The following is a 57671-nucleotide window of genomic DNA, read 5'->3' as shown; positions in this document are numbered from 1 at the left end:
ATGATGTCGAGGAAGACGGTGCCGGACAGGTAGACGTCGCATGCCGGGTCGCCGGGGCCGCGCAGGGCGGCGAGCGGGTCGAACGGGTGCGTGTGCTGCGGCAGTGTGCCGTGGTGCGCGGGACGTTCCGGTTCCGGTTCCCGGGGCCGCCCCGGCCCTGGGTCCGGCCGGGGGCCCGCTGCCGCCCCGTGGCCCTGTTCAGGCCCCGGTGCCGGAGGCCGGGGTCCCGCTTCCGGCTCCGGACGGGGCTCGGGCCCGGACTCCTGACCCGTCCGCCCCTCCTTATGGTTCCCCGCGCCCGTGCTCACCTGACTCCTCCGGCACCTCTGCAGCTTCGAGTGGTGTCTCCGGTGTACCGCGCGGCTCGGACATCGGGCCAGCCCGGACACCCCGGGAGCCCGGTCCGTCCCTGGCCCGGTGCCCGTGCCAGGCCGGGCCGGGCCGGGCCAGGCCAGGCCAGGGGGGTCATGCCGGGGTGAGGCCCCGGCCGCCCGTCACCAGCGCGGAACGCCCGGGGTGACCCAACCGGGGTCGGCCTTGCGCATGGCCGCGGCGTCGTCCCGGTCGCGCATGGTGCCGTCGTCGTCCAGCCAGCGCTGGTGGAGCGCGGCGAGCCGCTCGCGGTCCACCTCGACGCCGAGGCCGGGTGCGTCGGGGACGTCGACGCAGCCGTCACGGAAGGTGAGCCGCCGGGTCAGGACGTCCTCCGCCTGCCACGGGTAGTGGCTGTCGCAGGCGTAGTCGAGATTGGGGACCGTCGCCGCGACGTGGGTCATCGCGGCCAGCGAGATCCCCAGGTGGGTGTTGGAGTGCATGGACAGGCCGACACCGAACGTACGGCAGACGGCGGCCAGTTCACGCGTGCGGTGCAGACCGCCCCAGTAGTGGTGGTCGCTGAGGACGACCTGCACCGCGCCGGTCGCGAACGCCTCGGGGATCTCGGGGAAGGTCGTCACACACATGTTGGTCGCCAGCGGCACTCCCGCTTGCCCCGCGACCTCGGCCATGCCGGGTGTGCCGCTCGTGGGGTCCTCCAGGTACTGCAGCACGTCGCGCAGCTCCGCCGCGACCCGCAGCGAAGTCGGCACGGACCAGGCGCCGTTGGGGTCCAGGCGCAGGGGCGAACCGGGGAAGGCCGCGGCGAGCGCGCGGACGGCGGCGATCTCCTCGTCCGGTTCGTACACGCCTCCCTTGAGCTTGAAGGAGCTGAAGCCGTAGTCCTCCGCGAAGCGGCGGGCCTGCGCCACGACTCCGGCGGGATCGGTGGCCGCGCCCCAGTCGTCGGGCTCACCCTGGCCGCCGGGGTGCTGCTCCCAGCGGTAGAAGAGGTATCCGCTGTACTCGACGCGGTCGCGGAGCTTGTGCCCCAGCAGGGCGTGTACGGGCAGGTCCCTCGCCTTGCCGAGGGCGTCCAGGCATGCGACTTCGAACGCGGAGACGACGGAGAGGCGGAGCTTGCCGGCCGTCTGCACTCCGCGCAGCCCGCCCACGTCCACGGAGTTCTCGACCCGTCCGGAGTCGACTTCGACGCCACTGGCCAGGGTGAACAGCCCGTTCAGGTCCGTGACTTGACGGCCCGGCAGCGCCGCGGCCAGCGGGCGGGCTATCTCCAGGTACTTGGTGTCGCCGTAGGTCTCGCCGAAGCCGCAGGTGCCGCCGGCGGTGACGACCTCGACGATCAGCCGCGTCGCGTACGGCTGGTGCACGCCCTGGGTGTTGAGGAGTGGCGGGTCGGAGATGAGGACGGGGGTCAGCCGTACGTCGGTGATGGTCAGGTCGGCGGTCATGGGGCGGCTCCCGTCGCGTCCGTCGGCTGCAGTCTGTCTCCGTACGTAGATGTCGTCCACGTATGGAAATGGAGGCTATGGAGCTGAACGCACCCGGTCAAGAGCCGCGCAGCCGCGCCCACCGGCCGGGGGACGCGTGCCCACCGCCCGGGCGCGCTCTCCCGTACGCGCACCGGCCCCGGACACAGCTCCGCCCCCGCGTCGTGCGCGGGGGCGGAGCGGAGCAGGGCGGAGGAAGCCGGGCGGCGCCAGAGCCCGGCTCAGCGCGATGCGTTCGCGGAGTCGCTCTCCTCGACGCCGGGACGCCGAGCCTCCCCGGCCGGACCGCCGCCTTCCGCCGCGTCGGCACCCTCGGCACTCTCGGACCCGTCCGGCCTCTCGGAGGCGTCCTTCGCCGCACCCTTCGACGCCGCGGTCTTCGCGGGTGCCGCCAGGGACTTGCGGCGGCCGGTGAGCCGGCGGACGACCGGCTCGGTCCAGCGGGCGGTGAGCGGTCCGACGATGACGAGGATGAGGACGTACGCGGTGGCCAGCGGACCGATGCGCGGTTCGGCCCCGGCGGCGAGGCCCGCGATGACGATGGAGAACTCGCCGCGTGCCACGAGCGTGCCGCCCGCCCGCCAGCGCCCCGGCGACCTGATGCCCGCGCGGCGTGCGGCGTACCAGCCGGTGGCGATCTTCGTCAGCGTGGTGACGACGGCGAGGATCAGCGCGGGCAGCAGTACGGGCGGGATGTCGGATGGTTCGGTGGACAGGCCGAAGAAGACGAAGAAGACCGCCGCGAAGAGGTCGCGCAACGGCATCAGCAGATTGTGCGCGCCCTCTGCCACCTCGTCCGACAGCGCGATCCCGACGAGGAACGCGCCGACGGCCGCCGAGACCTGCAGCTCCTGCGCGATGCCCGCGACGAGCAGCGTGAGGCCGAGCACGACCAGCAGCAGCATCTCCGCGCTGTCGGAGGAGACGACGCGGCTGATCAGACGTCCGTGGCGCAGCGCGAGATAGAGCACGGCTCCGACGGTCCCCAGCGAGATCAGCAGAGTCAGCGAACCGCCTGCCAGCCCCACACCGGCGAGGATCGCGGTGAGGATCGGCAGGTAGACGGCCATGGCGAGGTCCTCGATGACGAGGACGCCGAGGATGACGGGCGTCTCCCTGTTCCCGAGACGGCCGAGGTCGCCGAGGACCTTGGCGATGACGCCCGACGAGGAGATCCAGGTGACGCCCGCCAGCACGACGGCGGCGACCGGGCCCCAGCCCAGCAGCAGCGCGGCAGCGGCGCCGGGCAGGGCGTTGAGGACGAAGTCGACGGCGCCGGAGGGGTATTGGGTCTTGAGGTTGGTGACGAGTTCGGAGGCGCTGTATTCGAGACCGAGCAGGAGCAGCAGCAGGATGACGCCGATCTCCGCACCCGTGGCGACGAATTCCTCGCTCGCCTGCAGCGGGAGAAGGCCGCCGTGGCCGAAGGCGAGCCCGGCGAGCAGGTAGAGGGGGATCGGGGAGAAGCCGATGCGCCCGGCGAATCTTCCGAGCAGGCCCAGGGCCAGGATGATCGCCCCGAGTTCGATGAGCATGGCGGTGGTGTTGTGCACGGGCGTCGTCCTCCGGTCGGTTCAGCGGCGGCGTCCGGATCGTCTTCGTACGCGACAGCTCGGCGGTGGCGTCGAGGGCGCCGGTGGTGCCTGCTGCGTCAAGTGCGCGCGGGCGGCGTCGCGTACGGGACTCATACCGGGGGTGGCGGCGGGCCGGCTGCGGCCGGCACGCGGGGGCGTGGTGCTTCCCCCGCGCACGGAGGCGGCCACAGCGGTCTGTGCCGCTGCTGCCGTACACGCTGCCGGGGACGGCAACCGCACCGCCGGGTGCGGCGGCGCGCGGTGCGGGAGCAGCGGGCAGCCGACGCCGTCGAGAGCGGCTTCACGGACCGGCGGTGGGTCGGATGCATCTTCTGGCCCCCGTCACGTCGGCTTCAGAACCGGCGTACGGACCGGCACCAGCGATGGGCAATCACGGCCACCAGAGTAATCGACCGGTAAAGAGGGCTTACTGCCAGGGCAAAACCCGCGCCGCATCAGGGCCATGGGGATGGCCGCGGCGACCGCCGCCGCGTGCTGCCGGGCCGGTCAGCGGCGGCCCGCGACCGCGTCCACGGCCGGCTCGGCATCGCCGTGTTCGCCGTACCAGCGGGCGAGTTTGCCGCGTCTGCCGATGGCACGCAGCCGGCGTTCGGCCGCGTCCCGGACGGCGGGGCTGACGATCAGGAGCAGTTCGTCGCCGCCCCGGAGCACGGTGTCCTCGCGCGGAACCAGGCTGGAGCCGTCGCGTACGACGAGGGTGACCACGGCGGGCGGAGGCAGCCGGAGTTCGAAGACGGCGACGCCCTGGAGCCCGGAGCCCGGCGGCACCGACACGGTGAGCAGATCGGCGTCGAGCACGTCGAGCGGTGCCGACTCCACCTCGACGTCCCGCAGCGCACCGGACCGGGCCACACCCAGCAGGCGGGCCATGACGGGAAGGGTGGGCCCCTGGACCAGGGTGAAGACGACGACGAGCACGAAGACGATGTTCAGCAGGTCCCGTGCTCCCTCCACGCCCGAGACGACAGGGAAGGTGGCCAGCACGATCGGCACCGCGCCGCGAAGCCCCGCCCAGGAGATGAACGCCTGTTCCCGCAAGGGCATCCGGAAGGGCGCCAGGCAGAGGAACACGGAGACCGGCCGCGCGACGAGCAGCAGGAACAGACCGATGCCCAGGGCCGTCAGGAGAACCGACGGCAGCTCGCTGGGGGTGACCAGCAGGCCCAGCATGACGAACAGCCCGATCTGGGCCAGCCATCCCGCGCCCTCCGCGAACGAGCGGGTGGCGGCGCGGTGCGGCAGCTTGGCGTTGCCGAGCACGAGCCCCGACAGGTACGCGGCGATGATGCCGCTCGCGTCGGCCGCGCCGGCCGCGGCGAAGGCGACGATGCCGAACCCGACGGCGGTCAGCGGGTACAGCCCGGTCGCCGGCAACGCGACGTGCCGCAGCGCGTAGGCCCCGAGCCGCCCGACGGCCAGGCCGACGGCTGCGCCCGCTCCCAGCTGGAAGAGGATGTCGCCGACGATGACGGCCGGGGAGGGCATGCCCGTGACGGCGTTGCTGAAGACCAGGACGAGGATGATGGTCGGCGCGTCGTTGAAGCCCGATTCCGCCTCCAGCAGCCCGGTGACCTTCCGGGGCAGCGGCAGGGTGCGCAGGACGGCGAAGGTGGCGGCGGCATCGGTGGAGGAGATGATCGCGCCGAGCAGCAGCGCCAGATGCCACTCCAGTCCGAGCAGGAAGTGGGCCCCGGTGGCGGTGACGCCGACCGACACCGCCACACCGGCGCTGGCCAGCACCCCGGCGGGTGCCAGCAGGCGCTTGACGTCCGCCCAGTCCGTGGTCAGGCCGCCTTCGACGAGGATGAGGGCCAGCGCCGCGGTGCCCAGGGCCTGCGCGAGCTGTGCGTCGTCGAAATCCAGCCCGAGGACGTCCTCGCCGACGACGACGCCGACGGCGAGGAAGAACAGCAGGCTCGGCAGACCGAGCCTGCTGGCCGTACGCGCGGCGGCGATGCCGGCCAGCAGGACCACTCCGCCGGTCAGCAGAACCACGTAGAGCTGCTGCAGCGTCACCCGGCGGTCCCCGCAGTGATCCCCGCAGTGATCCCCGCAGTGCTCCGTGCGGTCGTCCGGGCGGTGTTCCGCGCAGCCGCGAGTCCGCCCGTGACGGGCCTTCGGGCATCCTCGTCACCCATGGCGGCGCCCCCGCGGATTCCGGTACTCCGGAGTGAACAGGTGCCCGGAGATCCCTGCCCACACCAGACCCACGGCGATGAGCAGGCCCTCGCCGGCCACGATGCCGCCCACCAGCGCCACGGCGGCCGCGACCAGCACCAGCCAGGCGGCCGCACGCCAGCGCCCGCCGCGCGGGTGTGCCGTACGGTCCCCGGCGCCGGGAGCACCGTCCTGCCCGCGCTGCTCGGGAAGATCTTCGAAGCGGTCCACTGTTCCGGCCTCCCTCCGGCGTCGTCGCCGCGCTGCCGCCGCGTCAGGTGAGCGGTGCGGATCGGGTACTTCACCGGCGCCTCCTCGTCCGACGGGTCATCACCTCGGGATCACCGCTACGCGAGGGCGAAGTAGCGCAGCCACACGTAGAGAGCGGCCAGCACGACGGTCACGGCGGTGACGATCAGGCCGTACTTCGAGAACGTCCAGAACGAGATGTGGTGGCCGCTGCGGTCGGCGATGCCGACGACCACGACGTTGGCCGAGGAGGCGATGATCGTGGCGTTGCCCGCGAGGTCGGCGCCGAGGGCGAAGGACCACCAGAGCATCCCGGCCTCGCCCGTACCGCCCGAAGCCTGGACCATCTCGGAGACGACGGGGCTGACCGAGGCGACGAACGGGATGTTGTCGATCACGGCGGAGGGGACGATCGATCCGAAGATCAACGCCATCGACGTGCCGAGCAGCTGCCCCTCGGTGGCCTCCGCCGCCGCTTTGCCCAGGTCGCCGATGATCCCCGTCTGCACCATCGCCCCGACCATCACGAACAGCCCGGTGAAGAACGCGAGCGTCTCCCACTCCACGTCCTTCACCACGTCCTCGGCTCTGAGCCTGGACGCGGCCAGCAGCGCCAGCCCCCCGACGACGGCGACCACCGCGGGCTCCAGGTGCAGGGCCGTGTGGAGGACGAAGCAGACCATCACGACGCCCACGACCACACCGCAGACGACGAGCAGCCGGGGGTCCTTGATGGCCTCCCGCTCGTCCATGTCCATGACCTGCTGCGCCTTCTCCGCGTCGTAGCGGAAGGCCGAGCGGAACATGAACCGGCTCATCACGACGAAGACCAGCGTGAGGAGCACCGCGACCGGTGCCATGTGCACGAGGAAGTCGTTGAAGGACAGTCCCGCGCGGGAGCCGATGATGATGTTGGGCGGGTCGCCGATGAGGGTGGCCGCACCGCCGATGTTGCAGGCGAACACCTCGGCCAGGAGGTAGGGGACGACGGGCACCCCCAGCCGCCGGCAGATCACGATCGTGACGGGCGCCATCAGCAGGACCGTGGTGACGTTGTCGAGCCAGGCGGAGAGGAAGGCGGTGGCGATGATCAGGAGGACCATCAGCCGGTAAGGTCTGCCCTTCGCCCGCTTCACGGCCCAGATGGCGACGTACTCGAAGATCCCTGTCCGCTTCAGCACCGCGACGATCAGCATCATCCCCAGCAGCAGGAATATGACGTTCCAGTCGATCCCGGCATGTTCGGAGAAGAAGGCGTGTTCGGGGTCGGTCGCCCCGATCACAAGCATCACGGCCGCGCCCCCGAGCGCCGCGGTGACCCGGTGGACCCGTTCCGTGGCGATCAGCACGTAGGAGACGACGAAGACCCCCACTGCGAGCCATGCGGTAACGGTCATGTGCACTTCCCCTCTTCACATTGCTTCGCGGCCACGGCGGGCCGTCACGCACCGCACATGCCGGCCCCCTCCCCGCGCCCCTGCGGGCCCGCTTCGACCGGGCCGGTGCGCTGCTGCTGCGGAACTTGAACTCCGGATTTGAATGATCTTTCGGACGGGGGTGCTGGAACCATCCGTTCCGACACCCAGATCGCGAGGGGCCCGACCTGCAGAGACGGGCAGTGCGGCCGGGCCGGAATGGGTGCCGGACCCGATGGACGCGTCCCGCTCGGTGCAGCAAGCTGAAAGACGGGACACCCGGTCGGCGACCAGCCGGCCCGGTGCGCCGCAGTGCGGCGGTCATCCCCGGCCGTACGGCACCAAGGGTGAAGAAGGTGCTGCCTGCGGCCCTGCGGGCGTCGTAGCGCGAGGAGGCGGTTGCACCTTGTCCCTGTTCTGGCGGATCTTTCTGCTGAACGCCGCGGTACTCACCGTGGCGACGGCCCTGCTGCTGCTCGGCCCGGTCACCGTGTCCACTCCCGTGCTGCTCACCGAGGCGGCCGTGCTCGGCGTCGGCCTCGTCTCGATGCTCATCGCCAACGCCGCGCTGCTGCGGCTCAGCCTCACGCCCCTGCAGCGCCTCACCCGTGCCATGACCACCATCGACCTGCTGCGCCCGAGGCCACGTCCGGCGGTCGGCGGGCAGGGTGAGATCGCGGACCTGATCAGGACGTTCAACACCATGCTCGACCGTCTGGAGGCCGAGCGGGCCACGAGCGCCGCTCGCGCGCTCTCCGCGCAGGAGGCCGAACGCCGCCGCATCGCGCAGGAGTTGCACGACGAGGTCGGCCAGACTCTCACCGCGGTGCTGCTGGAGATGAAGCGCGTCGCGGACCACGCCTCCGAGCCCGTACGCGAGGAGCTGCACGACGTGCAGGAGGCGACCCGCGGCAGCCTGGACGAGATCCGGCGCATCGCCCGCAGACTGCGCCCGGGAGTGCTCGAGGAGCTGGGGCTGGCCAGCGCCCTGAAGTCGCTGACCACGGAGATCCCCTCGCACGGCGGCCCGGCCGTGAAGGCGCGGCTGGACGCGGAGCTGCCCGAGCTGGACGACGAGACGGAACTCGTCCTCTACCGCGTCGCGCAGGAGGGCCTGACCAACACCGTCCGGCACGCGGCGGCCGGGCACGCCGAACTCACCCTCCGCCGCGGCCCGGGCGGAGTCGAGCTGCGCGTGCGCGACGACGGGCGCGGGCTCCGGGGCGCACCCGAAGGCGCCGGAATCCGCGGCATGCGCGAGCGGGCCCTGCTGATCGGCGCCGGACTGACCATCGGGCCAGGACCGGCGGGCGGCACGGAAGTGCGGCTCGACGTGCCCGTACGGAACAGGGGCGCCTGACATGCACGAGAAGGCGAAGACGCGCGTCCTGCTCGCCGACGACCACGCGCTCGTACGCCGCGGCGTCCGCCTCATCCTCGAGAGCGAGCCGGACCTCGACGTCGTCGCGGAGGCCGGCGACGGCGCGGAGGCGATCGAGATGGCACGCGCCGAAGCGCCCGACCTGGCGATCCTCGACATCGCCATGCCGCGCCTGACCGGCCTTCAGGCGGCGCGCGAACTCTCCCGGCAGCAGCCGGACATGCGCATCCTCATGCTGACCATGTACGACAACGAGCAGTACTTCTTCGAGGCCCTCAAGGCCGGCGCCGCCGGCTACGTCCTGAAGTCCGTGGCCGACCGCGACCTCGTGGAGGCCTGCCGCGCGGCGATGCGCGACGAGCCGTTCCTCTACCCGGGGGCGATCACCGCGCTCATCCGCGACCACCTCGAGCGGGCGCGGGAGGGCGAGCGGCCGCCCGCCCGCGCCATCACCGACCGCGAGGAGGAGATCCTCAAGCTCGTGGCCGAGGGCCACACCTCGAAGGAGATCGCCGGAATCCTCTTCATCAGCGCCAAGACCGTGGAGCGCCACCGGGCGAACCTGCTGCAGAAGCTCGGCCTGAAGGACCGCCTGGAGCTGACGCGGTACGCGATCCGGGCCGGGCTGATCGAGCCGTAGAGCTTCGGCGCACAGGTCCTGCCGCGTGGCGCGCTGCTGCCCCCTGGGCGTGGGGGCACCACCCGGGCCGAAGGCCCAGGGAAGGCCGGCGCGCACCGCCCCGACCAGGACTCACGCGCGAACCGCTCGCCGTCGCACGGTGATGCGAATGTCCTACGATCGGCGCATGCCGGAGAACGGGGGCGTCCGCGCCGTGAAGTCCGCCTCCCGCGCCGTCGACCTGCTGGAGGTACTGGCCGCGCGAGGCGACCGGCCCGCGCGGCTGCGCGAGCTCGCCGAGGAGCTGCAGGTGCCGCGCAGCAGCATGTACGCCCTCCTGCAGACCCTCGTCGAACGGGGCTGGGTGCGCACGGACGCCACCGGCTCCCTCTACGGCATCGGCATCCGCGCCCTGCTCACCGGCACCAGCTACCTCGACAGCGACCCGAGGGTGCGCCTCGCCCGCCCGTACCTCGCCGAGGCCTCCGAGACGCTGGGCGAGACGATCCACCTCGCCCGGCTCGACCGCGGCGACGTCGTATATCTGGCCACGAAGGAGTCACACGAGTACCCGCGTACCCTCAACCGCGTCGGCCGGCGGCTGCCCGCGCACGCGGGCGCGCTGGGCAAGGCGCTGCTCGCCGAGCGGCCGGACTCCGCACTCCCGCTTCCCGAGGGCCCGTTGCGCGCCTTCACCGCGAACACCCATACCGCTCGTGCCTCCCTGCTGGCCGACCTGGCAGAGGTCCGGCGGCGCGGCTACGCCGTCGACCGGGAGGAGAGCGTGACGGGCATCGTGGGCTTCGGCTTCGCCCTGCGGTACGGCTCCCCCGCCACCGACGCGGTCAGCTGCTCGGTGCCCGCCGGGCGGCTCACCACGGAGCACGAGCAGCGCATCGTGGCCGTGATGCGGGAGATCCGCGAACGGATCGAATCCGCGGGCCCCGTGGCCGCGGGCGGCACCACCCCCGACTGGCGCTGACGCACGGGCCGCAATCGGCGCCGTACCCCTCGGGTCACGGGGGCCTCAGCTCGCCGGGCAGGTCGCCGGACCTCAGATCGCCGGGCCTCAGATCGCCGGGCGCAGCACGAAGGCGCCCCAGCCCAGCAGGTCGCGCCCGTGGGCGAGATGGGACGTACGGGCGTGACGGAGGAAGTCGCGCATGTCCGGTGCGTCCTGGTGACCGGGGTTCGCGCGCAGCCAGTCGCTGATCGTGCGCCACTGGGAGGCCATGTACCGGTCCCAGCTGTCCGGGTCGGCGAGGACCATCTCCACCAGTTCCAGACCGGCCGCCTCGAAGCGCTCGTTCGTGCCGGCGAGGCCGGTGAAGTCGTCCCGTTCCAGCTCCAGTTCACGGCAGGCCTCGTCGGACGGTTCGCTGCGCCAGTACGCCTCGCCGACGATCATCGTGCCGCCGGGGCGCAGCGCCCGGCGCATCAGCTCCAGCGTGCCCGCGAGGCCGCCGCCGATCCAGGTGGCGCCCAGTGAGGTGACCAGGTCGTAGCCGTCCGGGCCGGCCTCGTACGCGCCCGCGTCGGCACGCTCGAAGCGGAGCCGGTCCGCGACTCCCAGCTCCGCCGCCCGCTCGCGTGCCGCGTCGAGGAAGACCTTGCTGATGTCGACGCCGACGCCCGTGGTGCCGTGGTCGCGGGCCCACGTCGCGAGCAACTCGCCCTTGCCGCAGGCGAGATCGAGGTGCCGCGCCCCGGGCTCCGGAGCGGCCAGCTCCCCGAGCAGCCGCAGCTTCTCGTACGTGAGGGGGCTGAGGATGCGGTTGCCGGCTTCGGCGATCTCGTGGTGGCGCAGTGACATGGGGTTCCTTCCGGTGCGTACGGGCGGAACCCTGCCCGTACGCACCGGTCACGCGCAACGCGGTCCGGCGCGGCGCGGAGGCCGCGGGGCCCGGCGGACGGGTCAGAAGACGACCACCGACCGCAGGACGTCCCCCGCGTGCATCCGGTCGAAGGCCTGCTCGACCTCGTCGAGGGCGATCCGCTCCGTCACGAACTTCTCCAGGTCCAGACGCCCTTGCCGGTGGAGGTCGATCAGCATGGGGAAGTCGCGGGAGGGCAGACAGTCGCCGTACCAGGAGGACTTGAGCGAGCCGCCGCGGCCGAAGACGTCCAGCAGCGGGAGTTCGAGGCGCATCTCGGGTGTGGGCACACCGACCAGGACGACCGTGCCGGCCAGGTCCCGGGCGTAGAAGGCCTGTTCGTACGTCTCGGGGCGGCCGACCGCCTCGATGACGACGTCCGCGCCGAAGCCTCCGGTCAGCTCCCTGATCGCCTCGACGGGGTCCGTCGCGGAGGAGTCGACAGTGTGCGTCGCGCCCATGGACTCCGCCTGCGTGAGCTTCCGTCCGTCGATGTCCACGGCGATGACGCGCGAGGCACCCGCGAGCCGCGCGCCCACGACGGCCGCGTCGCCGACGCCTCCGCAGCCGATCACCGCGACCGTGTCGCCTCGCCCTACCTGGCCCGTGTTGACGGCGGCGCCGATGCCGGCCATCACGCCGCAGCCGAGCAGCCCGGCGACCGCGGGTGAGACGTCCGGGTCGACCTTGGTGCACTGCCCGGCGGCCACCAGCGTCTTCTCGGCGAAGGCGCCGATGCCGAGGGCCGGGGAGAGTTCGGTACCCGACCCGGCGAGCGTCATCGCCTGGCGGGCGTTGTGCGTGTCGAAGCAGTACCAGGGGCGTCCGCGGCGGCACGCGCGGCACTGGCCGCACACCGCGCGCCAGTTGAGGATCACGAAGTCGCCGGGCTCCACCTCGGTGGTGCCCGCGCCGACGGACTCGACGACGCCCGCGGCCTCGTGGCCGAGCAGGAAGGGGTACTCGTCGCTGATACCGCCCTGCTTGTAGTGCAGATCGGTGTGGCAGACGCCGCACGCCTGCACCCGCACCACGGCCTCGCCCGGACCGGGGTCCGGCACCACGACGGTCTCCACGCGCACCGGTTCGTCCTTGCCCGGCGCGATGACGCCGCGCACCTCCTGTGACATCCGGACCTCCGTACTCGGCCCGCGGTCACTCCGTCGTGACCGCGGATTGTCGGTTGCGCCCAACTGTGCCGCCCGGAAGGCGAACCGTCGACCATGCGGCAGGGTGTCGCGGGTGCCGGCCCGCGGTCGCCACCGCCGCACGGGCGTTCCCGCCGGCCCCCTCGGAATCACATTCGGCTTCGCGGCCCGGGACGGGTGAGGATGTGACTGCGAGGAGGCGCGCAGGCCGGCCGCACAGGCCCGCCGGCCCGGAGGAGAAGCGGAGCACCGATGAGCAGCAGTACGAGTACGAGTACGGACGGTCCCGGAGGCGAGGGCACCGAGCCCGTCACGCTGGAGGACATCCGCGCCGCGGCCGGCCGGCTGAAGGGGGCGGCGCACCGCACACCGGTGCTCCGCTCCCGGACGCTGGACCGGCTGGTGGGCGCGGAGGTCCATCTGAAGTGCGAGAACTTCCAGCGCATAGGGGCGTTCAAGTTCCGCGGCGCGTACAACGCCCTCGCTCAACTGCCGCCCGCCCAGCTGGCGAACGGCGTCGCGGCCTACTCGTCGGGCAACCACGCGCAGGCCGTCGCCCTCGCCGCGCGCGAACTGGGCAGCAAGGCCGTCATCGTGATGCCCGAGGACAGCCCGCGCTCCAAGATGGAGGCCACGGCGGACTACGGCGCGGAGATCGTCACCTACGACCGGTACACCGAGGACCGCGAGGCCATCGGCGAGCGGCTGGCCCAGGACCGGGGGCTGGCGCTCGTACCCCCGTACGATCATCCGCACATCATCGCGGGCCAGGGCACCGCCGCGCTGGAGCTGCTGGAGGAGACGGGAGAGCTGGACGCCCTCGTGGTTCCGGTGGGCGGCGGCGGGCTCGCCGCGGGGTCGGCGACCGCCGCCAAGGCGCTGTATCCGCACATCCAGGTGATCGGCGTAGAGCCGGAGGCGGGTGACGACACGCGGCGCTCGCTGGCCGCGGGCCGCCGCGTCTCGCTGGACGCGGTGCCGCGCACCATCGCCGACGGGCAAGGGGCCGTCACACCGGGCGAGTTGACCTTCTCCCTCAACCGTCGTCTGCTGGCGGCGGTCGAGCTGGTGAGCGACGAGGAGATCCGGGCGGCGATGCGGCTCGCGTTCGAGCGGCTGAAGGTCGTGATCGAACCGAGCGGCGCGACCGGCCTCGCCGCCCTGCTCGCCGGGCGCATCGATCCGGTTCCGGCGCGCGTCGGAGTCGTCATCTCGGGCGGCAACGTCGGCGTACGGCGCTTCCTTGAGCTGATGGAGGGGGACGGGCACCCCTGAGAGGGCGAACGGCCGGCACCTGGGCAGGAGGTGCCGGCCGTTCCTACTCGGCGAGCCGCCCTGTGCCGCCGAGGTTCAGGTGCGCGATGACGCGCCCGGGGATGGATGTCTTTCTCCGCGCCGCTCAGCGGCCCGGCCGCCTTGCGGTCCAGCGGTTCACTGGCAGCCCGCCGCCTGCCTGCGCTGCTGGATCAGGTCGATGACGGCCTGCCTGTTGGCGATCCTCGCCTCCGACTGGGCGTCGGGGTTGGCCTGTTGTTCCGCGATGAAGTTCTGGTTGTTCTGCAGGGCCTGGTCGAGGCCCGCGCAGTTCTCCGTCGCCGCCTGGCTCGTGCCGACGGTGGCCACCGCGATTCCGGCTGCGAGCACCGCGGCTCCGACACCCGCGACCGCCTTTACCTTCAGGCTGCTCTTCCGTTTCCGGGACATGGCTGCTCCAGTTCTGAAGTGGACCGGGGTCCCCCACACGCGTAAGAAGGTACGTACAAATCAGTGCCGTTGCAGAGTTGTTATCAGGGATCAGCAAGGAACTTGACGCGGGTGCCACGTGTGTACGGGAGGCGGAGTCCGCGGGAGCAGGGCTGTTCAGGCCCGCCGCTTCGGCACCGGGACGCGTGTCAGGTCCTCCGCCACCGTCAACTCCCCCTCGAAGCCCGCCCGCCGGGCCTGCCTGGCGAAGAGCGAGGCGTCCGCGTAGCGCTGTGAGAAGTGGGTGAGCACGAGGCTGCGCACACCCGCGTCCGCCGCCGCCCGGCCCGCCTGCCCCGCGGTGAGGTGTCCGTACTCCTCGGCGAGCGCCGCGTCCTCGTCCAGGAACGTCGCCTCGATGACCAGCAGGTCGCAGTCCTGCGCGAGGGCGAGGACGCCTTCGCACATGCGGGTGTCCATGACGAAGGCGAAGCGCTGACCCGGGCGGGGCTCGCTGACCTCTTCCAGCCGCACGCCGTGCAGCTCGCCGGTGCTCTTGAGACGGGCGACGTCGGGACCGCGGATGCCGCGCGCCTCCAGCCGCTCCGGGAGCATGCGCCGTGATTCCGGCTCGGTGAGCCGGTAGCCGTACGCCTCGACCGGGTGGGACAGCCGGTGCGCGGAGAGGGTGAAGGGCCCGGAGGCGGTCAGTTCGCACGACTGCTCGCCCGCCGCGCCGACCGGTTCCGTGCGCAGCGGCACCGTCTCGCGGTACGCCGTCGCGTGGCGCAGCCGTTGGAAGAAGCGCTCGCCGCCGGCCGGATAGTGCGCGATGACGGTGTGCGGCACCCGGTCCAGGTTGATGCGCTGGATGACACCGGCCAGCCCCAGCGAATGGTCCCCGTGGAAGTGCGTCACGCAGATCCGGTTCAGGTCGTGCGCGGAGACCCCCGCGCGGAGCATCTGGCGCTGGGTGCCCTCGCCGGGATCGAAGAGGATGCCGTGACCGTCCCAGAGCAGCACATAGCCGTTGTGGTTGCGATGCCTGGTCGGCACCTGGCTGGCGGTGCCCAGCACGACGAGTTCACGTGACGACATCTCTGTACGGGGCTGCCGCTAGCCCGGAGGCCAGTTGAGGCCGCGGCCGCCCAGCACGTGGGCGTGCGCGTGGAAGACGGTCTGGCCCGCGCCGGAACCGGTGTTGAAGACGATGCGGTAGCCCGTTCCGGGCCCGCTGTCGCCGGCGACGATGTTCTCCGCGGCGGCGACCTCGCCCGCTTCGAGCAGCACGTCCACGGCGAGCTGCGGCTCGGCCGCCGCGAGGGAGGCGGCGTCGGGGTAGTGCGCCTTGGGGATCACGAGGACATGCGTGGGCGCCTGGGGGTTGATGTCCCGGAACGCGACGATCGTCTGCGACTCCCGTACGACCGTAGCCGGCACCTCACCGGCGACGATCTTGCAGAACAGGCAGTCGGCCTGCGGTTCTCCAGCCATGCCGGGGATGCTACCTGTGCTCACGGGCGCCGCACCCTCCCGAACCACCGCTGCCGTACGGGGGCAGGCGGTGCAGGCGGTGCAGCCGGTGCGTGTGCGGCGTCAGGCCCAGCGTCCGGTGCGGCCCAGCAGCACAGCCGTCGCCGCGGTGCCCGCCGTCGAGGTGCGCAGCACGCTCGGGCCGAGCCGGCAGGTCCGCGCGCCGGCTTCCGCGAACGCCGTCAACTCCTGCGGAGCCACGCCTCCTTCCGGCCCGACGACCAGCACGATGCCGCCGTCCCGCGGCAGTTCGGCCGTGGCCAGCGGGAGGCTGCCCTCCTCGTGCAGCACCAGCCCCAGCTCCGCGCCGTGCAGCAGCCGGGCCACGTCGGCGGTCGTGGCGAGTTCCGCGACCTCGGGGAAGCGCAGCCGCCGCGACTGCTTGCCCGCCTCCCGTGCCGTGGAGCGCCACTTGGCCAGCGACTTCCGGCCGCGCTCGCCCTTCCACTGCGTCACGCAGCGGGAGGCGGCCCAGGGCACGATCGCGTCGGCACCGGTCTCCGTCATCGTCTCGACGGCCAGCTCACCTCGGTCGCCCTTCGGGAGCGCCTGTACGACCGTGATGACGGGCCGGGGCTCGGCCTCCGAACGTACGGCGGTGACGGCGACCTCCAGGCGGTCCTTGCCCGAGACGGACCGCACCGTGCCGTGCACGCCGGTGCCCGCGCCGTCCGTGAGCACGACCTCCTCGCCGGCGCGCAGCCGCCGCACCGACACCGCGTGCCGTCCCTCGGGGCCTTCCAGCACGACCGTGGCCTCGCCGTCGCCGTCGCCGCCCCCGCCCCCGTCGCCGCCCCCGCCCCCGTCGCCGCCCTCGCCGCCGTGGTGTTCGCGGTGTCTCCGTACCGCGTCAGCGAGTTGAGCGGTGCCGGCGAGGAAGACCGGAGCGGTCACACCGGGCCGCCCGTACCGCCGCCGGAACCGCCCGGGGCACCCTGCTTGGCGACCCTGTCGCGTGCCACGGCGAGCTCGGTCACCAGCACGTCCATCAGCTGCGCGGCGGGCAGGTCACGCGCGAGCTTGTGCCCCTGGCCCGCCCACAGCGCCATGCCCTGCGGGTCCTTCGCCTTCGCCGCCGCCTTGCGCACCCCGGCGGTCAGATGGTGCACCTGCGGATACGCGGCGGGAGCGTACGGCCCGTGCTCGCGCAGAAACCGGTTGACCAGCGCACGGGCCGGCCGTCCGCTGAAGGCGCGGGTGAACTCCGTACGCGCGAAGAGGGGGTTGGTCATCGCCTGCTTGTGCACGAGCTCCGCGCCCGACTCCGGGCAGACGAGGAACGCCGTACCGAGCTGCGCCGCACTCGCGCCCGCGGCAAGCACCGCCGCGATCTGCTTGCCGCGCATCAGCCCGCCGGCGGCGACGACCGGCAGCCGCACCGCCTCCTTGACCTGCGTCACCAGCGTGAGCAGGCCGAGACCGCTGCCTGTGCCGTCGGCCTGCGGATCGTCGCGGTGCGTGCCCTGGTGGCCGCCCGCCTCGATGCCCTGCACGCACACGGCGTCCGCCCCGAGGAACTCCGCGGTCTGCGCCTCACCGGCGGAGGTGACGGTGACGACGGTGTACGTACCGCGCTTGGTGAAGCGCTCCAGCACATGACGGGTCGGGCAGCCGAAGGTGAACGACACGACGGGAACCGGGTCGTCGAAGAGTATGGCGAGCTTCGCCTCGTACGCGTCGTCGGTGGTGTGGTCGGTCTCGCCGAGCTGGGCCTCGTACCACGTCGCCTCACCGGCGAGCTGCGCACGGTAGCGCTCCAGTGCCCCCGAGTCGGCGTTGTCGGGCTGCGGCATGAACAGGTTGACGCCGAAGGGGCGTTGGGTCTGCCCCCGCAACTGCTTGATCTCCTCGTACATCGCCTCCGGCGTCTTGTAGCCGGCGGCGAGGAAACCCATCCCGCCGGCCTCGCTCACGCTCCCGGCCAGCTCCGGACACGAGGGCCCACCCGCCATGGGGGCCTGCACAATCGGATGCTCCGTGAGCTCTGAGAGCGGGATCGACGCGGAGGGCATGGGGCACATCCTGTCACGGGGTGCCGGGCCGCCCCGTCCCGGACCTGTCCCGCCGTGTACGGGACCGGGACGGACGGCAACAGGACAGCGGATCAGGCGACATGACGGACCTCGCGGACGTGACGGGCCCGGGCCCGGGGCACGAGCGGCCGCCCGGGACCGCACAGCCGCGAACCGTCAGGCAAGGCACCGGCCGCGGCCGGCAGGGACCATCGGCCGGCAGCGACCATCGCGTCCGCACACGCCTCAGCGGCCGTTGAAAGCGTCCTTCAGCCGCGAGAACAGCCCCTGCTGACCAGGCTGGAACTGACCCGTGGGCCGCTCCTCACCGCGCATCTCCGCGAGCCGCCGCAGCAGCTCCTCCTGCTCCGGCTCCAGATTGGACGGCGTCGTCACCTCGACGTGGACGATCAGCTGGCCCCGTCCGCCGCCCCGCAGATGCGTCACGCCACGCTCGTGCAGCGGGATCGACTGCCCGGACTGGGTGCCCGGCCGGATGTCGACCTCCTCCATGCCGTCCAGCGTCTCCAGCGGCACCTTCGTGCCGAGGGCCGCCGCCGTCATCGGGATGGTGACCGTGCAGTGCAGATCGTCGCCGCGGCGCTGGAAGACCGGGTGGGCGGTCTCGTGGATCTCCACGTACAGATCGCCGGCGGGTCCGCCGCCGGGGCCGACCTCGCCCTCGCCCGCGAGCTGGATGCGGGTGCCGTTGTCGACGCCGGCGGGAATCTTCACCGTCAGGCTGCGCCGCGAGCGGATGCGGCCGTCACCGGCGCACTCCGGGCAGGGCGTGGGCACGACGGTGCCGAAGCCCTGGCACTGCGGGCAGGGGCGCGAGGTCATGACCTGGCCGAGGAAGGAGCGCGTTACCTGGGAGACCTCTCCCCTGCCGCGGCACATGTCGCAGGTCTGCGCTGACGTGCCGGGTGCCGCGCCCTCGCCGCTGCAGGTGGTGCAGACGATGGCCGTGTCGACCTGGATGTCCTTCGTCGTGCCGAACGCGGACTCGTCGAGCTCGATGTCGAGCCGGATCATCGCGTCCTGGCCGCGGCGCGTACGGGACCTGGGCCCGCGCTGCGAGGCCGTGCCGAAGAAGGCGTCCATGATGTCGGAGAAGTTGCCGAAGCCGCCTGCTCCGCCGAAGCCGCCGCCCGCACCGGCGGCACCGGCCGCCGGGTCCCCGCCGAGGTCGTAGACCTGCTTCTTCTGCGGATCGGAGAGGATCTCGTAGGCGGTGTTGATCTCCTTGAACCGCTCCTGCGTCTTCGGGTCCGGATTGACGTCAGGGTGCAGCTCGCGCGCAAGCCTGCGGAAGGCCTTCTTGATGTCGTCCTGCGAGGCGTCGCGCTGCACGCCGAGGACCGCGTAGTAGTCCGTCGCCACTTACGACTCCGCGAGGATCTGTCCGACGTACCGTGCCACTGCGCGTACAGCTCCCATCGTTCCGGGGTAGTCCATGCGGGTCGGTCCGACCACGCCGAGCTTGGCGACTGCTTCGTCGCCCGAACCGTAGCCGACCGAAACCACCGATGTGGAACTCAGCCCTTCGTGGGCATTCTCATGCCCGATTCGTACGGTCACGCCCGGGTCCTTCGCTTCCCCGAGCAGCTTCAGCAGCACGACCTGCTCCTCCAGCGCCTCCAGCACGGGCCGGATGGTCAGAGGGAAGTCGTGCCCGAAGCGGGTGAGGTTGGAGGTGCCGCCGATGATCAGCCGCTCCTCGGTCTCCTCGACGAGGGTCTCCAGCAGGGTCGCCAGCACAGTGGAGACCGTGCCGCGGTCCTCGCCCTCGAACGCGTCCGGCAGGTCCTGCACGAGGGAGGGCACGTCGGTGAAGCGCTGCCCCACCACACGGCTGTTGAGCCGGGCCCGCAGGTCCGCCAGCGAAGATTCGCCGATGGGCGCCTGGCAGTCGATGAGGCGCTGCTCGACCCTGCCGGTGTCGGTGATCAGCACCAGCATCAGCCGCGCGGGAGCCAGGGACAGCAGCTCCACGTGCCGCACCGTCGACCGCGTCAGCGACGGGTACTGCACCACCGCGACCTGGCGGGTCAGCTGCGCGAGCAGCCGGACCGTGCGCCCCACCACGTCGTCCAGGTCGACCGCTCCGTCCAGGAAGTTCTGGATGGCCCGGCGTTCGGGAGGCGAGAGGGGCTTGACGCCCGCCAGCTTGTCCACGAACAGGCGGTAGCCCTTGTCGGTGGGGATGCGCCCGGCGCTCGTGTGCGGCTGAGCGATGTACCCCTCGTCCTCCAGCGCCGCCATGTCGTTGCGCACGGTGGCCGGAGAGACCTGGAGATGATGCCGCTCCGTGAGCGCCTTGGAGCCCACGGGCTCCTCAGTGCCCACGTAGTCCTGGACGATCGCGCGCAGCACTTCGAGTCTGCGTTCGCTCAGAATTGCGCACCTCCCGTCCGGCCTTGCCTTTGCTGTGCCTGTGGCCTGCTCCTGCGGCCTGCCGGGGGCACGCCGGCGCCGCTGGGTCCCCCGGCTTCCCGTCGTGCCTGGCACTCTCGCCGATCGAGTGCCAGAACCCCGGGCTAAGTGTACGGCCGGTTGCGGTGGCAGGGGCAAGAGACGCCTCATCGACCGTATCGCGGTGCGCGCGGTCCTGGTACGCCCGAGTAGCGTCGTCGTATGGCCGGGAACAGGGACGAACGCCGCGAGCCGGTACCGGAAGAGGCACCGGGCGCCGCGACGGGAGCCGTGCCGGGAGCCGGTGCGGACGAGGGCCGCTGGGAGGAGCTCGTGCCCGGCGTCGTACGGCGGAGGCTGCCCGGCTGGGACGCGACCGTCGGTGCGGTGCGCGGCACGGCGGGCCTGCTGGTCGTGGACACCGGGTCGGGTGCGGCCGAGGGCGCGGGCATCCGCGACGGGCTGCGCGAGCTGTTCGGGCTTCCCGTGACGCATGCCGTGCTCACCCACTCCCACTTCGACCACGTCTTCGGCACGGCGGCCTTCGAAGGCGCACACGTGTACGGGGCGCAGGGGCTCGGCGATCATCTGGTGGGCGCGCGGGAGGAGTTGAGGCAGGACGCGGTGCGGCACGGCATGGCGCGGGAGGCCGCCGCGGATTCGGCCTCACGGCTCGTACCGCCGCTGCACGGCGTCTCCGAGCAGATCACGCTGACGCTCGGCGAACGGTCGGTGCGGCTGGTGAACATGGGTGCCGCGCACAGCGGGTTCGACCTTGCGGTGCTTGTGAGCGGCGGCCCGGGTCACGCGGGACGCGGCGTCGTCTTCTGCGGCGACCTCGTCGAGGAGTCCGGCGAACCGCAGGCGGGGCCGGACGCGAGCCCGTCGCGCTGGCCGCGGGCGCTGGACCGGCTGCTGGTGCTCGGCGGTGAGGACGCGCTGTACGTGCCGGGGCACGGGGCCGTCGTCGGTGCGGACTTCGTACGCGCCCAACGGGACGTCCTGGCACGCCGTTTCGCCCAGTCGTGAAGAATGCGCGTATGCGCAGCCGTTCTTATGATCCCGATCTCACGCCGCCGTGGAAGAAGCGGCAGCCGGTGCCCGAGGTCCCGGCCGACCCCGGCCTCGTGGTCGAGGAGGCCGTCACCGGCTTCTGCGGTGCCGTCATCCGTACGGAGAAGACCGCCGAGGGCCTGACGGTCACCCTCGAGGACCGGTTCGGCAAGCACCGGGTCTTCCCGATGGAACCGCGCGGATTCCTGCTGGAGGGCCGTACCGTCACGCTCGTACGGGCCGCGGGGGCCGCCGGCGCGGCTCCGGGGGCGGCGGCGTCCCCTCAGCGGACGGCTTCCGGCTCGCTCGCCGTGCCCGGCGCGCGGGCGCGGGTGGCACGGGCGGGGCGGATCTACGTGGAGGGGCGGCACGACGCGGAGCTCGTCGAGAAGGTCTGGGGCGACGATCTGCGCATCGAGGGCGTCGTCGTCGAGTACCTGGAGGGCGTCGACGATCTCCCCGCCCTCGTACGGGACTTCGGACCGGGCCCGGACGCGCGGCTCGGTGTTCTCGTCGACCATCTGGTGCCGGGCTCGAAGGAGTCCCGCATCGCGGCGGAGGTCACGGACGAGCACGTGCTGGTGGTCGGCCATCCGTACATCGACATCTGGGAGGCGGTGAAGCCCTCCTCCGTCGGCATCGACGCCTGGCCCCGCGTACCGCACGGCCAGGACTGGAAGACCGGCGTGTGCCGGGCGCTCGGCTGGCCCGCGAACACGGGCGCGGCCTGGCAGCGGATCCTGGGGCACGTACGCGACTACCGGGACCTGGAGCCGGCCCTGCTGGGGCGGGTGGAACAGCTCATCGACCATGTGACGGTGGGCTTCTCGTAGGGCGGCACCCGTCGTGCGACGACCGCATCCGGCGCGGCAGCGGCTCCGGGCCGGGTACGCCGAGAGGGACGGAACGGGGGGGCGGCGCTGAGCGCGGGGGCGGTGTCCGCCGGGGACCGCCGGGGACCGCCGGGGACCGCCGGGCCGCACGCGTACGCCCTCATCCGCACCGGGCCCGACCGGTCCCACCGCACACCGGTCGCTGGGACAGCTGCGCCCCGCCCCGCCCCGCAGCGGCAAGGCACCGGCCCCGTCCCGGCGACATCCGCCGAGGGACCTGCGCGGCCGTGCGACAGCCGGCGTATCCCGCCCGGTCGGGAACCCCGCCCCAGGCGAACGAGGCACGAGGGCCCGGACGCCCGTCCTGCTGCCCGCCCGCAGCGGCGGCTCCGGGTCGCGGACAATGGGACGCATGCCCTCCGTACTGCCCGAAGGCGAGGCCGTGCCCGAGAGCGGTTCGCTGCCGCCGGACGCGCTCGCGGGCCGCGAGACCCGGCCGCTCGGCTTCTATCTGCACGTGCCGTACTGCGCGACCCGTTGCGGCTACTGCGACTTCAACACCTACACCGCCGCCGAGCTGCGCGGCTCCGGCGGCGTGCTCGCCTCGCGGGAGAACTACGCGGCCACTGCCGGCGACGAGATCCGCCTCGCCCGCAAGGTCCTCGGCGACGACCCGCGACGCGTGTCCACGGTCTTCGTCGGCGGCGGCACCCCGACGCTTTTGCCGCCCGAGGACCTGGGCTCGATGCTCGCCGCCGTACGGGACGAGTTCGGGCTGACCGCGGACGCGGAGGTCACCACCGAGGCCAACCCGGAATCCGTCGACGCCGGACAGCTGGAACGGCTGCGCGAGGCGGGCTTCAACCGGATCTCCTTCGGGATGCAGAGCGCACGCCCGCACGTACTGGGCGTCCTGGACCGCACTCACACGCCCGGCCGGCCCGAGGAATGCGTCGCGGAGGCCCGTGAGGCGGGTTTCACGCACGTCAATCTCGATCTGATCTACGGCACTCCCGGCGAGTGCGACGACGACTGGCGGGCGTCGCTGGACGCCGCCCTGGCCGCGGAGCCCGACCATGTCTCCGCGTACGCGCTGATCGTCGAGGAGGGCACGCAGCTCGCGCGCCGCATCCGGCGCGGCGAGGTGCCGCCGACGGACGACGACGTGCACGCGGACCGCTATCTCCTCGCGGAGCGGGCGCTCTCCTCGGCGGGCATGCGCTGGTACGAGGTCTCCAACTGGGCCGCGGCGTCCGACCCTTCGGCCCGCTGCCGGCACAACGAGCTCTACTGGACGGGCGCCGACTGGTGGGGCGCCGGGCCCGGCGCGCACTCCCACGTGGGCGGGGTGCGCTGGTGGAACGTGAAGCATCCGGCCGCGTACGCGGGAGCCCTTGCCGAGGGCCGCTCCCCCGGCGCGGGCCGCGAGGTGCTCACGGCCGAGGACAGGCGGGTCGAGCGCATCCTTCTGGAGCTGCGGCTCGCCGCGGGGTGCCCGCTCGGGCTGCTCGCTCCCGCCGGGGCGGACGCCGCGGCACGCGCCCTCGCCGACGGGCTGCTGGAGCCGGGCCCGTACGAGCAGGGGCGGGCGGTGCTGACGCTGCGCGGGCGGCTGCTGGCCGACGCCGTCGTACGCGACCTGGTCGACTAGGCCCGGACGCCGGGAGCGGTCGGCGGGCGGCTCAGCGGCGGGTCCTCGGGGACAGGGCCGGGGAGAGGAGCCTCGGGGACAGGCCGGGGATACGGGGCCGCGAGACGGGACCGCGCCGGGCGCCGCGGGGGAATCCGGGGCAGGCCGGTCAGCGAGTCCGGCGGGTGTTGAGCCGGGCGGCCTGGCGCGTCAGATGGTCCCGCTCGGCGAGGTTCGGGGCCTTACGGGCCGCCTCGGCGTACAGCCGTGCCGCCTTCGCCAGGTCGCCGTCGCGCTCGTGGAGGTACGCCGCCACCGCGGCGTGACGGGGCATGGGGTGTTCCCCGCCCGAAGAGCCCGGGCCGGCTCCCCTGCTCGAAGAGCCCAGGGGAGCTTCCTCCAGTGCCGCGAGCGCCGCCAGGCCGGCGCGCGGCCCGTCGGCCTCGCCGACGGCCACCGCGCGGTTGAGCCGGACGACCGGGCTGTCGGTCAGGCGCAGCAGCTCGTCGTACCACTCGACGATCTGCACCCAGTCGGTCTCCTCGACGGTGGGCGCATCGGCGTGGAGTGCCGCGATGGCGGCCTGGGCCTGGAACTCGCCCAGCCGGTCGCGGGCGAGGGCCGCCTGCAGGATCTCGACGCCCTCGGCGATCGACGCTGTGTCCCACCGGCCGCGGTCCTGCTCGGCGAGCGGCACCAGGCTGCCGTCGGGCGCGGTCCGCGCGGCGCGCCGGGCGTGGTGGAGCAGCATGAGGGCCAGCAGCCCGGCCACCTCGGGGTGGTCGATCGTGGCCGCGAGCTGCCGGGTGAGCCGGATGGCCTCCGCGACGAGGTCGACATCGCCGGAGTAGCCCTCGTTGAAGACCAGGTAGAGGACGCGCAGCACGGTGGCGACGTCCCCGGGCTGGTCGAACTGCACGCCGGACACGGTGCGCTTGGCCCGGCTGATGCGCTGCGCCATGGTCGCCTCGGGCACCAGGTAGGCCTGGGCGATCTGACGGGTGGTCAGTCCGCCGACGGCGCGCAGCGTGAGCGCGACCGCGGACGACGGCGTCAGCGACGGATGGGCGCACAGGAAGTAGAGCTGGAGCGTGTCGTCCACCGCGGACGCGGGCCCGGGCGGCGGCTCCTCCTCGACGAGGTCCTCACGCCGGCGGCGGGCGGTGTCCGCCCGGTTCGCATCGAGGAAGCGGCGCCAGGCCACGGTGACCAGCCAGCCCTTCGGGTCCCGCACCGGGTCTCCCCCGCCCGAGGATCTCGAGACGGTGTCTCCCCCGCCCGAAGAGCCCGGGGAAGAGCCCATGCCCCGGACGCGGAGCGCCTCGACCAGCGCGTCCTGCACGGCGTCCTCGGCCGCCGCGAAGTCGGCTCCGCGGTGGACGAGGATCGTGAGCACGCTCGGTGTGAGGCTCCGGAGCAGGGCCTCGTCGATGATGTGAGAGGTCACTCGGTGACCGTGGTCGGCGCGGTCAGGAACGGCCGCAGCTCGAGCCATTCGTGGATGGGCTTCCCGCCCGCTCCGGGGGCGGCCGACAGTTCCCCGGCGAGCTCGACGGCGCGCTCGTGACTGTCGACGTCGATCACCATGAAGCCGGCGATGAGGTCCTTGGTCTCGGCGAACGGACCGTCGGTGACCGGCGGGCGTCCCTCTCCGTCGTACCGGACCCACTGCCCCTCGAAGGCGAGCGCCTGACTGTCGACGTACTCGCCGGTGGCCTCGAGCCGGGCCGCGAAGTCGTTCATGTACTGCACGTGCGCCGAGATCTCCTCGGGCGTCCACTGGTCCATGGGCGCGTCGTTGACCGAAGCCGGAGCGCCTCGGTAGTGCTTGAGCATCAGGTACTTGGCCATGGTGTTCTCCTCGGTCTGGTGCGACCCATACTGGTCACGTTCACCCCGGGGACGGAGCCAGGCACGGGTTCTCGACATCGCCGTCCTGGTTTTTTCGTTTTTCTCGGCCGATCGAGAATGGGCCCAGGTGAGCCCCGGGAAACGCCGCAGCCCGGGGGCGGGGCGAGCCGCCTCCGGGGCGGCCGCGCTCAGCCCGCCGGGCGCGCCTGGAGCACCAGCAGCGCGAGGTCGTCCGCCGCCGCGCCGTCGCCGAAACTGTGCACCGCGCGGCGCACCTTCTCCGCGGTCTGCGCCGCGTCGAGGCCGCCGCAGTCGGCGAACACGGCCGCCAGCCCGTCCTCGTCGTCGAACTGCCGCCGCCCGCTGCGCCGTTCGGTGACGCCGTCCGTGACGCACAGCAGGGTCTCGCCCGGCTCCAGGAGGACGGTCTGGCTCCCGTACGAGACGTCCTCCTCCACGCCGAGGAGCAGTTGGGGCTCCGCTGCCGCCCGTACCTTCCCCGAGGTGTCGCGCACCAGCGGCAGCGGGTGGCCGGCACAGACCAGCGTGCAGTGGCTCCCGCCGCCCTCGGACGGGGGACGCGGGACGAGTTCGCCGTAGACCATGGACAGGAACCGGGTCTGCTCGCCCACCTCGCGGTTGAGCCGGTCCATGACCTCGGGAACGCTGTGGCCCTCGCGGGCCAGCAGCCGCAGGACGGGCCGCGCGAGACCGGTGACGACGGCCGCCTCGGGGCCGTTGCCGCACACGTCTCCGAGCGCGAACCGCCAGCGCCCGTCCGTCCCTTCGTAGAAGTCGTAGAAGTCGCCGCCCGCCCATGAGCCCTCACCGGCCGGTTCGTAGACGACGGCCGTCTCCACGCCCGGTACGGCGACGTCGCCCGAGGGCAGCAGCCCCCGCTGGAGGACCCGGCTGATGGTGGCCTGACGCGTGTACCGCCGGGCGGAGAGCACCGCCTGGGCGACGCGCCGCGCGAAGTCCTCGACGATTCCGACGACTTCGCCGGGGATGCGCAGCAGACCGGCGCGCCCGATGACGAGCGTGCCGACCGTCCGCCCACCGACGACGAGGCGGCAGCCCACCGCCGCGCCGCCGGGACCGTACGCGGACGCCTGGCCGGGCCAGGTCCACGGCACGGCCCGTCCGGGCGGCGTACGGCCGTTGAGCTGGGGCGGTGTCCTCGTCAGCTCACCGCGCAGCTCGTCCATGCGCTCCTCCTGCGTGTGCCATACGCGGGAGAGGCGGAGCGGGGTGCCCGCGTCGGGGTCGGCGAGCCAGACGGCGCACCAGTCGGCGAACCGGGGCACCAGCAACTGGCAGGCCAGGGAGGCGACCCGGTCCTCGTCGGTCTGGCCGGCGAGGAGGTCGGAGGCCTCGGCGAGGAAGGAGAGGATGCCGTGGTTGATCCAGTCGGGATCGGGGCGGTGCGTGCCCGTCTCGGGGCGACGGCCGGTGGGGGCGAGGCTCCCGGTCAGGCTGCCGAGGGCCTGCTCCCCGGGCTTCCCGGACTCCCCCGGCTCCCCGTGCCCCCCGGGTTCGTCGTGCTCCGGGGGCGCGGGCACGGCGGTGGGGGCGGCGGCGGACAGCCCGGACGGTTCGCTCCCCGGGCTCTCGCTCCGGAACAGCCCGCCCCCGTGGCGCTCGCTCCGCGACGGCTCCCCGGGTGCGGCAGGCAGCCGGAACCAGACCGTCTTGCCGTCCCGCCGGTAGGTGACGCCCCACTCCTCCGCGAGTGCCGCCACCAGCCGCAGGCCGTGGCCCTGGTGTGCGTCCCGGGTGCCTTCGGCGGCCTCGCCGGCGCCGCGGGTCTCCACGGCGCGCGTGGGGTGCCGGTCGGAGACCTCGACGGCCAGCGTGCCGCCCTCGTGCCTGCACTCCAGGCGCACGGCCGTGCCCGCGTGCACGACGGCGTTCGTCACCAACTCGCTGACCAGCAGCGTCACATCGTCCGCCGTGCCGGCGGGCACTCCCCAGTCGCCCAGTGCCGTACGTACGAACTCACGCGCGGCGGACGGCGCCCGCGCGTTGCCCGGCAACGGCGCCCGCACCACGGCGGATCCGGCGGCGCCGGGCGCCGGACCGGCTCCGTGCCGTGCCCGCTGCTCCGCCTGGTCCGCTTCCCCCCACCGCGTCAACGACGTCCCCACTGTGTCTGCCCCCACCAGTTCTTCGGTTTAGTCCCCACGGGATTATCGCAAGGGTGACAGACTGATCTGATCCAAATGCGCCGGGTGACGAAACCGATGAGGCGGCACTGCCATGAGTGGTGAAGTGTCCGGACTTCCGGACGGACTTGCGGACGGGTTTCCGGACGGGCTTCCGGACGGCTCCCCGTACGCGGGCGCCGGCAGGGGCGCGGGCGCGGGACTGCACCCCGTGCTCTGCGCCCTGCGCGCCCTGCGCGACGGCGACTTCACCGCCAGGGTCGAGGTGGCCCCGGACGCCCTCCCCGGCTTCCACACCGAACTCGCGGACACGGTCAACCAGCTCGCGGCGCGCAGCGAGCACCTCGCCACCGAGCTGCTCCGGGTACGCGCGGACGTCGTACGCCGTGGCCGCGTGGACGAGAGACTGACTGCGAGTCCCGGCCACGGCATGTGGACGGACTGCGTACACGCGGTCAACACCCTGCTGGAGACGCTGCTCGGCTCACGTGCGGAGGCCACCCGGGTGCTCGCGGCCGTCGCGGACGGCGATCTCTCGCGCCGCGTCGATCTGCACGAGGACGGCAGGGCCCTCCGTGGCGAACTGCGCCGCCTGGGACGCACCGTGAACCGCATGACCGATCAACTCGCCCTCTTCACCGAAGAGGTGACGCGTGCCGCGCTCGACGAGGACGGCGAGACCGGCGGCCGCGGTCCCGGCGGCAGGCACAGCAAGCAGCGGGGGCCGGTCACGGTGCACACCACCGTCCGCGGCCTGTCCGGCAGTTGGCGGGACGCGGCCGAGGCCGTGAACGGGATGGTCTCCGATCTGCGCGAGACCACCCGCGCCAAGGAGTGGCTGGAGTCCAACCTCACCCGGCTCGCCGCGCTCATGCAGGGCCGCCGTGACATACGCGAGATCGCCGAGCCGATCATGCGGGAGCTGCCGCCGCTGGTGGGCGCGCAGTTCGGCGCGTTCTTCCTCGCGGAGAGCCACGGGGAAGAGCCGCCGGGAGGCGCCGGGGAGCTGAGTTACGTCGCGGGCTACGGCACCGCGGCCTACGAGCCAGGCGCCCGCCCGCGCGGCGGCGTGCGCGGCCACAGCCTGATCGCGCAGGTGGCGGCGGAGAAGCGGCGGCTGCTGCTGACCGACGCGCCGCCGGACTATCTGCCCATCGGCTCCGGCCTGGGCGAGGCGCAGCCCGCGTGCGTGGTGATCCTTCCGGTGCTGTACGAGGACAGGCTGCTGGGAGTGCTCGAACTCGCCTCGTTCAGCACGTTCAGCGACATCCATCTGGCCTTCTTCGACCAGTTCGTGCACACCATGGGCGTCGCTCTGCACACCATCAGGGCGAACACCGAACTCTCCGAGAAGGCCTCGCTGCTGGCCGCCTCCTCCCAGTACAAGACGCAGTTCCTCGCGAACATGTCGCACGAGCTGCGCACGCCCCTCAACTCGCTGCTGGTCCTCTCCCGGCTGCTCGCGGACAACGAGGCGGGGCGCCTGTCCGAGGAGGAGGTGCGCTTCGCGCAGACCATCCACCGCTCCGGCACGGATCTGCTGTCCCTGATCAACGACGTACTGGACCTCGCCAAGGTCGAGTCGGGCCGGATGGAGGCCCGGCCGCGCCGCCTGACACTGAGCAAGCTGCTCACGTATGTGGAGGACACCTTCCGTCCGATCGCGCACGACCGCGGTCTCGGGTTCTCGGTCACGTCGGCGGAGGACGCGCCCGACGAACTCCACGTGGACGAGCGGCGGCTGCAGCAGATCCTGCGCAATCTGCTCTCCAACGCGGTGAAGTTCACCCCCGAGGGCGGCATCGAACTGCACGCGGGTCCCGCCGCCGGGCGCGGCGCCGACGGCGAGCGGCTGATCGCCTTCACGGTCACCGACACCGGCATCGGCATCGGGCCGGAGCAACTCCCGCGCATCTTCGAGGCGTTCCAGCAGGGCGACGGCTCCTCGCACCGCACGTACGGCGGTACGGGGCTGGGGCTGGCGATCAGCAGGGAGCTGGCACTGCTCCTCGGCGGAAGCATCACGGTCGAGAGCACACCGGGCGCAGGCAGCACCTTCACGCTGTACGTACCGGTCGACGTACCGGCCGGCGTTCCCGCGGCCGTCCCCGCCGTGGGCCCGGCTCCGGCGCACGAGCCGCCCGCCGCGGTACTGTCCGCCGCCGTGCTGCCCGCACAGGCACCGCCGCCCCCGGGCAACGGCCACAGCACCGCTCCGGGCGACGGCGGCGCCCTCCTCGCCGACCGTCCCCGCACCGAGGGCGTCCAGGCCGCGGCGCAGGCACCGCAGTCGGGTCTCGCCGCCTGGCAGGGCGGCCGCGCCGCACTCGTACTCCGGGACAAGCGGGTGCTGATCGTGGACGACGACATCCGCAACGTCTACGCGCTGACCCATCTCCTGGGCCGGGTCGGCATGTCCGTGCGCTACGCGGAGAACGGCCGCGAGGCGCTGGCCACCCTGCACGGCGGCCCCGCCGTCGATCTGGTCCTGATGGACATCATGATGCCGGAGCTGGACGGCTACGAGGCGATCCGCACCCTCCGGGCCGACCCCCGCTTCGAGGAGCTGCCCGTCGTCGCCCTCACCGCGCAGGCCATGCCGGGGGACGGCGCGCAGTCGCTCTCCGCGGGAGCCTCCGCCTACGTGCCCAAGCCGGTGGCGGTCGAAGCGCTGCTCGGCACGGTGCTCTCCCTTCTCGACCCTCAATCCTCACCGAGGCCGTCATGACACCACCCGAACTCAACACCCGCATACCGCGCGACGCGTACACGGACCCGGCCGAGGAGGCGGGCGTCCTCCTCGTCGACGACCGCGAGGACAATCTCGTCGCCCTCGAAGCGGTGCTGGGCACCCTGGAAGTGCCGCTGGTGCGGGCGATGTCCGGCGAGGAGGCGATGAAGGCGCTGCTGCGGCAGGAGTTCGCCGTCATCCTGCTGGACGTACTGATGCCGGGCATGGACGGCTTCGAGACGGCCGGGCACATCAAGCGCCTGGACCAGACCCGGGACGTCCCGATCATCTTCCTGACGGGTGCCGAGTCCGCGTCCGAGGCGGGCTACACCTTCCGCGGCTACGCGACGGGCGCCGCCGACTACCTCACCAAGCCGTTCGACCCGTGGATGCTGCGCTCCAAGGTGTCGGTCTTCCTTGAACTGCACCGCAAGAACCGGCAGTTGCAGCAGCTTCTGGCAGGGGAACGCGACAGGCTGGGCGAGTTCGCGCGCAGGCTGACCGCACTGGAGCGGTGTCTCGACCCGGGCGGCGCCCACGGGCCGGCGGCCCCGGCGGACTCTGGGGGCCAGGCGGACGCGCAGAAGGCGCCGGCGGCAGCCGGCGCGGCCGCGCGGCACAGCCCCGCCGTGCCGGATGTGCCGGAACTCGCCCGGCACATCGCCGAGTTGGCAGACGCGCTGAACGAACTCCGCGCCGAGCTGCCCTGACGCCGACCGGAACCGGTTCGCCATCTCGTCCCAATTTCTTCCTTCTTCCGTGGGAGAAGGAACTCTTCCGGGCACATCACTGGTTCGGGCGGGCTGCGGCCTCGACATGGGCGAGTTGGGCGGCGAGGATCTCCTCGAACGCGGCGCGGCGATCCGCCCCGAGGGGAGGGACGTCGCGGGCGAAGTGGGCCAAAGCCGGGAAGCGTTCGGGGTCGGCGCCCAGAACCGCCACGCGGAACAGCTCCATGCCCTGTTCGTGCTCTTCCGGGGTGACCGCGCTGGCCCCGGCCTCGGAGGCGATCAGCGCGGCAAGGAGGACCGCGATCCGGTGGTAGCTCGCCGGGATCTCCTCGTCGGGCAGTCCCGAGGCGCGCAGCGCCTCCAGCGCCTCTTCCATGACCATGCGGGAACCGGTGCCGCTCGATGCGTAGCGTCCCCAGACCGCGGCGAGCTGGGGCTGCTTCCCGAAGGCCTCTCTCACGCGCAGGGCCAGGGCCGTGATGCGCTGCTTCCAGTCGCCCTCGGGGTCGTAGCCGTCCATCGCGGCCAGGAGAATCCGGTCGACGACCGCGCGCAGCAGTTCGGTCTTGCTGCGGAAGTGCCGGTAGAGGCTGGAGGAATCGGTCCCGAGAGCCGCGGCCAGCTTGCGCACGCTGAACGAATCCGCGTCGCTCGTGCGCAGCAGCTCTGCCGCCGCATCCAGGATCTCTTCGGTCGACCAACGCCTTCGGCCTGCCATCTTGCCCCTCTCGCCGGGTCTCAGCCTACCTAATGCACTTGGCGTTGCACGCACCGCGTGCATAATGAGGACACGAGCATGCCGGGCGGGCCGGCACGCCATTCGTGCCCCGTTGTCCGGGTCAGGCGCCCGATGCGGAGCTCACCCCGGGGAACACGAAAGGACGCATGACGTGAAGAACCCACTGGATTCCGGGGCGCTGGACGCCGCCATCGAAAACGTCCACCGCGCGGGGATACCGGGCCTGTTCGCCGAGGTGCGGGACGAAGACCGGGTCTGGCGCGGCGCCGCCGGGGTCGCCGACATCGCCACCGGCCGCCCCGTCACCGCTGACATGCGGCACCGCGTCGGCAGCATCACCAAGACCTTCACCGCCGCCGCGGTCCTGCAGCAGGTCGAGAGCGGTCAGATCAGTCTCGGCACACCGATCGGCCGCTACCTTCCGAAGCTGGTTCCCGGAGAACGCGGTGACGCGATCACGGTCCGGATGCTGATCAACCACACCAGCGGCCTCGCCGAATACCTTCCGTACGCCTACCCCTCCCTCAAGGCGTTCCCCGCCCTCGCGGACACCGGACCGCAGAGCCTGGACGACCATCGGCTCACGCGGTTCGACCCCGCCGAACTGATCGAGATGGGGGTCACTGCACCCGCTGTCGGCGCCCCGGGCGGCACTCCGGGGGTGTACTCGAACACCAACTACCTGCTCCTCGCCCGGCTCCTGGAACAGGTGACCGGCACTACGGCCGAGCGGTACATCACCAGGAACGTCATCGAGCGCGCCGGGCTCCGGGACACCGGACTCCCCGCGGGACCGTACGTCAACGGGCCGCACTCGCAGCTCTACGAAGCGTGGTTCGGCATGATCGACCCCCCGCGGGACTACAGCGTCTACGACATGTCATGGGTGGGGCCGTCGGCCTCGCTGATATCAACCGTCGCGGACCTCAACCGCTTCTACAGCGTGCTGCTGGCCGGGGAGATCGTCAGCCCGCCGTCGCTGGCGCAGATGCAACGCACCGTCCCGGTCGTCTCCCAAGAGGGAAAGACGATCGACTACGGCCTCGGCTTGCACCCGATGGAAGCTCCCGGTCAGGGCACTTTCTGGGGCCATGGCGGCACGGTCTGGGGTGGTGGAGCGCTGGCCATGACCCGCGCCGACGGCAAGCGGCAGATGGCGGTCGCGGTGAACATGCAGAGGTGGAACAGGCTCGACTCCTCCGGCAAGCCGCAGTCCCATCCCATCGACGACGCGCTCGAGACCCTGTACCGGCTGGCGATGTACGGCTGACCGGCCCCGGGGAAGATGACGGGCCCCGTCCGTGGACGCCTCTCGCCGGAGCAAGAGGCGTCCACGGACGAACTGGCAACGCTGGGGGTTCCTCCCGGACGCAGCGCGGGAGGACCAGGCGCGGTGCCGGGCGTCGAGGGCCCGCGAGGATCTGCCGGCCACCCGCTCGGACCGGCACCTCCCCGGATGACGCCGGAGGCCCTCAGACCTCCCGCGTACCGGCGTACATCTCGTCGATCAGGTGCCCGAACTCCCGCTCCACGACGGGCCTCTTGAGCTTGAGGCTCGGGGTCAGCTCACCGTGCTCGACATCCAGGTCGCGGGGCAGCACGCGGAACTTCTTGATGGTCTGCCAGCGCTGGAGGGTGCCGTTCAGCTCCTCGACGTAGCCGTCGACCATCTGCCGCACCTCGTCGCTGGTGACGACCTCGGCGTAGGGCTTGCCCTTGAGCGACTCCTGCTCCTCCGCCCACGCGGTGAGCGTCACCTCGTCCAGCGCGATGAGAGCGGTGCAGAAGTTCCGGTCGGCGCCGTGCACCAGGATGGTGGAGACGTACGGGCACAGGGCCTTGAACTGGCCCTCAACCTCGGCCGGCGCGATGTACTTGCCGCCGGAGGTCTTGATCAGGTCCTTCTTCCGGTCGGTGATCCGCAGATAGCCGTCCTCGGACAGCTCGCCGATGTCACCGGTGTGGAACCAGCCGTCGGACTGCAGGACTTCGGCCGTCTTGTCCGGCAGCCCGTGGTAGCCCTCCATGATGCCGGGGCTGCGCAGCAGGATCTCGCCGTCGTCGGCGATACGGACCTCCGTGCCGGGCAGCGGCTTGCCGACGGTGCCGGTGCGGTAGGCCTCGCCCGGGTTGACGAAGCTGGCCGCGGAGGACTCGGTGAGCCCGTAGCCCTCCAGGATGTGGATGCCGGCGCCGGAGAAGAAGAAGCCGATGTCGGGTGCGAGGGCGGCGGAGCCGGAGACGCAGGCGCGCAGCCGCCCGCCGAAGGCCTCCCGGAGCTTCGCGTAGACGAGCCGGTCCGCGACGGCGTGCTTGGTCTTCAGACCGGCGGGCGCGGTGGCGTTGCCGGTACGGCGGAAGTTCTCCTGCGTGACCTTCGCGTACTCGCGGGCGACCCCGGCCGCCCACTGGAAGATCTTGTACTTGGCCGCGCCGCCCGCCTTCGCCTTGGAGGCGACGCCGTTGTAGACCTTCTCGAAGATCCGTGGCACGGCGGCCATGTACGTCGGCTGCACGACCGGAAGATTCTCGATGATCTTGTCGATGCGCCCGTCGACGGCGGTGACGTGACCGACCTCGATCTGCCCCGCCGTGAGCACCTTGCCGAAGACGTGGGCGAGCGGCAGCCACAGGTACTGCACGTCCTGGTCGGTCACCAGGCCCTGCTGCGCGATGGCCTTCGCCATGTACGCCCAGCAGTCGTGCCGCAGCCGTACGCCCTTGGGCTTGCCGGTGGTGCCCGAGGTGTAGATGAGGGTGGCGAGCTGGTCGGACCGCAGCGCCGCCACCGTGTTCTTCACGCAGTCGGGGTCGGCGAGCAGATGGTCGGCGCCGCGCCTGGTCAGCTCGGAGAGGCTGATCACCCAGCCCTCGGGGTCGCCGTGCTCGGGACCCGCGCCGGTGAGCTCTCCCTTCTCGGAGACGTCACCGGCGTCGATGAGGACGACGTGCTTGAGTCCGGGCAGGTCCGCGCGGTGCTGCCGCACCTTCGCCAGCTGCTCGGCGTCCTCCGCGATCAGTACCCGGCTGTCGGAGTCCGCGAGGATGTAGGCCGTCTCTTCGACGTTCGTGCTCGGGTAGACCGTGGTGGTCGCGGCACCGGCGCAGAGGATTCCGAGGTCGGCGAGGATCCAGTCGACCCTGGTGTTGGAGGCGATGGCCACGCGCTCCTCGGGGGCGACACCGAGGGACATCAGCCCCGCGGCGATGCCGAATACGCGCTGTGCGGCCTGGGCCCAGGTGTAGCTGCGCCATTCGTCGGGTCCTTCGCCTGCGGCGGAGGGCACCGGATAGCGATAGGCCTCAGCGTCCGGGGTGGCCTCGACCCTTTCCAGGAAGAGTGTCGCCACGGAGGGCGGCCGGTTCTCGATCAGGGGTTGTGTGTCGCTCACGACATCCTCCGCTGGCCCGCACCTTGACTCGGTGTGATTTGCGTGCGTGAGTGCTTGTTGACTCACGAGTAACTAGAAGCAGCCGCCAGCCTAGAGGCCGTCGCCCCCCAACGTAAGGGGGCTGCCGCCCGCAATACCCCGATCACCTCGCGATCGTCACAGGCTCCTCAGGAAACACAGAGAGACGGGCCGCGAACGGCCCGTCTCACCCTGTTTCTGAGCCTTTTCCGGGCCGCTCAAGTAGCCCTATTGTTATTTTCAATTCTTTGCTTTGGCGCTTCCGCCACCACCACCGGCGCCGGTGCCTGAGCCGTCGGTCGACAGCGCGGCGATGAATGCCTCCTGCGGCACCTCGACACGGCCCACGACCTTCATCCGCTTCTTGCCTTCCTTCTGCTTCTCCAGCAGCTTCCGCTTCCGGGAGATGTCACCCCCGTAGCACTTCGCCAGCACGTCCTTGCGGATCGCGCGGACCGTCTCGCGAGCGATGATGCGGGCCCCGATGGCCGCCTGGATGGGCACCTCGAACTGCTGGCGGGGAATGAGCTCGCGCAGCTTGTTCGCCATGCGGGAGCCGTAGGAGTACGCCTTGTCCTTGTGGACGATCGCCGAGAACGCGTCGACCTGGTCGCCCTGCAGCAGGATGTCGACTTTGACCAGGTCCGCGCTCTGCTCGCCCGTGGGCTCGTAGTCGAGCGAGGCGTAGCCGCGGGTGCGGGACTTCAGTGCGTCGAAGAAGTCGAAGACGATCTCGGCGAGCGGGAGGGTGTAACGCAGCTCGACGCGGTCCTCGGAGAGGTAGTCCATGCCCTGCAGGGCGCCGCGCCGCGACTGGCACAACTCCATGATCGCGCCGACGAATTCGCTGGGCGCGATGAGCGTCCCCCGTACGACCGGCTCGTGCACCGAGTCGATCTTGCCGCTGGGGAACTCGCTCGGGTTGGTGACGACATGCTCGGTGCCGTCCTCCATCTCCACGCGGTAGACGACGTTGGGCGCGGTGGCGATGAGGTCGAGGCCGAACTCCCGCTCCAGACGGGCCCGGATCACCTCCAGGTGCAGCAGCCCGAGGAAGCCCACGCGGAAGCCGAAGCCGAGCGCGACGGAGTTCTCCGGTTCGTACGTCAGCGCCGCGTCGTTGAGCTGGAGCTTGTCCAGGGCGTCACGCAGCTCGGGGTAGTCGGAGCCGTCCAGCGGATACAGACCGGAGAAGACCATCGGCTTCGGGTCCTTGTAGCCGGGCAGCGCCTCCTCGGCCCCCTTGGTGAAGCTCGTGACCGTGTCGCCGACCTTGGACTGGCGTACGTCCTTCACACCGGTGATCAGATAGCCGACCTCGCCGACGCCGAGGCCGTCGGCGGACGTCATCTCCGGCGAGTTGGTGCCGATCTCCAGCAGTTCGTGGGTGGCGCCCGTGGACATCATCCTGATGCGCTCACGCCGGCCGAGCTGCCCGTCCACGACCTTGATGTAGGTGACGACTCCGCGGTACGCGTCGTAGACCGAGTCGAAGATCATCGCGCGTGCGGGGGCGTCCGCGACGCCGACGGGCTGCGGCACCTGCTTGACGACCTCGTCCAGCAGCTCCTCCACGCCCTCACCGGTCTTCGCGGAGACCTTCAGCACGTCCTCCACCTCGCAGCCGATGAGGTGGGCGAGCTCCGCGGCGAACTTCTCCGGCTGGGCGGCGGGCAGATCGATCTTGTTGAGCACCGGGATGATCGTGAGGTCGTGCTCCATCGCCAGATAGAGATTGGCGAGAGTCTGCGCCTCGATCCCCTGCGCGGCGTCGACCAGCAGAATGCACCCCTCGCACGCGGCCAGCGAGCGGGAGACCTCGTAGGTGAAGTCGACGTGCCCCGGGGTGTCGATCATGTTCAGGATGTACGGGGAGTCCTTGGCGCCGGAAGGCGCCCAGGGCATGCGCACCGCCTGGGACTTGATCGTGATGCCGCGCTCACGCTCGATGTCCATGCGGTCGAGGTACTGGGCACGCATCAGCCGGTCCTCGACGATGCCCGTCAGCTGGAGCATCCGGTCGGCGAGCGTCGACTTGCCGTGGTCGATGTGCGCGATGATGCAGAAGTTACGGATCAGCGCCGGGCCGGTGCGGCTCGGCGCAGGCACGTTCGAAGGGGTCGCGGGCACGCAGTGTCCTGTCGGGTCTGTCGGGTCGGCGGAAGGGCCTCCGTGAGGCTCCTCGGGAAGCTCTCGTACGATTTCGCAGCCCCCATGGTCCCATGCGCACACGGTACGGACCGGATTGGGAGGCCGCGGAGCCTGCTGGTAGCCTGACCGACTGTGCCTCGTGCGCTCCGCGGCCGGGACAGGCCTCGAAGGCGGCCCCGCGGCAGAAGCTCACGCTGGTATGTGAAGGCACCATCACCGAACCCGTAAAGGCTCTTTTTCGTGGCGAACATCAAGTCCCAGATCAAGCGGATCAAGACCAACGAGAAGGCGCGTCAGCGCAACAAGTCGGTCAAGTCGGAGATCAAGACGGCGATCCGCCGCACTCACGAGGCCGTCGCCGCCGGCGACGAGGCGAAGGCAGGCGAGGCCGAGCGCGCCGCCGGCCGCAAGCTGGACAAGGCCGTCAGCAAGGGCGTGCTGCACAAGAACAACGCGGCGAACAAGAAGTCCGCCCTCGCCAAGCGCGTCTCCAGCCTCAAGGGCTGACCGGCCCGCTTCCGCCGGTGCGGGTCCCACGGGCCCTCTCATTCCGTTCCGTACCGGCTCCTTCACGCGCCGCACGCGGCCTGCGTTCGCCACGCGGGTGCGGCGCGGGAGATCGCTTCGCGATCACTCACTGAAACGTCGAAGGCCCCGCAGCGCTTCCCCAGCGGCTGCGGGGCCTTCGCGGTGTCCGCGTGCGGGTGGCACGGCGGGCGTACGGGCCGGTCAGTCCGAGCAGAGGTTGTTCTCCCAGGCCCATGCGGCGATCTCGACCCTGTTGCGGGCGGCCAGCTTCCGCTGCGCGTTCGCCAGATGGGTCTTGACGGTGGAGAGGGTGACGTAGAGCTCGTCAGCCAGCTCCTCATTCGTACGGCCGCGGGCCACGAGACGCACCACGTCCAGTTCACGGGGCGTGAGCACCTCCTCCGCGGGCGCTCGCTGCCCGCCCTGCGCCCGGTGGTGCCGGGCAGCGGCCTTGCTGCGCCGCGCTCCGGGCCCCGGCTGGTCCACGGAGCCGGGGCCGGCCCCGGAGCCGCCACCGCCGCCGGACGTCATGCGGGAGAGCAGCCGCACCGTGACGGACGGCGCGATCATGGCGTCGCCCGATGCCGCGGCCCGTACGGCCTCGGTCAGCAGCGCCGGCGACCCGTCCTTCAGGAGAAACCCGCAGGCTCCGTTGCGCAGAGCGCGGTAGACGTACTCGTCGAGGTCGAAGGTCGTCGCGATCAGGACGTTCAGGGGGTCGGGAACCTCCGGACCGGCCAGCCGTCGCGTGGCTTCCAGACCGTCCAGTCCGGGCATGCGGATGTCCAGCAGACAGACGTCCGGGCGCAGCTTCTGCGCCTGCTCGACCGCTTCGACGCCGTCGGCGGCCTCGGCCACGACCTCCATGTCCGGCTGCGAGTTCAGGATCATGCGGAAGGCTGACCGGACCATCTCCTGGTCGTCGGCGATGAGCAGCCGGATCGTCATTCCGCCCATGGTGTCAGAAGGACCGCCCGGGGCAGCGGGGTTCACCTGGGCGGGGGCAGCGGGAGGCAGGCCGAGACGGTCCAGCCCGGCTCAGGGGCCCCGTCGCCGTCCGCGTCCGGCCGGGGGCCCGTCTCCGGGTGCGTCTCCGTGCCGCTGCCGGGGTCCATGTCCGCGTCCGTGTGCGCGTCCGGGCCGGGGACCGGGTCGGGGACCGCTTCCGTCCGCGGTCCTGCGCTGAAGCGGCCTCCGGCTGCCTCGACCCTCTCGGCCAACCCCTTCAGGCCGAACCCGCCACCGGTGGGAATGAGTTCGCAGGACGCGCCGTCGGATGTGCCGCCGGGACAAGCGACGGAGGGGCCGCCGCCGTCGTCCGTCACGGAGAGCTCCAGGCGCTCCGGGGAGCCCGGCTGGGGAGAGGCGGCCACGATGACGCAGGAGGCGGCGGGCGCGTAGCGGCGGGCGTTGGTCAGCGCCTCCCGTACGACGCCGCGGACGACGTCCACGAGCCCCGGCGGCAGCCGCCGTTCGGACACCCGCGGGTCCACATCGACCGCGGCCGGCGGCGGCCCCGCCGCGCTGAACTCCTCCACAGCCGACTTCAGCACCTGCGCCAGCTCCTGCTCCTGCCCGTGAGGTGCGGTCGGCGGCGTGGAGGTGCGCAGGACGGAGACCATGCCGCGCATCGAACTCAGCGACTGCGAGGCGGCGTTCTCGATGTCCGCCAGCATCCGGTCGAGATCCTCGGGGTCCTGCTCGCGTCCTTGTCCCGCGGCGAAACGTGCGGCCCTCGTACGCGCCACGATGGCCGTCACGTGATGGGCGACGAAGTCGTGCAGGTCGCGTGCGTATTCGAGCCGCTGGGCCTCGCGGATGCTCTCCCGCTCCCGCGCCCGCAGCCGGTCGCGCAGCCGCAGGTGCAGTCCTGCCGGGATCGCCGCGAGCACGCAGAAGAAGAGCGCGGTCTCCAGCAGATTCAGATGCTCGGCGGTGAGCTTCGACAGCCGCAGCGGGATCAGTGCCACCGCCAGTCCCGCCGCGGTCACCAGCAACTCCGCCTTCACCGGCCTCAAGTGCCGGACCGCGCGGGCGACAAGGGCCAGCAGGGCACACAGCTCCAGCAGACCCGGTGTGTGCTCGGGGCGTTGAGAGAGGTTGAAGGACACGATCGAGAGCGCGGCCGACGCCGTGACGGCGAACGCGGCACAGCGCGGCAGCAGCTCCCGCGGTACGGCCAGAGCCGCCACACAGAGCGCACCGGTCACGACGGTGCCCACGGCCGTCGGCAGGAATCCGGTGTCCCGTCCTTCGAAGGCCAGGACCGCGAGCAGCACACCTCCGACGACGACAAGGAGGACCTGCCGGAGGCGCGTGAGGGAGAAGAAGGCGCTGACCATGCCCGGAACGGTACGGGAGCCACGCCCCCCGCACCTCGGCTGTTCGGCCGATACGAGCGGGCGCGGGGCGGGCGCGGACCAGGTGCGGGGCGCGCGCATCGGCCTTCCGGCTGATGCGGCGGGGCCGCGGCCCCCGGTGCGCCGGCAGGCGTACGTGCGCGGGAAGGCGTACGTGCGCGGGAAGGCGTACGTGCGCGGGCACTTCAGCGGGAGCGGGCACTTCAGCGGGAGCGGGCACTTCAGCGGGAGCGGGCCGCTTTCGCGACGGCGATGACCGCCTGTTCCAGCGCGTACTCCGGGTCGTCGCCGCCGCCCTTGACCGCCTCGTCGGCCGCCGCGACGGCACGCAGCGCCGAGGAGACGCCGTCCGCCGACCAGCCGCGCATCTGCTGCCGTACCCTGTCGATCTTCCATGGGGGCATGCCGAGTTCGCGGGCGAGATCCCCGGGCCGCATGCCCCGGGGCGCGGAGGCGAGCTTGCCGATTCCCCTCACGCCCTGCGCCAGCGCGCTGGTGATCAGTACCGGAGCGACGCCTGTCGACATCGCCCAGCGCAGCGTCTCCAGCGCTTCGGCCGCACGGCCCTCAACCGCGCGGTCCGCGACGGTGAACCCGGAGGCTTCGGCACGCCCCGTGTAGTAGCGCCCGACGACGGCCTCGTCGATCGTGCCCTCGATGTCGGCGACGAGCTGGCCGCAGGCGGAGGACAGCTCACGCAGATCGCTGCCGACCGCCTCCACGAGGGCCTGGGCGGCCTCCGGTGTGGCAGAACGGCCGAGCCCTCTGAACTCGCCCCGTACGAAGGCGAGCCGGTCGGCCGGCTTGGTCAGCTTGGCGCAGGCCACCTCACGCGCACCGGCCTTGCGCGCGGCGTCCAGCAGCCCCTTGCCCTTGGCGCCGCCCGCGTGCAGCAGTACGAGCGTGATCTCTTCGGCGGGGGCACCGAGATAGGCCTTCACGTCCTTGACGGACTCCGCCGAGAGGTCCTGGGAGTCGTGCACGGCGACGACCTTGCGCTCGGCGAAGAGGGACGGGCTGGTCAGCTCCGCCAGCGTGCCCGGCTGAAGGTCGGCGGCGGCCAGCTCGCGCACGTCGGTGTCGGCGTCGGCCGCGCGCGCGGCGGCGACCACCTCCCGCACGGCCCGTTCCAGCAGCAGCTCTTCCTGGCCCACCGCGAGTGTCACGGGGGTCAGCGGATCGTCCGTCGTCTTCTTGCGCGTGCCAGCCATCGCGGACCAGCATCCCACGCCGCACCGACACTCCTGCCTGGCGCAGAATGCACGTGTGACCGACGTACGACACATCCTGGTGCTGCCCGACCGCGACGCCGCCGAAGAGGTCGCCGAGGAGCTGACGCAGCGCTTCGACGGACCCCACGAAGAGCCCCAGCTGGTACGGGACGCTCTCGCCGGCGAGGACGACGCCGAGGACGCCCAGTGGCTGGTGGTCCTGGAGGACCCGAGGACTCGCTACGACCGTGAGCAGCTGGACGCACTCGCGGCCGAACACGACGGCTGGCTGGAGTGGGAGTGAGGCCGGGCGGCGGCGCGGCGCGAGCCGCAGTCAGCGCCCCGCAGGCCGCGACGCGGCCCTCGGACCGGCTGCGCGCAACCGCGGGCCTTCGCTCAGCCGCCGGGTGCGGGAGGCGAACGGGACGCAGGCGGCTCCCCGGCCGTCTCACGCTCCGCGACGACGGCCGGTGCACCGCCGTCCTTCCGTGAATCGCCGCCGTCCGGTGAACTCGTCACCGCCAGCGCGCCGTTGCGGTCGGTACGGCGCACCAGGGCGCCTGAGGCACGCAGCGCGCCGACGGTACGCGGCGCGGGGTGGCCGTAGGGGTTGTCCGCACCGCAGCTGATCAGGGCGATGCGCGGACGCAGCCGCTCCAGCAGCCGTGGGTCCTGGTAGGCGGATCCATGGTGCGCGACCTTCAGCACGTCGACGGACGGCAGCGCCGGATGGGCGCTCAACAGACCGCTCTGCGCGCTCGGTTCGAGGTCGCCGGGCAGCAGCAGGGACATGCCGCCCGTGCGGAACAGCAGGGTGATGCTGGCGTCGTTGGCACCCTCCGCGCCCTCCAGGCTGTCCGCACCCTCCAGCCCCGTCCCGCTGCCCGGGCTGCCGGGAGGCCGCGGGATGCGGGGCGGCTGCGGCCACAGGACCTGCCACGACAGCTCCCCCACATGTCTGCGCTCGCCCGCCGCCGAGCCGATGACGCGGACTCCGGCCCGGCGAGCCGTACGCCGGACGAACTCCGCCTGCCCGCGCGGCTCTTCGAGCCTCGTGGTCTGGATCGCCCCTACTCTTCTGCCTTTCAGAACGCCCGGCAGTCCTGCGACGTGGTCGGCGTGGAAATGCGTGAGGACGAGCAGCGGTACGGAGGAGACACCGAGCGTCTCCAGGCACCGGTCGACGGCCGCCGGGTCCGGGCCCGCGTCGACGACCACGGCGCTGCGCGCACTGCCCGTGGCGAGCACCAGCGCGTCCCCCTGCCCGACGTCGCACACCACGAGCCGCCACCCGGGCGGCGGCCAGCCCGTGAACGGCCGTACGAGCGGCACCGGCCGGATCACCACGAGCAGCAGCAGCAAGACGGACGCCGCGCACAGCCAGGGGCGCCCCAGCAGCGCGGGCAGCCGTGTATTCCTGCACAGCAGCAGCGCGGCGGCGGTGAGCACCGCGAGCAGCAGAGCTCCCGTCCAGCCTCCGGGCCAGGCGATCTCTCCTCCTGGCAGGGCGGCTCCGGTCCGTGCCAGGGCGGCGATTGCCTCGGTGGGCCAGCCGGCCAGCCACGCCAAGGCCTCGGCGAGCGGCATCGCGAACGGTGCCGCCGCCAGCGCCGCGAAGCCCAGCACGGTCGCCGGTGCCACCGCGAACTCCGCGAGCAGGTTGCACGGCACGGCGACGAGGCTGACGTGCGACGCCAGTACGACCACGACCGGAGCACACACGACCTGCGCGGCGGCGGCCGCTGCGAGCGCCTCGGCGAGACGCCCGTTCATGCCCCTGCGGCGCAGGGCGGCGCTCCAGCGCGGCGCGAGAGTGAGCAGCGCTCCGGTGGCCACCACCGACAGCAGGAACCCGAAGTCGACCGCCAGCCCGGGGTCGTGGAGAACCAGCAGCAGCACGGCGGCCGCCAGCGCGGGCAGCAGGGAGCGCCGCCGTCCGGTGACGAGGGCAAGCAGTGTGATCAGCCCGCAGGCAGCCGCCCGTATGACGCTGGGCTCGGGGCGGCAGACGACGACGAAGGCGAGCGTGAGCAGCGCGCCCAGGACGGCCGTGCCGCGCAGCGGGATGCCCAGACGAGGGGCGAGCCCGCGCCGCTCGGCGAGATGCGCGGTGCCCGGCGGCCCGATGAGCACGGCCAGCATGATCGTGAGGTTCGCGCCGCTGACGGCCAGCAGATGGGTCATGTCCGTGGCGCGGAAGGCCTCTTCGAGGTCCGGGCGCAGGCGCGAGGTGTCGCCGACGACCAGCCCGGGCAGCAGCCCGCGCGCGTCCCCGTCCAGGCCGTCCGTGGCCTCCCGCAGCCCCGCACGGAGGCTGCCCGCGCCGCGCTGCAGGGACGTGGGACCACGGACCACGGGTGGCGGCCCGTCGGCCCGGAGGCGCACCACCGCCGCGACGTCCTGCCCGTACCCCGTGCGCAGAGGTGCCGCGAGCCGTGCTTCGGCCCTGAGACCGGTCGAGGGCAGCAGCCGGTGCCACCGCCCCGGCGGCGGTCCGTCCCGCTGCTGGACGATGACGAGCACCGGCGTACGCACGGCGCGGTCGACGTGTCGCGGGCCCCCGCCGCCGCGATCCCCGCTTCCGGCCTCACCGGCGGTGGGACCCGGCGAGGCACGTGCCGTGACGCGGGTGGCCTCTGCCCGGAACAGCAGTGCTCCGGGCCTCTGCTGAGCGCCGTTCACGCTCGGGCGGATGCGGTGCGGGTCTCCGGTGACGGTCAAGTCCACGGTGGCCGTGGCGTGTTGCTCGGCGAGACGCGGCAGCGGCCCGCGGCGCAGGTCGGCTGCGTGCAGTGCCGCTGCCCCTGCTGCGGCCGCCGCGCAGAGCAGCGCCGCGGCGGCGGTGAGCCGGCCGGGCGGGCGTCCGCCCTGCCACGCACCGCCCGGCCGCGCACCCCGCGGCCATGCGGCTCCCGGCCCTTCGCGGACCCGCTGCCGCGTGCTGTCCGGCGCTTCGCCGACCCGCTGCCGCGCGTCTCGTGCCTCTCCGCCTCGCGCGCCTCCGGCTCGCACCTCTCCGGCTCGCGCCCCGGCGAGCAACAGGACCGCACCGAGCACGCATGCCGCCGCACCGGTCGCCGCCACCCGCCCGGAGACTCCCGACGCCAGCGCCGCCGCTGCCCACGCGGACAGTGCGAGCGCCACCAGCCGCAGGTCGGCGGGGCCTTCCGGCCGGGGAACGGCCACCCCTGGCGGCCGCGGCGGCCCCCGCCGCGCACCGGCCGCGCGCCTGGCGCCGGTCGCCGCCCGGCCGACGGGCGCGGCTCCCCCGCCGCTCAAGGGCTCACCTTCGGCTTGATGTCGGCGAAGCGCCGGTCACCGATGCCGTTGACCTCCTGAAGCTGGTCGACGGAGGTGAAGCCGCCGTGCTCCTCCCGGTACTCGACGATGTGCTGCGCGAGCACCGGGCCGACGCCGGGGAGCGTCTCCAGCTGAGCCACGGTCGCCGAACTGAGGCTCACCAGCCCTCCCTGCGCCGGCCCGCCGGATGACGCCGCCCCGCCGACCCGTCCCCCGTCCGCTCCGCCGCCTCCCGCGCCTGGTACGGCCCCGCTTCCGGTGGACGGGGCGGCCGGGGCGCCCGCGACGATCTGCTCACCGTCGACGAGCCTCCGCGCCCGGTTGAGCCCGCTGAGGTCCGTACCGGGACGGACACCGCCCGCCGCTTCGAGGGCGTCGGCGACTCTGGCGCCGCTCGGCAGTCTGTGGACGCCGGGCTTGCGGACCTTGCCGCCGACGTCCACCACCAGCCGCTTGCCGGACAGCCGGCCGGAATCCCTCCCGGTGCCGGGCGCACGCCCGTCAGCGCCCGGCACGTCCGCCGGGCCCGCGGGGGCGCCCTCCGCCGCGGGTGCCCGTACGGCTTCGGGACGGCCGGTCCAGAAGTGGTGGACGGCGAAGCCGACGGCGACGACGAGCACCACAGCGAGCGCCAGCAACGTCCTGGGCTCGATCCCGCAGCGCAACTGCACCCACAGCGGCAGCCGTTCACGCAATGCGAGCCGCGCCCGGTCCCCCGTGGCGAGCGGCGCGCCCGTACCGGCTGAGGCCCCTTGCCCCCGCGCGGCGGCGCCGCCCCCGGGCCCGTCGTCCCGTCCGGGCTCGTCGTGCCGCCCGGCCCCGCTTGCCCGCACGTCCCGCATGTCCCGAACCGCCCCGTCGTCCGGCGGGGCCGCACGAGCCCGTGCCGGCGCGGCGGGCGCACGCATCGCCGCGCGCCGCTCCCGGCCGCGCCGTACGGCTTCACGCGCACTGGCGACCGCGTCGGCCCGCGGCAGCACCCCCGCATCGGACCGCCCGGCACGCACGGCCGCCGGAGAGCCCGGCCCCTCCGGCGCACCAGGTCCGCTGCCGCACCGGGACATCGCGGGGCCTCCACCGAGCAGTGCCGCCGCGCACTCACCAGGCCGGTGCGGCGCCTCGCGGCCTGCCGCTCCGGGCGACTCATGCCCGGAGTCCGGCCGGTGCCCTGCGCGGGAGCGACGCCCGGACGCCGCCGGAACGCCCCGGGGCCGGGAGGGCCGAGCGGACCGGTGCGGAGAACGGTGACGCGAACGGAGACCGGCATTCGCACCGGCATACGCACCCGCACCACCAGCCGCCACATGGTGCTGCCGAGCGGCCCTGTGCCGGGAGAGAAGACGGGATCGAGTGCTCATGCCGACCGACGGTAGGGACGATCAGGCGCCCGCTGTGATCTTGCTCAATTCCCGTGGACAACGCTCAAGTTGTGGATACCGCCGTCACCCACCTCAGCGATACCAGCCCACCGACGAGACCGACCCGCACGGTCTCGCCGCCGGGTCTCGCCACCGGGTCTCACCGTCGGCGGAAGCGCCCCTCTCCCCGACCGCGGAACGCCCCCTCCTCCGGCGGCGCCCCCGCTCACTTCAGTGAAACGACCGTCCCCAGCAGCCCCGGCCCGGTGTGCGCCCCGATGACCGCGCCCACCTCGCTCACGTGCAACTCCCCCAGCCCCGGCACCCGTTCACGCAGATGCCCGGCGAGCTGGTCGGCACGCTCCTGTGCCGCAAGATGGTGCACCGCGATGTCGACGTAGGCGTCCCCCGCCCTCTCCACCACGATCTCCTCCAGCCGCGCGATGGCCTTCGAAGCGGTACGCACCTTCTCCAGCATCACGATCCGCCCTTCCGCCAGCTCCAGCAGCGGCTTGACGGCCAGTGCCGACCCGAGGAGCTTCTGCGCCGCACCGATCCGGCCGCCACGGCGCAGGTAGTCGAGCGTGTCGACGTAGAAGTACGCGGAGGTCCCCTCGGCCCGCTTCTCCGCCGCGGCCACGGCTTCCTCCAGCGAGCCGCCGCCCTCGGCCGTACGGGCCGCCTCCAGGGCACAGAAGCCCAGCGCCATGGCCACCACGCCGCTGTCCACGACGCGCACCGGCACCGGAGCGTCACGGGCGGCCAGCACCGCCGCGTCGTACGTCCCGGAGATCTCGCTCGACAGGTGCAGCGAGACGATGCCCTTGGCACCCTCAGCCGCCATCTCGTGGTAACGCTCCGCGAACACGGCAGGGCTCGGCCGTGAGGTGGTCACAGGGCGCCGCTCACGCAGCGCCTCGGCGAGCGAACGCGCCGAGATCTCCGTGCCCTCCTCCAGCGCCCTGTCTCCGAGCACCACGGTCAGCGGCACTACGTCGATCCGGTGCTGTGCCAGTGCCGACGGCGGAAGGTAGGCCGTGGAATCGGTGACGATCGCGACCTGGCGGGCGGTGGTGCGGGACATGGAGGGAGGCTACCGCCGTCTCAGGAGGCGCTCTGCGGACGCCCCTTCTCGAAGCCCGGCGGGACGTCGCCGCGCCCCAGGCCCAGGCCACGGGCGCGGTCCTGATCCCCGTCACGGCCGCGCTCCGGCTCGCGCCCGTCCGGCCCCTCGATCTGCTCCCGGTCCCCGCCGCGGTCCCGTCCGAGGCCGGGCTCCGGCGCCCCCTCGTCCTCATGGCCCAGGGCCTGCCCGTCGGGGTGCCAGTGCCGCAGCGCGCCCGACTCGACCTCGATCTGCCGGCGCAGTGCGTCCAGCCCCTCCGCGTCGTACCGGCTGGCCCTGTCCTGCGCCGCGAAACGCAGCGAGTCCGCGGAATCCTTGATCCGTGCGACGCGCTCACGCACCTCCGGCATGAGTTCGGCCGTACGAGCCTTGTCCGGCTCCCGGTCCATCAGCAGCCGCATCTCGCCGTCGAGCTGCCGCGCGTGCTCGTGCAGACGGTCGAGCAGGCCCAGCGCTTCCTGCAGCGAGGGGTCCCGGCTGATGTCCGACTCCAGGGCGCGGCGCGTGCCGTCGATGGACGTGCGCAGCTCCAGCCGCTGCCGTGCCAGCTCGCCGACCGGGCCGGGCTGGGCGCCCCTGGCCTTCAGCGTCGTCTCCTCGACCGTGCGGCGGACCTGAGAGCCCGTGCGCTCGACGCCGCGCTGCACCGCCCGTGTCACCCGCACCGCCGCGATGACGCCGAACGCCACGAAGAGCACGAAGAGCAGTGCCAGCACGCCGATGACGAATTCCACGAGCAAGCTCCCTCATCCGTCCGCTACGGCCCGTCCCTCTCCACCCTAAACGGACCTGGCGGGCGAGGCGTTCCACGGAGCCCCGACCCTCCCCTCACCCGCCCCGTAGGGGACGGGCGGTCCCGGACGGAACTCAGCCCGGTACGACGTTCACCAGCTTCGGCGCCCGCACGATCACCTTCCGGATGCCCGCACCGCCCAGCGCGCCGACGATCGCCGGCTCGGCCAGCGCCTGCGCCTCCAGCTCGGCCTCCGAGATCGACGGGGAGACCTCCAGCCGGGCCTTGACCTTGCCCTTCACCTGCACCACACAGGTCACGGTCTCGTCGACCAGGTAGGCGGGGTCGGCGACGGGGAAGTCCGCGTACACGATGGTCTCTTCGTGGCCCAGCTTCCGCCACAGTTCCTCGGCCACGTGCGGCGCCAGCGGCGCGATCAGCCGCAGCATCCCCTCGGCCACCGAACGCGGCACCTCACGCAACTTGGTGACGTGGTTGTTCAGCTCTGTGATCTTCGCGACGGCGGTGTTGAATCGCAGCGCCGCCAGGTCCTGCGTGACTCCGTCGACGGCCTTGTGCAGCGCACGCAGCGTCACCTCGTCCGGCTCCGTGTCCACGACTGTGACTTCGCCGGTGGCCTCGTCGACCACGTTGCGCCACAGGCGCTGCAACAGCCTGTACTGGCCGACGACCGCACGCGTGTCCCAGGGACGCGAGACGTCCAGCGGGCCCATCGCCATCTCGTACAGACGCAGCGTGTCCGCGCCGTACTCGGCGCAGATCTCGTCCGGAGTGACCGCGTTCTTCAGGGACTTGCCCATCTTCCCCAGCAGCCGGCTGACCCGCTCGCCGTCGTGGAAGTACTCGCCGTCCACCTCTTCGACCTCGGCGGCCGGTACGGCGATGCCGCGGCTGTCCCTGTGGACGAACGCCTGGATCATGCCCTGGTTGTACAGCTTGTGGTACGGCTCGACCGCGGAGACGTGCCCCAGGTCGTACAGCACCTTCGTCCAGAAACGCGCGTACAGCAGGTGCAGCACGGCGTGTTCGGCGCCGCCGACGTACAGGTCGACGCCGCCGTGCGGCATGCCCTCGCGGGGGCCCATCCAGTAGCGCTCGACCTCGGGGGCGACCAGCTTCTCGCTGTTGTGCGGGTCCAGATAGCGCAGCTGGTACCAGCACGAACCCGCCCAGTTGGGCATGGTGTTGGTCTCCCGGCGGAAGCGCCGCGGGCCCTTGCCGTCGCCCAGGTCCAGGGTGACGTTCACCCACTCCTGGTCGCGCGACAGCGGCGTCTCCGGAACGGTCTCCGCGTCGTCCGGGTCGAAGGTGCGCGGCGAGTAGTCGTCGACCTCCGGCAGTTGCAGCGGCAGCATCGACTCGGGCAGCGAGTGCGCGACGCCTTCCTCGTCGTACAGGATCGGGAAGGGCTCACCCCAGTAGCGCTGGCGGCTGAACAGCCAGTCACGCAGGCGGTAGTTGACCGTGCCGGCGCCGATGCCCTCGCGCTCCAGCCATTCGGTCAGCCGTGCCTTGGCCTCGGTCACGCCCAGGCCGTCCAGACTGACGCCGTCCGCCGCCGAGTTGACGATCCGGGCGTCGTACGAGACGAACGCCTCGTCCCACGAGCGGGTGTCCGTGCCACGGCCGTCGGACGGCTCCACCACGCACCGCATCGGCAGCTCGAAGGCGCGCGCGAAGGCGAAGTCGCGGTGGTCGTGCGCCGGGACGGCCATGATGGCGCCGGTGCCGTAACCCATCAGCACGTAGTCGGCGATGAAGACCGGGGTCTGCTCGCCGGTGACCGGGTTCACGGCGTAGGCGCCTGTGAACACACCGGTCTTGTCCTTGGCTTCCGCCTGCCGTTCGACGTCCGACTTGGCGGCGGCCTGCGCGCGGTAGTCGGCGACGGCCGAAGCCGGGTCCGCGTGGCCGCCCGTCCACACGTCGTGGGTGCCTTCGGGCCACACCGCCGGCACGACGTCGTCGACCAGCGGGTGTTCGGGCGCCAGCACCATGTAGGTCGCGCCGAACAGGGTGTCCTGGCGGGTGGTGAAGACCTCGATCTTGTCGTCGCCTACGGGGAATTCGATACGGGCGCCCTCGCTCCGCCCGATCCAGTTGCGCTGCTGCAGCTTGATGGCCTCGGGCCAGTCCAGGCCGTCCAGGTCGGACAGCAGCCGGTCCGCGTAGGCGGTGATGCGCATGTTCCACTGGCGCAGTTCCGCCTTGAAGACGGGGTAGTTGCCGCGCTCGGACCGGCCCTCCGCCGTGACCTCCTCGTTCGCCAGTACGGTGCCCAGCCCGGGGCACCAGTTGACGGGAGCGTCGGAGGCGTAGGCCAGCCGGTACTCGCCCAGGACTTCGGCCCGCTGCACGTCGCTCAGTTCGTCCCAGCGACCGAATCCGTCCGGGGTCTCACGCCTGCCCGACGCGAACTGCTCGACCAGCTCGTCGATCGGGCGTGCCCTGTCGGCCTCGGTGTCGTACCAGGAGTTGAAGATCTGCAGGAAGATCCACTGGGTCCAGCGGTAATAGTCCGGGTCGATCGTGGCGACGCCCCTGCGCTGGTCGTGCCCCAGGCCCAGACGGCGCAACTGCGCCTTCATCTGGACGATGTTGGCCTCCGTCGAGGCGCGCGGATGCGTGCCGGTCTGCACCGCGTACTGCTCGGCGGGCAGCCCGAAGGCGTCGAAACCCAGGGTGTGCAGGACGTTGTGCCCGGTCATCCGCTGGAAGCGGGCGAAGGCGTCGGTGGCGATGTATCCCAGCGGGTGCCCCACGTGCAGCCCCGCACCCGACGGGTACGGAAACATGTCCATGATGAACTTCTTGGGCCTGGCCACCACCGCGGGGTCCCCGGCCAAGTCACCGTCGCCGGGGTTCGGGGCCTCGTACGTGCCCTGCTTCTCCCAGAAGTCCTGCCAGCGCGCCTCGATGTCGGCGGCCAGTGCCGCCGTGTAGCGATGGGGAGCCGCGCTCTCCGCGGCAGTCGTCGTCTCGGTCATCGTCCTCAAAGCTCCATCGGTCGTCTCTGCCGAGCGCAAATGAAAAAGCCCCTCGCACAGGAGGGGACGCCGCGCCGATTCCGGTCCTCCCGAGCTCGTCGGTCGGGGACCGGGACTGATCAGCGCGGCCCGCTAAGCAGAAGGCGTACGGCACGCATGCGGTCAGGGTACCGCAAGGCTGACGCGGTCTCTCACGGGTTTCCCCCTGTGACGCCCCTGCAGCGCAGAGCCTGCTCCGAACAGCGAAGAGCCCTCGTCAGCACGGTGACGAGGGCTCTCACGAAGGGTCAACGCCGGCCTTGTCCGGGTGCGGTGTGGCCGGGTTCGGGTGCGGTGTGGCAGGACGGAGTTCCGTCACTGGCGCGCAGCTGCGTGCCCACATCGATCTCCGACCGCTCGGCCGCAAGCAGCCGGAGCGCTTCCGCGGCGCTGATCTTCCGGCGCGGGGTCACCAGGCTGACCAGTACGCCGACGACGAGTGCCACGACAAGCGACGGGATGACCGGGTTGCCCCAGTACTCGGTGAGGGATTCGCTGAGATTGACGGTGGTCGCGGCGGCCGCGCCGCCGATGATCGCGCCGAGGCCGCCCTGCCACGTGGCCCGGTTCCAGAACTTGCCTAGCAGTGCGGCGATCAGCAGTCCGGTGAGCACCGTCGCGATCATCGTCGTGATGTATTCGATGATCGTCTCGGCCAGCAGGGCGCCCCCCAGCGCGAACACCAGCACCGCGACCAGAGCGATCCGTGAGTAGAACACCATGTTGTGGGCTTGCGGCATCTTCCCGGTGACCATCTTGCTGACGTCGCGCAGGAAGATCGTCACGCCGGTGATCGCTTCGGAGTCCCCCGACGACATGGTCGCCGAAAGCCCGGAGACGAGCAGCAGCGCACCGACCCATACCGGGAAGACCTCGGTGGCGAGAGTGGGGAACGCCAGGTCGGGGTTGTCCATTCCCGGGCTCAGGGCCTGCGCGGAAAGCCCGACGATGGGCGGAGTAATCGCGAATGCCGCGAACAGCACTCCGACGATGGCGAAACTGCGGCGCGCTGTTCGCGTGCTGTCCGCCGAGTAGATTCGCTGCCTGTGCGAGGGGGTGGCGAGAACTCCGACCGCGATCACCACGGCCATCGAGATCGCCGGGATCGTGCCGAGAGTCTCGACACCGAGGAAGGATGTCGCCTCGGCGGGGGCCTTTTCGTTCATGGAGTCGAAACCCCCGGCTTTGACCAGTGCCAGAACGGCGATCGCGGAGAATCCCAGGAACAGGATCGTGCCCTGGACCATGTCGGTGACCACGACCGCCCAGTAGCCGCCGATCACCGTGTACAGGCCGAAACCGACCGCGACCACGACCTTGGCGAGCGCCATGTTCATGCCGGTGAGGAAGGAAAGATACAGCGCCCCACCGAGAATGTGCGCGCCGAGCCAGCCGACCGTGGCGAGGAACAGGACCACGGCGACCGCGCCTTTGATTATCCGGTTCGCCCCGTAGTAGTAGCTCATCTCCTCCGGGAAGGTCATGAACCCGTGCTCACGAACGTCGGCGAACAGCCAGAGGAGCAGGAAGATGCCCGCCGCGCCGCCCAGCCCGTACAGCGCGCCTGCCCAGCCGTTGGTGTACGACAGGCTGACCGCACCGAGACTGGATCCCGTGCCGACCAGCGTGGCCAGTGCGCTTCCGGTGACGAACGGTATGCTCAGTCGCCGTCCGGCGAGCAGGAAATCCTCCCCGGTGCGGTTGCGCCGGGCGACCCAGATGCCAAGGCAGAGCATGAGCACCACGGAGCCGATGAAGGCGAACAGGTACACGGAGCTGGATTCAGCGATCTTGTTCATGGGCGAACCTTCTGTTCCTCAGGCGGTGGAGCTTCTCCGGACCGGCAGAAAAGCACCCGCAGAGCTTTCGGTGGCGACCCCGTCCAGCGTCGCGAACGCACCGTTGACCAATACGGCGCGAACGTGCTCCGGGAACCGGCGCGGAGCCGCAAATGTCGCGTGATCCTCGATCTGTTCAGGACTGGCGACGACCAGATCGGCGGCGGCGCCCTCTCGGACGACACCTCTCCCAGGAATCCGGAAGCGCTCGGCGGGCAATGCCGTCATTCTCCGGATCGCTTCCTCGAGAGTCAGCAACCCGCGCTTGCGGACGTATTCGGAAAGTATCCGGGCAAAGGTCCCGTACATTCGCGGGTGGGTGTACGGCGACTGAACGGGCAGGCCGTCCGACCCGATAAGGGACCACGGCCAGGAAAGTGCGGTCGTGACATCGTCCTCGTCCATCTGGAACATGACGACGGTGAGTTCGCCCTGCTCCTCGGTCATCAGCCGGCAGAGGCATTCCGCGGCGTCGACGCCGCGCTCGTCCGCCACATCGGACAACCGGGCACCCTCATAGGCTTCGTTGCCGGGCTGCCGGAAGCCGGCCAGGAGGATGCCCTGCGCGCCCAGCGCATGGAAGCTGTTCTCCTGCCGCTGCCACGGCCGGTGCATGCTCGCGACGATCCTCGCGCGCTCCGACGGGGTGTCCAGCAAGGCGAGGAGGCCTGGAACACCGTCCGCGAGGGCCCAGTTCGGGAACAGCGCCGCGGCGGTCGTACTGCCTGCCGCGTACGGATAGACGTCCGCCGTGATGTCGATCCCCTCGGACCGCGCGGCGTCGAGCACGGCCAGGACTTCCGGCATGCGCCCGCGGTTGCGCGGCGAGACCACCTTGAGATGACTCAACTGAACCCTGACGTCGCTGCGTCGGGCGATGTCGAGCAGTTCCCGCAGCGAGTCGATGACGTCGTCGCCTTCGCTGCGGATGTGTGCCGCGAGAACCCGGCCGCGGGCCGCGACGACGCGCGCCAGCGCCACCAGTTCGGCACGGTCGGCCACATCGCCGGGTGCGTACATCAGGCCCAGCGAAAGGCCGGCCGCGCCCCGTTCCAGCGCCTGATCCAGATCACGCGTGGCGCGGGCGAGTTCGCGGGCGTCCAGCGGCCTGCGGGCGTAGCCGGTGATCGAGGCGCGCAGTGCCCCGTGCGGCACCAGCGCCACGGCGTTCGTCCGCAGCCCGGTCGTGCTCAGACGGTCCAGATACTCCGGGAAGCTCTGCCAGGAGACAGCTTCCGGGAAACGGCCGAGAACCGGGCCGGAATATGACGCTTGCAGCCGTGGGTCGGTGGCGACCGGTGCGCAGCCGTGCCCGCAGTTGCCGATCACGTCGACGGTCACGCCCTGCATGACCTTCGACTCGACGCCGCCCGGCCGCAGCAACGCGAGGTCGTCGTGTGCGTGCGCGTCGATGAATCCCGGAAAGACGACCGATCCCGAAACATCCATGACGTGGGCGTCGATGCCGGACGGTATGCCGGTCACGGCACTGATCCGGTCGCCCTCCACCAGCACGTCGGCCCTGCGGCGTCCGGCACCTGTCCCGTCGACGACCTCGCCGCCGTGCAGCAGTACCCGGGCCGGACTCACGCCGTCATCCCTTCCGCCAGCGCGGTGTCCGCCCGGAGCCGGCCGGCCGCCTCGTCGGCGTCGGTGACCACCGGGCTGGACTCGGCCTCGGTGGACAACGTCTTGACTCCGTTCCCGGTGAGCATGCACACGACGGTCTGATCCGGGCGGATCGTGCCCTGCCCCCGCAGGGCACGGACCGCCACCAGTCCGGCGGCGGCACCGGACTCGATCAGCAGCCCTTCCCGGTGCGCGAGTTGGTTCACGGCCTCGCCCGCATCGGCATCGCTCACAGTCGCCATCGCGCCGTCCGTTTCGCGCACCAGCCGCAAGGTGTATGTGCCGTCGGACGGATAGCCGCGCAACGGATCGGATATCGCCGAGATCCGGGTCCGCACGTTCTGCCAAGGGGTGACTTCGGCCGCCTCGCGGGCGAAGGCTTCCGCGACCGGCGCGCAGCCTTCGGCCTGGACCCCGAGGATCCGCGGCAGCGCCACGACCTCGCCCGAGTCGCGCAGCTCCCGGTAGGCGGTCACGATGCCGTGCACGAGGGGGCCCGCACCGACCGGCACCACGATCCAGTCGGGCGCACCGGCCAGTTGGCTCGCCAGCTCATATCCGGCACTCTTCAACCCGGCGACGGCGACCGGATTGACGAAGGTCGTGGTGAGGTTGATCCACCCGAAGCGCCCGGCCAGTTCCCGCGCCGCGCGGAAGGCGTTGCTGTAGTCCCCGCGCACCCGCAGCACCGTCGCACCGTGCGCGCGTGCGACAGCGGCCTTCCCCGGAGGCACCGCCTCCGGCATCAACACCACCGCCGGCAGGCCCGCGCGAGCGGCGTACGCGGCTGTCGAGCCCGCCGCGTTGCCACTCGATGCGCACACGACGGCGCTCGCTCGCTGCCGCACCGCCTGCGCCATCCCCACCGCGGTCGCCCTGTCCTTGAAGGAGCCCGAGGGATTGAGGTGATCGAGTTTGAAGACCAGGTGCTCGACGCCGCACCAGGCTGCCGCGTCGGCTGCCGGCACGACCGGGCTGCCGCCCTCGCCCATGCTCAGCCACGAGGTGTCCGCTGTGATCGGCAACCGGCCCGCGTAGCGCCACATCCCCGGCAGGCTCGTGGTGTCCGGCAGCGGATGCGCGGTGGGAGGGAGTACGACCGCCCCACCGCAGTGGCCGCAGTAGTCCGGGAACCTCATGCCCTGACTGCGGCCGCACATGGTGCACCCACCGGTGGCTTCGAACGATGCGGGCTGTGCCAACTCATTCCTCCACGCCGGCTCGCAATCACGCGCACTTGCATATATTGCAAGTAGCTTGCGTATAATGACGAAAAGCTAGCGGGGCTTTCTTTGCGCCGTCAAGGGAGCCGACGTACGTGGCCGTCGGCACGCAGCGAGAGGATGGGTGCATGAGTGGGAGCCTCCGGCGCGGACTCAGGGTCCTTGCCGCACTGTCCGGCGAACCGGCCACCGCGAGTCGGGTGGCGGAGTCCCACGGCGTCAGCCTCTCGACTGCCGTGCGACTGCTGCAGGTTCTCGTCGAGGAAGGATTCGCCAGACGCGACGAGTCGGGCAGGTATCACGTCGGCAGCCAGCTGCTGCAGGTCGCGTACCACGTCGTGGCGTCGATGGACGTCCGCGAGGTGGCAGCCCCGATCCTGCGCGGACTCAACACGCAGACCGGGCAGACGGTGCACCTCGGTTACTTCGAGAACCCGACGGTCCTCTACGTGGACAAGTACGCCGGACGCGCACCGGTTCAGATGTATTCACAGATCGGCATGCCCGCACCACTGCACTGCACGGCCATGGGCAAGGCGGTCGCCGCGTCCCTGCCGGAGACGGAACGATCCGCGCTCGCCGCGAGCCTCGACTACGCGGTGAGCACCGACCGGACGATCACCAACGCGGAGGACTACCTGCGCGAGCTGGAAACCGTCCGGCAGCAGGGCTACGCGCTCAACCTCGGTGAACACGAGGCCGTAATCTCAGCCGTCGCCGTGCCGATCAAGCAACCGGACGGGCGCGTGCAGTACGCGATCGATCTGGCCGTACCCAACGTGGTTGTGAACGAGGACGAATTGCGGGCCTTCATACCGCAAGTGCTCGCGGCCGTGACGGACATCGAGCGCGCCCTCGGGTACTGAGACCTGCAACCCGCTTCCCGGAACCCGCAGCCCCGGCCAGGCATGACGCTGGACCCAACCCACGACGCCGCACCACCCAGGGGCCGCAGGGGGCGAAGCCCCCGCCAAGGGGCGAATTCGAGGGGTCGTTGCAACACAAGTGATCAACTGGCTGTTGCCAGGAGCTTAGCGAGGCGCTCGGCTGGGGTTTCCCAGCCGAGCGTTTTGCGTGGGCGGCTGTTGAGTTCGGCTGCGACGGCGTCCAGGTGGTCTCGGGTGTGGACGGACAGGTCTGTTCCTTTCGGGAAGTACTGTCGCAGCAGGCCGTTGGTGTTCTCGTTCGAGCCGCGCTGCCAGGGGCTGCCGGGGTTACAGAAGTAGACGGGGATGTCGGTGGCGATGGTGAATGCCTGGTGGGCGGCCATCTCCGAGCCCTGGTCCCAGGTCAGAGACTTCCGCAGGTGCGGCGGCAGGTCCTTCACGGTCTCGGCCAGCGCGTCTCGGGTGTTGCCCGCGCTGTGACCGGCCGGCAGGTGGACGAGCAGGACGTAGCGGGTGGCTCGCTCCACGAGGGTGCCGATCGAGGACTTGTGATCCTTGCCGATGATGAGGTCGCCCTCCCAGTGGCCGGGAACGGCCCGGTCGGCGGCCTCAGCGGGACGATCGCTGATCATCACCATGTTCGGGATGCTGCGGGGCTGGCGCTTGTAGGACTGTCGGTGGGGCCGGCGCCGTGCGCGACCGGTTCGCAGGGCTCGGGTCAGCTCGCGGCGGAGTTCTCCGCGGCCCTGGACGTAGAGGGCCTGGTAGATGGTCTCGTGCGTCACGTGCATCTCCGGCCGGTCGGGAAAGCGTGCACGCAGAGCGTGGCAGATCTGTTCCGGGCTCCATCGCAGCGTGAGGTGGTCCTGGATGAAGTCACGCAGCTGCGAGTTCTGCCCGATCTTGCCGGGCTTGGGACGCGGGCGCCGCTGTTCGGCTCGGCGATGGGCGGCATGCGGGCGGTAGACCCAGCAAGACGCGTCCCCGCGTAACGGCATGCCGTTACGGCGTACTTCTCGACTGATCGTGGACGGGCTGCGGTCCAGCTCGGTGGCAATCTGCCGGATCGAGGCGTTCTCCCTCAACCGGTCGGCTATGTGGATGCGGTCCTTCTCCTGGAGGTAGCGCGAGGAGCCGGAAGCCGAAGCCTCGACATGGATCGGAGGCTTCGGCTTCCCTGTAGGCGGCGCATGCCAGCCGTTGCGCCATCTCTTGCCGGTCCGCAAGTTG

General features: G+C 71.8%; 46 protein-coding genes (1 of these 46 only partly in view). 13 read left to right on the top strand and 33 right to left on the bottom strand.

What is annotated here, in order from left to right; translation table 11 throughout:
• The 6 genes from AN215_RS17210 to AN215_RS17185 form a co-directional block, all read right to left on the bottom strand.
• On the bottom strand, positions 1-104 hold the beginning of the coding sequence (locus tag AN215_RS17210; protein WP_070014092.1) for a carbohydrate kinase family protein. 1054 nt of this gene lie to the left of the window's left edge; the window shows 104 of its 1158 coding nt (coding positions 1-104); the start codon lies at positions 102-104; the stop codon falls past the left edge of the window.
• Between the two features lie 390 nt (positions 105-494).
• Positions 495-1787, bottom strand: coding sequence for a glucarate dehydratase family protein (locus AN215_RS17205; RefSeq protein WP_070014051.1), 1293 nt, complete (start codon positions 1785-1787; stop codon positions 495-497).
• Positions 1788-2047: 260 nt separating this feature from the next.
• Positions 2048-3379: a cation:proton antiporter gene (locus AN215_RS17200; RefSeq protein WP_079123136.1), complete on the bottom strand. Its 1332-nt coding sequence runs from the start codon at positions 3377-3379 to the stop codon at positions 2048-2050.
• 528 nt (positions 3380-3907) lie between these two features.
• Positions 3908-5437, bottom strand: coding sequence for a potassium/proton antiporter (locus AN215_RS17195; RefSeq protein WP_070014049.1), 1530 nt, complete (start codon positions 5435-5437; stop codon positions 3908-3910).
• 114 nt (positions 5438-5551) lie between these two features.
• Positions 5552-5809, bottom strand: coding sequence for a hypothetical protein (locus tag AN215_RS17190; protein WP_070014047.1), 258 nt, complete (start codon positions 5807-5809; stop codon positions 5552-5554).
• A gap of 116 nt (positions 5810-5925) precedes the next feature.
• The gene (locus AN215_RS17185; RefSeq protein ID WP_070014045.1) at positions 5926-7224 is read right to left on the bottom strand and encodes an ArsB/NhaD family transporter; all 1299 of its coding nucleotides are present in this window, start codon (positions 7222-7224) and stop codon (positions 5926-5928) included.
• A gap of 424 nt (positions 7225-7648) precedes the next feature.
• On the opposite strand from AN215_RS17185, the gene AN215_RS17180 reads away from it, so the two are divergent.
• From AN215_RS17180 to AN215_RS17170, 3 genes are all read left to right on the top strand, one after another.
• Positions 7649-8602 carry a HAMP domain-containing sensor histidine kinase gene (locus tag AN215_RS17180; protein ID WP_070014043.1) on the top strand — a complete coding sequence of 318 codons (954 nt, stop codon included), beginning with the start codon at positions 7649-7651 and terminating at the stop codon, positions 8600-8602.
• A 1-nt stretch (position 8603) separates the two neighbouring features.
• Positions 8604-9263 (top strand): response regulator, encoded by a 660-nt coding sequence (locus tag AN215_RS17175; protein ID WP_070014042.1) that lies wholly within the window; start codon positions 8604-8606, stop codon positions 9261-9263.
• Positions 9264-9429: 166 nt separating this feature from the next.
• On the top strand, positions 9430-10224 hold the full coding sequence (locus AN215_RS17170; RefSeq protein ID WP_070014090.1) for an IclR family transcriptional regulator: 795 nt from the start codon (positions 9430-9432) through the stop codon (positions 10222-10224).
• 87 nt (positions 10225-10311) lie between these two features.
• Here AN215_RS17170 and AN215_RS17165 read toward each other — a convergent pair whose 3' ends face one another.
• Together AN215_RS17165 and AN215_RS17160 are read right to left on the bottom strand one after the other, a co-directional pair.
• A complete protein-coding gene (locus AN215_RS17165) occupies positions 10312-11055 on the bottom strand; it encodes an SAM-dependent methyltransferase (RefSeq protein ID WP_070014041.1) in 744 nt (247 codons plus the stop codon).
• A 102-nt stretch (positions 11056-11157) separates the two neighbouring features.
• Positions 11158-12246 (bottom strand): S-(hydroxymethyl)mycothiol dehydrogenase, encoded by a 1089-nt coding sequence (locus AN215_RS17160; RefSeq protein WP_070014040.1) that lies wholly within the window; start codon positions 12244-12246, stop codon positions 11158-11160.
• Between the two features lie 270 nt (positions 12247-12516).
• Here AN215_RS17160 and AN215_RS17155 point away from each other — a divergent pair, with 270 nt between their 5' ends.
• Entirely contained in the window at positions 12517-13539 is a 1023-nt protein-coding gene (locus AN215_RS17155; protein ID WP_070014039.1) for a pyridoxal-phosphate dependent enzyme, read from the top strand.
• A gap of 156 nt (positions 13540-13695) precedes the next feature.
• Here AN215_RS17155 and AN215_RS17150 read toward each other — a convergent pair whose 3' ends face one another.
• From AN215_RS17150 to hrcA, 7 genes are all read right to left on the bottom strand, one after another.
• Positions 13696-13968, bottom strand: a complete 273-nt coding sequence (locus tag AN215_RS17150) for a hypothetical protein (protein WP_070014038.1) — start codon at positions 13966-13968, stop codon at positions 13696-13698.
• A 156-nt stretch (positions 13969-14124) separates the two neighbouring features.
• Positions 14125-15045 carry a ribonuclease Z gene (locus tag AN215_RS17145; RefSeq protein WP_070014037.1) on the bottom strand — a complete coding sequence of 307 codons (921 nt, stop codon included), beginning with the start codon at positions 15043-15045 and terminating at the stop codon, positions 14125-14127.
• An 18-nt stretch (positions 15046-15063) separates the two neighbouring features.
• Positions 15064-15441 (bottom strand): histidine triad nucleotide-binding protein, encoded by a 378-nt coding sequence (locus tag AN215_RS17140; RefSeq protein ID WP_070014036.1) that lies wholly within the window; start codon positions 15439-15441, stop codon positions 15064-15066.
• Positions 15442-15543: 102 nt separating this feature from the next.
• Positions 15544-16227, bottom strand: a complete 684-nt coding sequence (locus AN215_RS17135) for a 16S rRNA (uracil(1498)-N(3))-methyltransferase (RefSeq protein ID WP_070014087.1) — start codon at positions 16225-16227, stop codon at positions 15544-15546.
• 143 nt (positions 16228-16370) lie between these two features.
• Positions 16371-17492, bottom strand: coding sequence for a nitronate monooxygenase (locus AN215_RS17130; RefSeq protein ID WP_070014035.1), 1122 nt, complete (start codon positions 17490-17492; stop codon positions 16371-16373).
• A gap of 246 nt (positions 17493-17738) precedes the next feature.
• Positions 17739-18875: a molecular chaperone DnaJ gene (gene dnaJ / locus AN215_RS17125; RefSeq protein ID WP_070014034.1), complete on the bottom strand. Its 1137-nt coding sequence runs from the start codon at positions 18873-18875 to the stop codon at positions 17739-17741.
• Positions 18876-19892: a heat-inducible transcriptional repressor HrcA gene (gene hrcA / locus AN215_RS17120; protein ID WP_070014086.1), complete on the bottom strand. Its 1017-nt coding sequence runs from the start codon at positions 19890-19892 to the stop codon at positions 18876-18878.
• A 237-nt stretch (positions 19893-20129) separates the two neighbouring features.
• Here hrcA and AN215_RS17115 point away from each other — a divergent pair, with 237 nt between their 5' ends.
• From AN215_RS17115 to hemW, 3 genes are all read left to right on the top strand, one after another.
• Entirely contained in the window at positions 20130-20936 is an 807-nt protein-coding gene (locus AN215_RS17115; protein WP_079123134.1) for an MBL fold metallo-hydrolase, read from the top strand.
• Between the two features lie 11 nt (positions 20937-20947).
• Positions 20948-21793, top strand: coding sequence for a DUF3097 domain-containing protein (locus AN215_RS17110; RefSeq protein WP_070014033.1), 846 nt, complete (start codon positions 20948-20950; stop codon positions 21791-21793).
• Between the two features lie 412 nt (positions 21794-22205).
• Entirely contained in the window at positions 22206-23444 is a 1239-nt protein-coding gene (gene hemW / locus AN215_RS17105; RefSeq protein ID WP_070014032.1) for a radical SAM family heme chaperone HemW, read from the top strand.
• Positions 23445-23592: 148 nt separating this feature from the next.
• Here the strand turns inward: hemW and AN215_RS17100 are convergent, their stop codons facing one another.
• From AN215_RS17100 to AN215_RS17090, 3 genes are all read right to left on the bottom strand, one after another.
• The gene (locus AN215_RS17100; protein WP_070014082.1) at positions 23593-24855 is read right to left on the bottom strand and encodes an RNA polymerase sigma factor; all 1263 of its coding nucleotides are present in this window, start codon (positions 24853-24855) and stop codon (positions 23593-23595) included.
• Positions 24856-24866: 11 nt separating this feature from the next.
• Positions 24867-25274: a YciI family protein gene (locus AN215_RS17095; protein ID WP_070014080.1), complete on the bottom strand. Its 408-nt coding sequence runs from the start codon at positions 25272-25274 to the stop codon at positions 24867-24869.
• 188 nt (positions 25275-25462) lie between these two features.
• The gene (locus AN215_RS17090; protein WP_079123133.1) at positions 25463-27409 is read right to left on the bottom strand and encodes a SpoIIE family protein phosphatase; all 1947 of its coding nucleotides are present in this window, start codon (positions 27407-27409) and stop codon (positions 25463-25465) included.
• Between the two features lie 124 nt (positions 27410-27533).
• On the opposite strand from AN215_RS17090, the gene AN215_RS17085 reads away from it, so the two are divergent.
• On the top strand, positions 27534-30167 hold the full coding sequence (locus AN215_RS17085; protein WP_079123132.1) for an ATP-binding protein: 2634 nt from the start codon (positions 27534-27536) through the stop codon (positions 30165-30167).
• Positions 30164-30880, top strand: coding sequence for a response regulator (locus tag AN215_RS17080; protein ID WP_079123131.1), 717 nt, complete (start codon positions 30164-30166; stop codon positions 30878-30880). The genes AN215_RS17085 and AN215_RS17080 overlap by 4 nt, the downstream gene beginning before the upstream one ends.
• A 76-nt stretch (positions 30881-30956) precedes the next feature.
• On the opposite strand, the gene AN215_RS17075 is transcribed toward AN215_RS17080, so the two are convergent.
• The gene (locus tag AN215_RS17075) at positions 30957-31619 is read right to left on the bottom strand and encodes a TetR/AcrR family transcriptional regulator (protein ID WP_070014030.1); all 663 of its coding nucleotides are present in this window, start codon (positions 31617-31619) and stop codon (positions 30957-30959) included.
• A 172-nt stretch (positions 31620-31791) separates the two neighbouring features.
• Here AN215_RS17075 and AN215_RS17070 point away from each other — a divergent pair, with 172 nt between their 5' ends.
• Positions 31792-32910 (top strand): serine hydrolase domain-containing protein, encoded by a 1119-nt coding sequence (locus AN215_RS17070; protein ID WP_070014029.1) that lies wholly within the window; start codon positions 31792-31794, stop codon positions 32908-32910.
• Between the two features lie 202 nt (positions 32911-33112).
• On the opposite strand, the gene AN215_RS17065 is transcribed toward AN215_RS17070, so the two are convergent.
• Both AN215_RS17065 and lepA read right to left on the bottom strand, forming a co-directional pair.
• The gene (locus AN215_RS17065; protein ID WP_070014028.1) at positions 33113-35032 is read right to left on the bottom strand and encodes an AMP-dependent synthetase/ligase; all 1920 of its coding nucleotides are present in this window, start codon (positions 35030-35032) and stop codon (positions 33113-33115) included.
• 258 nt (positions 35033-35290) lie between these two features.
• Positions 35291-37180, bottom strand: a complete 1890-nt coding sequence (lepA, locus tag AN215_RS17060) for a translation elongation factor 4 (RefSeq protein WP_070014027.1) — start codon at positions 37178-37180, stop codon at positions 35291-35293.
• Positions 37181-37441: 261 nt separating this feature from the next.
• Between lepA and rpsT the strand changes: the two genes are divergently transcribed.
• Complete coding sequence (gene rpsT, locus AN215_RS17055; protein WP_070014026.1) at positions 37442-37708, top strand: 30S ribosomal protein S20; 267 nt, start codon at positions 37442-37444, stop codon at positions 37706-37708.
• A gap of 222 nt (positions 37709-37930) precedes the next feature.
• Here rpsT and AN215_RS17050 read toward each other — a convergent pair whose 3' ends face one another.
• The 3 genes from AN215_RS17050 to holA all read right to left on the bottom strand — a co-directional run bounded on the left by AN215_RS17050 (position 37931) and on the right by holA (position 41300).
• Positions 37931-38686, bottom strand: coding sequence for a response regulator transcription factor (locus tag AN215_RS17050; protein ID WP_216093881.1), 756 nt, complete (start codon positions 38684-38686; stop codon positions 37931-37933).
• 32 nt (positions 38687-38718) lie between these two features.
• Positions 38719-40071 carry a histidine kinase gene (locus tag AN215_RS17045; protein WP_070014025.1) on the bottom strand — a complete coding sequence of 451 codons (1353 nt, stop codon included), beginning with the start codon at positions 40069-40071 and terminating at the stop codon, positions 38719-38721.
• 239 nt (positions 40072-40310) lie between these two features.
• Positions 40311-41300 (bottom strand): DNA polymerase III subunit delta, encoded by a 990-nt coding sequence (holA, locus tag AN215_RS17040; RefSeq protein ID WP_070014024.1) that lies wholly within the window; start codon positions 41298-41300, stop codon positions 40311-40313.
• 55 nt (positions 41301-41355) lie between these two features.
• Between holA and AN215_RS17035 the strand changes: the two genes are divergently transcribed.
• Entirely contained in the window at positions 41356-41604 is a 249-nt protein-coding gene (locus AN215_RS17035) for a hypothetical protein (RefSeq protein WP_070014023.1), read from the top strand.
• A gap of 92 nt (positions 41605-41696) precedes the next feature.
• Here the strand turns inward: AN215_RS17035 and AN215_RS17030 are convergent, their stop codons facing one another.
• From AN215_RS17030 to thrC, 8 genes are all read right to left on the bottom strand, one after another.
• Positions 41697-44432 carry a ComEC/Rec2 family competence protein gene (locus AN215_RS17030; protein WP_431306311.1) on the bottom strand — a complete coding sequence of 912 codons (2736 nt, stop codon included), beginning with the start codon at positions 44430-44432 and terminating at the stop codon, positions 41697-41699.
• A gap of 143 nt (positions 44433-44575) precedes the next feature.
• A complete protein-coding gene (locus tag AN215_RS17025) occupies positions 44576-45442 on the bottom strand; it encodes a ComEA family DNA-binding protein (RefSeq protein ID WP_431306307.1) in 867 nt (288 codons plus the stop codon).
• Positions 45443-46184: 742 nt separating this feature from the next.
• Positions 46185-47042 (bottom strand): DegV family protein, encoded by an 858-nt coding sequence (locus AN215_RS17020; RefSeq protein ID WP_070014021.1) that lies wholly within the window; start codon positions 47040-47042, stop codon positions 46185-46187.
• 20 nt (positions 47043-47062) lie between these two features.
• Positions 47063-47818, bottom strand: coding sequence for an FUSC family protein (locus AN215_RS17015; RefSeq protein WP_070014020.1), 756 nt, complete (start codon positions 47816-47818; stop codon positions 47063-47065).
• A gap of 133 nt (positions 47819-47951) precedes the next feature.
• Entirely contained in the window at positions 47952-50825 is a 2874-nt protein-coding gene (gene leuS, locus AN215_RS17010; protein WP_070014019.1) for a leucine--tRNA ligase, read from the bottom strand.
• Between the two features lie 287 nt (positions 50826-51112).
• Positions 51113-52663 (bottom strand): sodium:solute symporter family protein, encoded by a 1551-nt coding sequence (locus AN215_RS17005; protein WP_070014018.1) that lies wholly within the window; start codon positions 52661-52663, stop codon positions 51113-51115.
• Positions 52664-52681: 18 nt separating this feature from the next.
• Positions 52682-54217, bottom strand: a complete 1536-nt coding sequence (locus tag AN215_RS17000) for an N-acyl-D-amino-acid deacylase family protein (RefSeq protein WP_139140753.1) — start codon at positions 54215-54217, stop codon at positions 52682-52684.
• A gap of 71 nt (positions 54218-54288) precedes the next feature.
• Entirely contained in the window at positions 54289-55470 is a 1182-nt protein-coding gene (thrC, locus tag AN215_RS16995; RefSeq protein ID WP_070014016.1) for a threonine synthase, read from the bottom strand.
• Between the two features lie 212 nt (positions 55471-55682).
• Here thrC and AN215_RS16990 point away from each other — a divergent pair, with 212 nt between their 5' ends.
• Positions 55683-56420, top strand: a complete 738-nt coding sequence (locus AN215_RS16990) for an IclR family transcriptional regulator (RefSeq protein ID WP_070014015.1) — start codon at positions 55683-55685, stop codon at positions 56418-56420.
• A 143-nt stretch (positions 56421-56563) separates the two neighbouring features.
• Here AN215_RS16990 and AN215_RS16985 read toward each other — a convergent pair.
• A partial coding sequence (locus tag AN215_RS16985) for an IS30 family transposase (protein WP_107374389.1) occupies positions 56564-57671 on the bottom strand: 1108 nt, incomplete at its 5' end.

The organism is Streptomyces abyssalis (assembly GCF_001751365.1).
GTDB lineage: Bacteria > Actinomycetota > Actinomycetes > Streptomycetales > Streptomycetaceae > Streptomyces > Streptomyces abyssalis.
The sequence above is the reverse complement of the archived record's forward strand: the minus strand, read 5'-3'. Positions and strand labels throughout refer to the sequence as shown.

Bases quoted from the DNA above. Each gene is read 5' to 3' on its own strand.
- AN215_RS17205 (WP_070014051.1), bottom strand. From the start codon at position 1,787: ATGACCGCCGACCTGACCATCACCGACGTACGGCTGACCCCCGTCCTC.
- AN215_RS17185 (WP_070014045.1), bottom strand. From the start codon at position 7,224: ATGACCGTTACCGCATGGCTCGCAGTGGGGGTCTTCGTCGTCTCCTAC.
- AN215_RS17175 (WP_070014042.1), top strand. From the start codon at position 8,604: ATGCACGAGAAGGCGAAGACGCGCGTCCTGCTCGCCGACGACCACGCG.
- AN215_RS17170 (WP_070014090.1), top strand. From the start codon at position 9,430: ATGCCGGAGAACGGGGGCGTCCGCGCCGTGAAGTCCGCCTCCCGCGCC.
- AN215_RS17165 (WP_070014041.1), bottom strand. From the start codon at position 11,055: ATGTCACTGCGCCACCACGAGATCGCCGAAGCCGGCAACCGCATCCTC.
- AN215_RS17160 (WP_070014040.1), bottom strand. From the start codon at position 12,246: ATGTCACAGGAGGTGCGCGGCGTCATCGCGCCGGGCAAGGACGAACCG.
- AN215_RS17155 (WP_070014039.1), top strand. From the start codon at position 12,517: ATGAGCAGCAGTACGAGTACGAGTACGGACGGTCCCGGAGGCGAGGGC.
- AN215_RS17150 (WP_070014038.1), bottom strand. From the start codon at position 13,968: ATGTCCCGGAAACGGAAGAGCAGCCTGAAGGTAAAGGCGGTCGCGGGT.
- AN215_RS17145 (WP_070014037.1), bottom strand. From the start codon at position 15,045: ATGTCGTCACGTGAACTCGTCGTGCTGGGCACCGCCAGCCAGGTGCCG.
- AN215_RS17140 (WP_070014036.1), bottom strand. From the start codon at position 15,441: ATGGCTGGAGAACCGCAGGCCGACTGCCTGTTCTGCAAGATCGTCGCC.
- AN215_RS17130 (WP_070014035.1), bottom strand. From the start codon at position 17,492: ATGCCCTCCGCGTCGATCCCGCTCTCAGAGCTCACGGAGCATCCGATT.
- AN215_RS17115 (WP_079123134.1), top strand. From the start codon at position 20,130: ATGGCCGGGAACAGGGACGAACGCCGCGAGCCGGTACCGGAAGAGGCA.
- AN215_RS17110 (WP_070014033.1), top strand. From the start codon at position 20,948: ATGCGCAGCCGTTCTTATGATCCCGATCTCACGCCGCCGTGGAAGAAG.
- hemW (WP_070014032.1), top strand. From the start codon at position 22,206: ATGCCCTCCGTACTGCCCGAAGGCGAGGCCGTGCCCGAGAGCGGTTCG.
- AN215_RS17095 (WP_070014080.1), bottom strand. From the start codon at position 25,274: ATGGCCAAGTACCTGATGCTCAAGCACTACCGAGGCGCTCCGGCTTCG.
- AN215_RS17085 (WP_079123132.1), top strand. From the start codon at position 27,534: ATGAGTGGTGAAGTGTCCGGACTTCCGGACGGACTTGCGGACGGGTTT.
- AN215_RS17080 (WP_079123131.1), top strand. From the start codon at position 30,164: ATGACACCACCCGAACTCAACACCCGCATACCGCGCGACGCGTACACG.
- AN215_RS17075 (WP_070014030.1), bottom strand. From the start codon at position 31,619: ATGGCAGGCCGAAGGCGTTGGTCGACCGAAGAGATCCTGGATGCGGCG.
- AN215_RS17050 (WP_216093881.1), bottom strand. From the start codon at position 38,686: ATGGGCGGAATGACGATCCGGCTGCTCATCGCCGACGACCAGGAGATG.
- AN215_RS17045 (WP_070014025.1), bottom strand. From the start codon at position 40,071: ATGGTCAGCGCCTTCTTCTCCCTCACGCGCCTCCGGCAGGTCCTCCTT.
- holA (WP_070014024.1), bottom strand. From the start codon at position 41,300: ATGGCTGGCACGCGCAAGAAGACGACGGACGATCCGCTGACCCCCGTG.
- AN215_RS17025 (WP_431306307.1), bottom strand. From the start codon at position 45,442: ATGCGGGACGTGCGGGCAAGCGGGGCCGGGCGGCACGACGAGCCCGGA.
- AN215_RS17020 (WP_070014021.1), bottom strand. From the start codon at position 47,042: ATGTCCCGCACCACCGCCCGCCAGGTCGCGATCGTCACCGATTCCACG.
- leuS (WP_070014019.1), bottom strand. From the start codon at position 50,825: ATGACCGAGACGACGACTGCCGCGGAGAGCGCGGCTCCCCATCGCTAC.
- AN215_RS17005 (WP_070014018.1), bottom strand. From the start codon at position 52,663: ATGAACAAGATCGCTGAATCCAGCTCCGTGTACCTGTTCGCCTTCATC.
- thrC (WP_070014016.1), bottom strand. From the start codon at position 55,470: ATGAGGTTCCCGGACTACTGCGGCCACTGCGGTGGGGCGGTCGTACTC.
- AN215_RS16990 (WP_070014015.1), top strand. From the start codon at position 55,683: ATGAGTGGGAGCCTCCGGCGCGGACTCAGGGTCCTTGCCGCACTGTCC.